This is a genomic window from Actinorugispora endophytica, assembly GCF_004363075.1.
GTDB lineage: Bacteria > Actinomycetota > Actinomycetes > Streptosporangiales > Streptosporangiaceae > Actinorugispora > Actinorugispora endophytica.
Genome location: NZ_SNYN01000009.1, coordinates 57,010 through 114,680, shown reverse-complemented (window position 1 = coordinate 114,680; position 57,671 = coordinate 57,010). Strand labels below are relative to the sequence as shown.

47 protein-coding genes and 1 pseudogene (1 of these 48 running past the window's edge) are annotated in these 57,671 nt (G+C 72.0%); 14 read left to right on the top strand and 34 right to left on the bottom strand.

From position 1 onward, the window contains the following. The 8 genes from ftsX to EV190_RS13495 all read right to left on the bottom strand — a co-directional run. Nucleotides 1-146 carry the start of a permease-like cell division protein FtsX gene (gene ftsX / locus EV190_RS13530; protein ID WP_133741905.1) on the bottom strand. Its footprint begins 763 nt before the window's first position, so only the first 146 of its 909 coding nucleotides appear in the window; the start codon lies at nucleotides 144-146; the stop codon falls past the left edge of the window. 480 nt (nucleotides 147-626) lie between these two features. Then, entirely contained in the window at nucleotides 627-1,316 is a 690-nt protein-coding gene (gene ftsE / locus EV190_RS13525) for a cell division ATP-binding protein FtsE (RefSeq protein ID WP_133741904.1), read from the bottom strand. 321 nt (nucleotides 1,317-1,637) lie between these two features. Then, a complete protein-coding gene (gene prfB, locus EV190_RS13520) occupies nucleotides 1,638-2,753 on the bottom strand; it encodes a peptide chain release factor 2 (RefSeq protein WP_133741903.1) in 1,116 nt (371 codons plus the stop codon). 49 nt (nucleotides 2,754-2,802) lie between these two features. Continuing rightward, entirely contained in the window at nucleotides 2,803-3,654 is an 852-nt protein-coding gene (locus EV190_RS13515; protein ID WP_133741902.1) for a hypothetical protein, read from the bottom strand. A gap of 138 nt (nucleotides 3,655-3,792) precedes the next feature. Next, on the bottom strand, nucleotides 3,793-8,646 hold the full coding sequence (locus tag EV190_RS13510) for an NAD-glutamate dehydrogenase (protein WP_133741901.1): 4,854 nt from the start codon (nucleotides 8,644-8,646) through the stop codon (nucleotides 3,793-3,795). Between the two features lie 372 nt (nucleotides 8,647-9,018). Then, nucleotides 9,019-9,774, bottom strand: coding sequence for an HAD family hydrolase (locus EV190_RS13505; protein ID WP_133741900.1), 756 nt, complete (start codon nucleotides 9,772-9,774; stop codon nucleotides 9,019-9,021). A 99-nt stretch (nucleotides 9,775-9,873) separates the two neighbouring features. Beyond that, nucleotides 9,874-10,308: a DUF6912 family protein gene (locus tag EV190_RS13500; RefSeq protein ID WP_133741899.1), complete on the bottom strand. Its 435-nt coding sequence runs from the start codon at nucleotides 10,306-10,308 to the stop codon at nucleotides 9,874-9,876. Between the two features lie 108 nt (nucleotides 10,309-10,416). Further along, nucleotides 10,417-11,073 (bottom strand): HAD family hydrolase, encoded by a 657-nt coding sequence (locus tag EV190_RS13495; RefSeq protein ID WP_133741898.1) that lies wholly within the window; start codon nucleotides 11,071-11,073, stop codon nucleotides 10,417-10,419. A gap of 166 nt (nucleotides 11,074-11,239) precedes the next feature. Between EV190_RS13495 and EV190_RS13490 the strand changes: the two genes are divergently transcribed. Together EV190_RS13490 and EV190_RS13485 are read left to right on the top strand one after the other, a co-directional pair. After that, nucleotides 11,240-12,436, top strand: a complete 1,197-nt coding sequence (locus EV190_RS13490) for an acyl-CoA dehydrogenase family protein (RefSeq protein ID WP_133741897.1) — start codon at nucleotides 11,240-11,242, stop codon at nucleotides 12,434-12,436. Nucleotides 12,437-12,606: 170 nt separating this feature from the next. Then, nucleotides 12,607-13,956 (top strand): hypothetical protein, encoded by a 1,350-nt coding sequence (locus tag EV190_RS13485; RefSeq protein WP_133741896.1) that lies wholly within the window; start codon nucleotides 12,607-12,609, stop codon nucleotides 13,954-13,956. Nucleotides 13,957-14,133: 177 nt separating this feature from the next. On the opposite strand, the gene EV190_RS13480 is transcribed toward EV190_RS13485, so the two are convergent. From EV190_RS13480 to EV190_RS13455, 6 genes are all read right to left on the bottom strand, one after another. Beyond that, on the bottom strand, nucleotides 14,134-15,798 hold the full coding sequence (locus EV190_RS13480) for a glycoside hydrolase family 3 protein (RefSeq protein WP_133741895.1): 1,665 nt from the start codon (nucleotides 15,796-15,798) through the stop codon (nucleotides 14,134-14,136). A 282-nt stretch (nucleotides 15,799-16,080) separates the two neighbouring features. Continuing rightward, nucleotides 16,081-16,338 (bottom strand): HPr family phosphocarrier protein, encoded by a 258-nt coding sequence (locus EV190_RS13475; RefSeq protein ID WP_133741894.1) that lies wholly within the window; start codon nucleotides 16,336-16,338, stop codon nucleotides 16,081-16,083. 52 nt (nucleotides 16,339-16,390) lie between these two features. Further along, nucleotides 16,391-17,071, bottom strand: a complete 681-nt coding sequence (locus tag EV190_RS13470) for an HAD family hydrolase (RefSeq protein ID WP_208113170.1) — start codon at nucleotides 17,069-17,071, stop codon at nucleotides 16,391-16,393. After that, the gene (locus EV190_RS13465) at nucleotides 17,068-17,514 is read right to left on the bottom strand and encodes a PTS sugar transporter subunit IIA (RefSeq protein ID WP_133741892.1); all 447 of its coding nucleotides are present in this window, start codon (nucleotides 17,512-17,514) and stop codon (nucleotides 17,068-17,070) included. The genes EV190_RS13470 and EV190_RS13465 overlap by 4 nt, the downstream gene beginning before the upstream one ends. An 88-nt stretch (nucleotides 17,515-17,602) precedes the next feature. After that, on the bottom strand, nucleotides 17,603-17,851 hold the full coding sequence (locus EV190_RS13460) for a glucose PTS transporter subunit EIIB (RefSeq protein WP_133741937.1): 249 nt from the start codon (nucleotides 17,849-17,851) through the stop codon (nucleotides 17,603-17,605). A 185-nt stretch (nucleotides 17,852-18,036) separates the two neighbouring features. Continuing rightward, the gene (locus EV190_RS13455; RefSeq protein ID WP_133741891.1) at nucleotides 18,037-19,080 is read right to left on the bottom strand and encodes an SIS domain-containing protein; all 1,044 of its coding nucleotides are present in this window, start codon (nucleotides 19,078-19,080) and stop codon (nucleotides 18,037-18,039) included. A 204-nt stretch (nucleotides 19,081-19,284) separates the two neighbouring features. Here EV190_RS13455 and EV190_RS13450 point away from each other — a divergent pair, with 204 nt between their 5' ends. Both EV190_RS13450 and EV190_RS13445 read left to right on the top strand, forming a co-directional pair. Next, on the top strand, nucleotides 19,285-20,019 hold the full coding sequence (locus EV190_RS13450) for a GntR family transcriptional regulator (RefSeq protein ID WP_133741890.1): 735 nt from the start codon (nucleotides 19,285-19,287) through the stop codon (nucleotides 20,017-20,019). A gap of 95 nt (nucleotides 20,020-20,114) precedes the next feature. Next, entirely contained in the window at nucleotides 20,115-21,467 is a 1,353-nt protein-coding gene (locus tag EV190_RS13445; RefSeq protein ID WP_243742554.1) for a PTS transporter subunit EIIC, read from the top strand. 73 nt (nucleotides 21,468-21,540) lie between these two features. Here EV190_RS13445 and secA read toward each other — a convergent pair whose 3' ends face one another. The 7 genes from secA to mtrA all read right to left on the bottom strand — a co-directional run bounded on the left by secA (nucleotide 21,541) and on the right by mtrA (nucleotide 32,119). Next, complete coding sequence (gene secA / locus EV190_RS13440) at nucleotides 21,541-24,402, bottom strand: preprotein translocase subunit SecA (RefSeq protein ID WP_133741889.1); 2,862 nt, start codon at nucleotides 24,400-24,402, stop codon at nucleotides 21,541-21,543. 185 nt (nucleotides 24,403-24,587) lie between these two features. After that, on the bottom strand, nucleotides 24,588-25,283 hold the full coding sequence (locus tag EV190_RS13435) for a response regulator (RefSeq protein WP_133741888.1): 696 nt from the start codon (nucleotides 25,281-25,283) through the stop codon (nucleotides 24,588-24,590). A 230-nt stretch (nucleotides 25,284-25,513) separates the two neighbouring features. Then, nucleotides 25,514-26,191 carry a ribosome hibernation-promoting factor, HPF/YfiA family gene (gene hpf, locus EV190_RS13430; protein WP_133741887.1) on the bottom strand — a complete coding sequence of 226 codons (678 nt, stop codon included), beginning with the start codon at nucleotides 26,189-26,191 and terminating at the stop codon, nucleotides 25,514-25,516. Between the two features lie 853 nt (nucleotides 26,192-27,044). Beyond that, nucleotides 27,045-27,716: a ComF family protein gene (locus EV190_RS13425; RefSeq protein WP_133741886.1), complete on the bottom strand. Its 672-nt coding sequence runs from the start codon at nucleotides 27,714-27,716 to the stop codon at nucleotides 27,045-27,047. A 100-nt stretch (nucleotides 27,717-27,816) separates the two neighbouring features. Then, nucleotides 27,817-29,691, bottom strand: a complete 1,875-nt coding sequence (locus EV190_RS13420) for an LpqB family beta-propeller domain-containing protein (RefSeq protein ID WP_133741885.1) — start codon at nucleotides 29,689-29,691, stop codon at nucleotides 27,817-27,819. Next, nucleotides 29,688-31,430 carry an MtrAB system histidine kinase MtrB gene (gene mtrB, locus EV190_RS13415; RefSeq protein ID WP_133741884.1) on the bottom strand — a complete coding sequence of 581 codons (1,743 nt, stop codon included), beginning with the start codon at nucleotides 31,428-31,430 and terminating at the stop codon, nucleotides 29,688-29,690. Before mtrB ends, EV190_RS13420 begins: the two co-directional genes overlap by 4 nt. Nucleotides 31,431-31,441: 11 nt before the next feature. Continuing rightward, nucleotides 31,442-32,119, bottom strand: a complete 678-nt coding sequence (mtrA, locus tag EV190_RS13410) for an MtrAB system response regulator MtrA (RefSeq protein ID WP_133741883.1) — start codon at nucleotides 32,117-32,119, stop codon at nucleotides 31,442-31,444. Nucleotides 32,120-33,066: 947 nt separating this feature from the next. Between mtrA and EV190_RS13405 the strand changes: the two genes are divergently transcribed. The 6 genes from EV190_RS13405 to EV190_RS13380 are packed head-to-tail and all read left to right on the top strand — an operon-like array spanning nucleotide 33,067 to nucleotide 38,334. Beyond that, nucleotides 33,067-33,969 carry a glycerophosphoryl diester phosphodiesterase membrane domain-containing protein gene (locus tag EV190_RS13405; protein WP_243742553.1) on the top strand — a complete coding sequence of 301 codons (903 nt, stop codon included), beginning with the start codon at nucleotides 33,067-33,069 and terminating at the stop codon, nucleotides 33,967-33,969. Then, complete coding sequence (locus tag EV190_RS13400) at nucleotides 33,966-34,589, top strand: DUF4129 domain-containing protein (protein ID WP_243742552.1); 624 nt, start codon at nucleotides 33,966-33,968, stop codon at nucleotides 34,587-34,589. The genes EV190_RS13405 and EV190_RS13400 overlap by 4 nt, the downstream gene beginning before the upstream one ends. Then, entirely contained in the window at nucleotides 34,586-35,785 is a 1,200-nt protein-coding gene (locus EV190_RS13395; protein ID WP_133741882.1) for a DUF4350 domain-containing protein, read from the top strand. The genes EV190_RS13400 and EV190_RS13395 overlap by 4 nt, the downstream gene beginning before the upstream one ends. Continuing rightward, a complete protein-coding gene (locus EV190_RS13390) occupies nucleotides 35,782-36,765 on the top strand; it encodes an AAA family ATPase (protein ID WP_133741881.1) in 984 nt (327 codons plus the stop codon). Before EV190_RS13395 ends, EV190_RS13390 begins: the two co-directional genes overlap by 4 nt. A gap of 53 nt (nucleotides 36,766-36,818) precedes the next feature. Beyond that, nucleotides 36,819-38,120, top strand: a complete 1,302-nt coding sequence (locus EV190_RS13385) for a DUF58 domain-containing protein (protein ID WP_133741880.1) — start codon at nucleotides 36,819-36,821, stop codon at nucleotides 38,118-38,120. Between the two features lie 52 nt (nucleotides 38,121-38,172). After that, a complete protein-coding gene (locus EV190_RS13380) occupies nucleotides 38,173-38,334 on the top strand; it encodes a type II toxin-antitoxin system Phd/YefM family antitoxin (RefSeq protein WP_133741879.1) in 162 nt (53 codons plus the stop codon). Nucleotides 38,335-38,482: 148 nt separating this feature from the next. Here EV190_RS13380 and EV190_RS24090 read toward each other — a convergent pair whose 3' ends face one another. Together EV190_RS24090 and EV190_RS13370 are read right to left on the bottom strand one after the other, a co-directional pair. Next, nucleotides 38,483-39,016 (bottom strand): type II toxin-antitoxin system VapC family toxin, encoded by a 534-nt coding sequence (locus EV190_RS24090; RefSeq protein ID WP_133741878.1) that lies wholly within the window; start codon nucleotides 39,014-39,016, stop codon nucleotides 38,483-38,485. A gap of 41 nt (nucleotides 39,017-39,057) precedes the next feature. Next, nucleotides 39,058-40,053: a stage II sporulation protein M gene (locus EV190_RS13370; protein WP_133741877.1), complete on the bottom strand. Its 996-nt coding sequence runs from the start codon at nucleotides 40,051-40,053 to the stop codon at nucleotides 39,058-39,060. Nucleotides 40,054-40,177: 124 nt separating this feature from the next. Between EV190_RS13370 and EV190_RS13365 the strand changes: the two genes are divergently transcribed. Continuing rightward, nucleotides 40,178-40,966 (top strand): RDD family protein, encoded by a 789-nt coding sequence (locus EV190_RS13365; RefSeq protein ID WP_243742551.1) that lies wholly within the window; start codon nucleotides 40,178-40,180, stop codon nucleotides 40,964-40,966. Between the two features lie 272 nt (nucleotides 40,967-41,238). Here the strand turns inward: EV190_RS13365 and EV190_RS13355 are convergent, their stop codons facing one another. Then, a complete protein-coding gene (locus EV190_RS13355; RefSeq protein ID WP_133741932.1) occupies nucleotides 41,239-42,501 on the bottom strand; it encodes an adenosylhomocysteinase in 1,263 nt (420 codons plus the stop codon). A gap of 140 nt (nucleotides 42,502-42,641) precedes the next feature. Continuing rightward, nucleotides 42,642-44,078 carry an adenosylhomocysteinase gene (ahcY, locus tag EV190_RS13350; RefSeq protein ID WP_133741876.1) on the bottom strand — a complete coding sequence of 479 codons (1,437 nt, stop codon included), beginning with the start codon at nucleotides 44,076-44,078 and terminating at the stop codon, nucleotides 42,642-42,644. A 107-nt stretch (nucleotides 44,079-44,185) separates the two neighbouring features. Here ahcY and EV190_RS13345 point away from each other — a divergent pair, with 107 nt between their 5' ends. Both EV190_RS13345 and EV190_RS13340 read left to right on the top strand, forming a co-directional pair. After that, entirely contained in the window at nucleotides 44,186-44,560 is a 375-nt protein-coding gene (locus EV190_RS13345; RefSeq protein ID WP_133741875.1) for a MerR family transcriptional regulator, read from the top strand. Nucleotides 44,561-44,671: 111 nt separating this feature from the next. Continuing rightward, entirely contained in the window at nucleotides 44,672-45,910 is a 1,239-nt protein-coding gene (locus EV190_RS13340) for a hypothetical protein (protein ID WP_133741874.1), read from the top strand. Between the two features lie 130 nt (nucleotides 45,911-46,040). On the opposite strand, the gene EV190_RS13335 is transcribed toward EV190_RS13340, so the two are convergent. From EV190_RS13335 to EV190_RS13315, 5 genes are all read right to left on the bottom strand, one after another. Next, nucleotides 46,041-47,348, bottom strand: coding sequence for a serine/threonine-protein kinase (locus EV190_RS13335; RefSeq protein WP_133741873.1), 1,308 nt, complete (start codon nucleotides 47,346-47,348; stop codon nucleotides 46,041-46,043). A 30-nt stretch (nucleotides 47,349-47,378) separates the two neighbouring features. Next, nucleotides 47,379-48,494, bottom strand: coding sequence for an SIS domain-containing protein (locus EV190_RS13330; RefSeq protein ID WP_133741872.1), 1,116 nt, complete (start codon nucleotides 48,492-48,494; stop codon nucleotides 47,379-47,381). Between the two features lie 213 nt (nucleotides 48,495-48,707). Continuing rightward, nucleotides 48,708-48,884, bottom strand: a complete 177-nt coding sequence (locus EV190_RS13325) for a Trm112 family protein (RefSeq protein ID WP_133741871.1) — start codon at nucleotides 48,882-48,884, stop codon at nucleotides 48,708-48,710. A 34-nt stretch (nucleotides 48,885-48,918) separates the two neighbouring features. Beyond that, complete coding sequence (locus EV190_RS13320; protein WP_133741870.1) at nucleotides 48,919-50,286, bottom strand: phosphomannomutase/phosphoglucomutase; 1,368 nt, start codon at nucleotides 50,284-50,286, stop codon at nucleotides 48,919-48,921. Between the two features lie 149 nt (nucleotides 50,287-50,435). Further along, a complete protein-coding gene (locus EV190_RS13315) occupies nucleotides 50,436-50,852 on the bottom strand; it encodes a DUF3499 domain-containing protein (protein WP_133741869.1) in 417 nt (138 codons plus the stop codon). 141 nt (nucleotides 50,853-50,993) lie between these two features. Here EV190_RS13315 and EV190_RS13310 point away from each other — a divergent pair, with 141 nt between their 5' ends. Next, the gene (locus EV190_RS13310; RefSeq protein WP_133741868.1) at nucleotides 50,994-51,419 is read left to right on the top strand and encodes a metallopeptidase family protein; all 426 of its coding nucleotides are present in this window, start codon (nucleotides 50,994-50,996) and stop codon (nucleotides 51,417-51,419) included. A gap of 151 nt (nucleotides 51,420-51,570) precedes the next feature. Here the strand turns inward: EV190_RS13310 and EV190_RS13305 are convergent, their stop codons facing one another. From EV190_RS13305 to EV190_RS13290, 4 genes and pseudogenes are all read right to left on the bottom strand, one after another. Further along, the gene (locus EV190_RS13305; RefSeq protein ID WP_133741867.1) at nucleotides 51,571-53,034 is read right to left on the bottom strand and encodes a DUF5719 family protein; all 1,464 of its coding nucleotides are present in this window, start codon (nucleotides 53,032-53,034) and stop codon (nucleotides 51,571-51,573) included. Next, nucleotides 53,031-56,246 (bottom strand): glycosyltransferase family 2 protein, encoded by a 3,216-nt coding sequence (locus EV190_RS13300; protein ID WP_133741866.1) that lies wholly within the window; start codon nucleotides 56,244-56,246, stop codon nucleotides 53,031-53,033. Before EV190_RS13300 ends, EV190_RS13305 begins: the two co-directional genes overlap by 4 nt. Nucleotides 56,247-56,523: 277 nt before the next feature. Continuing rightward, nucleotides 56,524-56,811 (bottom strand): WhiB family transcriptional regulator, encoded by a 288-nt coding sequence (locus EV190_RS13295; protein ID WP_133741865.1) that lies wholly within the window; start codon nucleotides 56,809-56,811, stop codon nucleotides 56,524-56,526. A 215-nt stretch (nucleotides 56,812-57,026) separates the two neighbouring features. After that, nucleotides 57,027-57,671, bottom strand: a pseudogene (locus tag EV190_RS13290) (hypothetical protein); the annotation flags it as partial.

The following is a 57,671-nucleotide window of genomic DNA, read 5'->3' as shown; positions in this document are numbered from 1 at the left end:
CGCATCGCGCTGACCTGCTGGTTGATCAGCATGCCGGCGCCGAAGAGGGCCAGCGAGATGGCGACCGTGGTGATGACCGCGATGGTCATCGTCAGATTTCGCCGCAGGCCGATCCAGATCTCAGAGAGTACGAACTGTGCTCGCATGATGTGTTAAAGGTCCATCCTTGTGGGGCTTCACCGCGCCGCTCGACCGGCGCCGGTGACTGGAGAGCCGCTGGATCGTGTTGTCCGGGGCGTTCCGGGTTCGCCCTGCCCCCGGGGCAGGGCCTCCGCCGCGCGGGAGTCGCGAAGCGGCGCGGTAGGGCGTCCGCTGACCCGAAAGCATCCGGAAGACACTCTCTAGGCAGTGTTCTGCTGCACAGGCTCTGCGAGCCCGGGATTCACGAAAAGACAGGATTTGGGGCGCGTTCCCCGAATCACTCCGGGCTCGACCCTCCTCCGGGACTGGGACCCGCCACGCGAGACCGCGGAGCGGCCCGCGGCTCCGGCACCGCTCACACGGCCGACCAGGAAGGCTTCCATGTCGGTCATCGCGAGGCCGCACGGTCGTGGCGGCTTCGCGAACCGTTCCGCGAGCACCGTCCTGGACGACCGCCCGCCGGTTCCGAAGCGTCCGGACACACCCTAGTACGCCTGGCCGTAGACGCCGCGCGACTGGTCGCGGACGACCTCGCCGTCCTCGAGCTCGATGACGCGCTTGCGCATCGAGTCGACGATGGCGGCGTCGTGCGTCGCCATGACGACGGTCGTGCCGGTGCGGTTGATTCGGTCGAGCACCTTCATGATGCCGATCGAGGTGGCCGGGTCGATGTTTCCGGTGGGCTCGTCGGCCAGCAGGATCTGCGGCCGGTTCACGAACGCCCGGGCGATCGCCACGCGCTGCTGCTCGCCACCCGAGAGCTCGTCGGGCATGCGGGTCGCCTTGCCCTCGAGACCGACCAGTTCGACGACCTCGGGGACGACCTTGCGGATGAACCGGCGGGGTTTGCCGATGACCTCGAGCGCGAACGCGACGTTCTCGAAGACGTTCTTGTTCGGCAGCAGCCGGAAGTCCTGGAAGACGCAGCCGATGCGGCGACGCAGGTGCGGCACCTTCCAGTTGGACAGTCGCGCGAGGTCCTTGCCCGCGACGTGGACCCTGCCCTTGGTCGGCTTCTCCTCTTTGAGGACCAGCCGGAGGAACGTTGACTTACCCGAACCGGACGGTCCGACGAGGAAGACGAACTCTCCCTTGTCCACGTCGATGGAAACGCCGTTCAGAGCCGGTCGTTTCTGGGTCGGGTAGACCTTGGTGACGTTTTCAAAGTGGATCACAGGCGCATCACAAGGATCTCGAAGGTTGGGGCCCGCAAGCGGTGGATCCGCTCAAGGCAGTACCGGCCATAGGGCCAATCGACAGTGTAGGGGGGAAAGCAACCCGGTATGTCCAGATCCACCGTCGGTCACGGAACGTGAAACACCCCTGGTCGACCCCTGTCACCGATGGTCTTCCCTGCCCACGCCGCTCTTCGGACCCGGTGGTCACATCAATCAACAGCCAAGAGTATATCGGAAGAGTCAAGCGGTGATAACGTTCACATATACCTGCCCGGCCGTGTCCACCGCACCGCCGGCCCCCGGTCGTCCCGGTCCGGCTCAGTCGCCGTCCCGCTCGCGGCTGCGCATCCACCTGATCTCGGCGTCGATGAACTCGTCGATCTCCCCGTCCAGGACAGCGCCGGTGTTGCCGGTCTCCGCCCCGGTGCGCACGTCCTTGACGCTCTGGTACGGCTGCAGGACGTAGTTGCGCATCTGGGTGCCCCAGCTGCTGACCGAGTCGCCGCGCAGTTCGGCGAGCTCGGCCTTCTCCTCCTGGCGCTTGCGCTCCAGCAGCTTGGCCTGCAGCACCGACATCGCGGTGGCCCGGTTCTGCAGCTGGGAGCGCTCGTTCTGGCAGGACACGACGATCCCGGACGGCAGGTGCGTGATGCGCACCGCCGAGTCGGTGGTGTTGACGCCCTGGCCGCCGGGACCTGACGAGCGGTACACGTCGATCCGCAGCTCGCCCTCGTCGATGTCGATGTGGTCGCTCTGCTCCACGACCGGCACCACGTCCACCCCGGCGAACGAGGTCTGGCGGCGGCTCTGGTTGTCGAAGGGCGAGATGCGCACGAGGCGGTGGGTGCCGTGCTCGCCGCGCAGCGTGCCGTAGGCGAACGGCGCCTTGACCGTGAAGGTCGTGGACTTGATCCCGGCCTCCTCGGCGTAGGAGGTCTCGTAGACCTCCGTGGGGTAGCCGCGCCGCTCGGCCCAGCGCAGGTACATGCGCTGGAGCATCTGCGCCCAGTCGGCCGCGTCCACCCCGCCCGCCTGGGCGTTGATGCTGACCAGCGCCTCGCGCTCGTCGTAGGGGCCGGACAGCAGCGTGCGCACCTCCAGCTCGCCCACGTCCTTGCGCAGCGACTCCAGCTCGTTCTCGGCCTCGGCGAGGGTGTCGGCGTCGTCCTCGGCGGCGGCCAGCTCGAAGAGCACCCCGAGGTCGTCGAGGCGCTGGCGGATGCCCTCGACCTTGTTGATCTCGGACTCCAGGAAGGACAGCCTCCGGGTGACCTTCTGCGCGTTGTCCTGGTCGTTCCACAGCTCGGGATCGGCGGACTGCTCCCGCAGCTGCTCGATCTCCGTGCGCTTGGCATCGAGGTCCAGCACGGACTCGACGCTCGCCAGCGTGGACGAGAGTTCCTTGATCTGCTCTACGGGGTCTAGATCTGCCACACCGACCAGTCTAGGGCGTACCCGGCGCACGACTCCCCCGGAACACCGCTCAGAGCCCCGCCGCCGCCCTGGCCCGCTCCACCCGGCGGTACAGGTCGAGCACCTCCGGGTGGTCCTCCTCGACGTCCCGCACGCCGCGCAGCCGGGCCAGGGCGAAGACCGCGCCGGAGACCCTGCCCAGGCGCAGCTGCGCCTCCACGGCCTCCACCAGCGGGAGGGCCCCGCGTGAACCGCTCCAGCGGGAGGTCACCAGTTCGACGCACTCGACGTCGTACCCGGCCCCCGCCAGGGCGCGGGCCGCCCGCAGCAGCGGTTCGGGGCGGCGCGGCCCGAGGTCGCACGCGGTGCCGAACAGCGTCAGCGCCCGGTCCAGGTCTCCGCCGTGCAGCGCCCTCTCCCCCAGCATGACCGCGGCCCGCCAGCTGCCCCGCGCGTGGTCGGCGAGCCACCGGTCGGCCCCGTCAGGCCCGTCGTGCCGGGCGTGGTACTTCCAGCCCCACACCAGCGCGTCGGCGTGGTCGGGGTCATGTCGCAGCGCGTTGTCCAGCGCGGTCGCGACGTCGTTGGCGCTGTCCCGCCACGAGGCCAGCGGCGCCAGCGCGAACCAGGTGTCGGCGCGCCCGCCGCGGGCCCTGATGTGCGCCATCAGCACCTTCTCGGCCTGCTCGTGCCGGGCGCAGCCGCGCAGCGCCAGCGCGTACAGCACGACGCCCCGTTCGGGGTCGGGGTCGATGGCGTACACGCGCTCGGCGGCGGGCAGGATCTCGCTGCCGAAGCCCTCGTCGAGCGCGTCCACGACGAGCCCGCGCAGCCGGTCGGCGTCGCGCCAGGCGTCGTCCACCCGCCCCAGCAGCTCGTCGACGCTCGGGCGCCCGGTGTCCGTCGTGCCTGCCCCGTTCACTGCTCTCGACTCCACACCGCCATGACACCAACTCCGGGCCCCGGACGCCAACCCGCTTCGCCGCGCGGGGGCGGTTCCCCTGAACGGCGGAGGACCGCGCCCCCTCGGACGCGGTCCTCCGCCGTTCCGCCTCTCCGGTCAGCCGCTGGACGCGACCAGCGAGCGGATCGAACGCACCGCCACCGAGAGGGTGGCCAGGTCGAAGCGCTCGGCCTCCCAGATCTCGGACAGGATCTCGGCCGCGCGCCCGACCGCGCCGCGGTTCTGCTCGGTCCAGTGGGCGCGCAGTTCGTCCGGGCTCTCGCCGGAGTGGCCGGACCTGAGGATGATGCTGGACATGTCGGCCTGCGCGGCGTAGAGGTCGTCGCGCACGGCGCCCCGCGCCATCGTGTTCCAGCGGTCGTCGCGGGGCAGTGCGATGACGCGCTCCCGCAGCCGGCTGAGCTGCAGCTGGTCGGCGAGGTCGAAGTAGACCTCGGCGACCTCGCGCAGCGGCCGCCCGGTCTCCTCGGCGACCCGGACCAGGTCGAAGGTCGAGTAGGCGGGGACCATGCCCGCGACCTGCTCGGCCAGCTCCTCGGGCACCCCTCGGGCGATGAAGGAGTCCCGCCGTTCGACGAAGGTGTCCAGGTCGCGGCCCTGCAACATCGACGGGAGCTGCGGGACGATGAGTCCGACCCCCTCGCCGAAGCGGGCGATCTCGGCGCCGAGGTCCGGCAGGGACGTCCGGTGCCGCATCAGCCAGCGGGCCGCGCGCTCGACCAGCTTGCGCGACTCCAGCAGCATCGCCAGCTGGGTGTCGACGTCGACCCGGTAGTCGAGGCCCTCCACCGCGCGCCAGAACTCCCGCAGCCCGAAGACCTCCCTGACCAGCAGGTACGCGCGCGCGGTGTCGGCCGCGCCCGCCCCGGTCTCCTCGTTGAACCGGAAGGCGAAGGTCGAGCCCAACCGGTTGACCATGTCGTTGACCACCTGGGTGGTGACGATCTCCCGGCTCAGCGGGTGCTCGGGCATCGCGTCGGCGAAGCGCTCGCGCAGCGGCGTCGGGAAGTACTCGGTGAGCGCGCCGCGCAGGTAGGGGTCGTCGGGCAGCTCGGAGGCGAGGACCTCCTCGGCCAGCGTGATCTTGGAGTAGGCGACCAGCGTGCTGAACTCCGGCCCCGTCAGGCCCTGGCCCGCGGAGCGCCGCGCCGCGATGGACTTGTCGTCGGGCAGGAACTCCAGTCGGCGCTTGAGCTTGCCGCCGCGCTCGAGCCTGCGCAGGTAGCGGGTGTGGACGTGCAGCATGCTGGAGCTCTGCTTGCGCGCCGCGGCCAGCACCGCGTTCTGGTGGTAGTTGGTCCGCAGGACCAGCCGGGCGACCTCGTCGGTCATGCCGACGAACAGCTCGTCGCGCTCGGCCCTGGTCAGCCGCCCGGCCCGGACCTCGCGGTCCAGCATGATCTTGATGTTCACCTCGTGGTCGGAGGTGTCCACACCGGCGGAGTTGTCGATGAAGTCGGTGTTGACCCTGCCGCCCGCGAGCGCGAACTCGATCCGGGCCATCTGGGTCAGGCCCAGGTTCCCGCCCTCGCCGACCACCTTGCAGCGCAGCTCGGGCGCGTCGACGCGGACGGGGTCGTTGGCCTTGTCCCCGACCGCGGCGTGCGTCTCGGTGGAGGCCTTGACGTAGGTCCCGATCCCCCCGTTCCAGAGCAGGTCCACCGGGGCCCGCAGCACGCACTGGATCAGCTCGTACGGGGCGAGCGAGGTGACCGAGGGGTCGATGCCGAGCGCCTCGCGGACCTGCGGGGTGATCGGCACGGACTTGGCGCTGCGCGGGTGCACGCCGCCGCCTTCGGAGATCAGCGTCTCGTCGTAGTCCGCCCAGGTGCTGCGCGGCAGCTCGAACAGACGGCGGCGCTCGGCGAAGCCCGTGGCCGGGTCGGGGTCGGGGTCGAGGAAGACGTGCCGGTGGTCGAAGGCCGCGACGAGGCGGACGTGCTCGGACAGCAGCATGCCGTTGCCGAAGACGTCACCGGACATGTCGCCGATGCCCACGGCCGTGAAGTCCTGGTTCTGGACGTCCACGCCCATCTCGCGGAAGTGGTACCGGACCGACTCCCAGGCGCCCCGCGCGGTGATGCCCATGGCCTTGTGGTCGTAGCCGACCGAGCCGCCGGAGGCGAAGGCGTCGCCGAGCCAGAAGCCCCGCTCGGCCGCGATGGAGTTGGCGATGTCGGAGAAGGTGGCCGTCCCCTTGTCCGCGGCGACCACCAGGTAGGAGTCGTCCCCGTCGTAGCGGACCACGTCGCGGGGGTGGCTGATCCGGCCCTCGACCATGTTGTCGGTGACGTCCAGCAGGCCGCTGATGAACTGCCGGTAGCAGGACACCACCTCGGCCATGACGGCGTCGCGGTCGCCGCCGGAGGGCAGCCGCTTGCACACGAACCCGCCCTTGGCGCCGCTGGGCACGATGACGGCGTTCTTCACCGTCTGCGCCTTGACCAGGCCCAGGACCTCGGTGCGGAAGTCCTCGGGCCGGTCCGACCAGCGCAGACCGCCGCGCGCGACCGTGCCGAAGCGCAGGTGCACGCCCTCGACCCGGGGCGAGTAGACGAACATCTCCAGCTTGGGCAGCGGCGCGGGCAGCCCCGGGATCCGCCGCGGGTCCAGCTTGTAGACCAGGTAGGGCTTGCCGCCCCCCTCCTGGAAGTAGTTGGTGCGCAGGGTCGCCTCGACCGCCGCGAGGAAGGAGCGCAGGATGCGGTCCGAGTCGAGGCTGTCCACGAGGTCGAGTTCGCCGCGGATCTCCTCGGTGATCCCCTCGGAGCGCTCGAAGCGGCCGGTCTCCAGCCGCGGGTCGAACCGCGACTCGAACAGCCGGACCAGCAGCCCGGCGATGTGCGTGTGGGAGACCAGCACGTCGGCGACGTAGTCGGGGCTGAAGGTGCTGCCGGTCTGGCGCAGGTACTTGGCGTAGGCGCGCAGGATGGTGACCTGGCGCCAGTCGAGCCCGCCGCGCACGACGAGGGCGTTGAACCGGTCGGACTCGACCCGCCCCCGCCACAGCGCGACGAAGGCCTCCTCGAACAGGGGCCTGATCCTGCTCATCGCCGTCTCGTCCACCGGCAGGTCGGCGAGGCCGAAGTCGTAGATCCAGGCCCATTCGCGCCGCTCGCCGTCGTCGTCCGCGCGCTCCAGGCCGTACGGCCACTCGTCGACGATCTCCAGGCCCATGTGCTCCAGCAGCGGCAGCGCCTGGGACAGCGAGACGGGCGCGCCGGTGCGGTACACCTTGCAGCGCCACTCGCCCGGCAGCAGGCCCTCGGGGCGGTAGAGCCGGATCGCGAGGTCGTCGGGGCCGAGCCGGTCGATCCCCGCGACGTCGTCCACGGCGAGGGAGGCCGGGACGTCCACCTTGTAGCTCTCGGGGAAGGCGTCCCCGTAGGCGCTCAGCAGTTCGCTGGCGCGCACCGACCCGAAGCGGGCGGCCAGCTCCGCGGCGAAGTCGTCGTTCCACGAGCGGGTGGCCCTGGCGACCTCGGCCTCGAGCGAGGCGTGGTCGTAGCCCGCGAGCGCGGTGCCCTTCTCGGCGCGCACCACGATGTAGAGCCGGGCCAGCGGGGCCGAGCCGACCATGACGTTGTGGTCCATCGTGGCGCCCTTGAACGCCCTGGACAGCACCTCCTGGACGGCCAGGCGCACCTTGGTGGTGTAGCGGTCGCGCGGCATGTAGACCAGGCACGACATGTACCGGCTGTAGGCGTCGCGGCGCAGGAAGAGCTTGGTGCCGCGGCGCTCGCGCAGGCGCAGCACGCCCAGCACGATCTCGTGGAGCTCGGGCACCGGCATCTGGAAGAGCTCCTCGCGGGGGAAGCCCGCCAGGACCTCGGCGACCTCCCTGCCGTCGTAGCTGTCCGGTTCGAACCCGGACAGCTCCAGAACGTCGGCCTGCTTGCGCTTGAGGATGGGGATCTGGTCGATCGCGGCGGTCGTCGCCTCGTGCGTGAACAGCCCGAGGAAGCGGCGCTCCCCGATGACCCGCCCCCGCGCGTCGAACTTCTTGACGCCGATGTAGTCCAGGTACTTGGGCCGGTACACGGTGGCCTTGGAGTTGGCCTTGGTGAGCACCAGCACGTGCGGCTCGCGGGCCTTGCGGCGCGCTTCGCCGGGCAGCGGCCGGAACGAGTGGGGGTCGGTCGCGTCGAGGCGCAGCAGGCCCAGGCCGGTGCCGGCCTTGGCGCGCAGCCCTTCGCCGCCCTGCTCGTCGGTGACGAGCTCGTACTCCCGGTAGCCCATGAAGGTGAAGTGCCGGTCGGCCGCCCAGCGCAGGAACTCCGCGCTCTCGCCGACCTCGGCGGCCTCGAGGCCGCCGGAGACGAGGGTGTCGGCGGCTGCGTCGACCTCGGCCGCCAGGAGGAGGGCGCTGTGGCGCATCCGGGCCGCGTCCTCGTCGACGTAGCGCACGTCCGCCAGGATGTCCTCCAGCTCGCGCGCCAGCTCCTCGAGCACCGCGGGGTCGGCCTGGCGGTCGACCTCCAGGTGCATCCACGACTCGGCCAGCGGTTCCAGCGTGTACTCGTCCGGGTCGATCTCGACGATGCCGCCCGTGACGTCGCGCTCCACCCGCAACTGGGGGTGGACGATCAGCCGGACGCCGATTCCCCGGTCGGCCAGGCGCATGGTGACCGAGCTGACCAGGAAGGGCGCGTCGTCGGTGACGATCTCCACGACGCTGTGCGCGGTGTCCCAGCCGTCGCCGGGCGTGTGCGCGCGCACCTTGGCGCGCCCCTGCGGCCGGTGCTCGCCGAGGTCCCAGTGGGAGAGGGCGGGCATCACGATCTGCGCGGGGGTGCGTTCCTTGAGCTCCTCGGGAGCGACGTGCCGGTAGTACAACCGCAGGAAGCGCTCGAACCTGTCCCGGTCGGTCGGCGGCTCCGCCGAGTCCGACCAGTACTGGACGGCGTCGATCAGCAGTTGGTCCTTGGCCGCGTCAAGTTGCCCTGACATTCGCGATCTCACTCCTTTGTGAGTCGTCGGGGGTTGGGTCCGCACCTACCCGGTGACACCGAATGATGCGGGTCGTGAAGATTTGTCAAGGGGGGTCGGATCGGCCCTGGGCGGATCTGACGACCTGCGGCCCGTGCGCACAGGTCGGGGCGCGTGGACAGGACTCCGTCGTCCGGTCCGCGTCCCGCTCCAAGGCTACTGTGGTTCACAGAGGGCAACAGCGAGCGACTTGGTCAACAGTGTGTTTCACCCGTTAAGAGTGCGTTTCCGGCTGTGCGGCCGCAATTCACGACCATAGGCCGCGAACCGCGGCGGGGCCACGGCTCAGACCATATCCGGACAACCGCCGGTCCGGGGTTGACCCGCGGATGTTCAGCCCCCATCGGTGGCCGCGCGCACCGCCGCGACCACCGCGGCCGGGTCGGTGAGGTCGGAGAGGACGTGGCGGGCACCCGCCGCGCGTAGCTGGGACTCCGTGGAGGAGCCGCTGACCACGGCGACCGGCCGCACCCTGCCGATCCGGGCGGCCTCGACGTCGCGCGCGGAATCGGTGACGTACACCGTCCGGTCCTCGGCGAACGCGCGCGCGTACGCCTCCTCGGCCCGCATCCGGGTGAACTGGATGAGGCTGGCCTTGGGGTAGTGCTCGGAGCCGAACCCGCCGATGCTCAGGTCGAGGCGGCCGTCCAACCCGAACGCCGCGAGCTTTGCGGTCGCGTTCGGCATGATCGTGCCGGTCACGACCGTCTGCACGGTGTCGGGAAGGCGCACGAGCGCGTCGAGGGCGTCGGCCGCGCCGGGCATCATCCGCCCCTTGGTGGTGAGCAGGTCGCGGCGCCTGCCGAACGCCGCGCCGAGGGCCTCGATGAAGTGCGGCAGCAGCGTCTCGTCCGCGTCGTCCACGTCGTTGCGCGCGGCGAAGTCGAAGAAGAGCTCGGAGTCCGTCCGCCCCGCGGCGGGGGCCAGATAGACCAGCGGAACACCGGTCACCTCCTCGAAGGCGTCGGCGTAGGCCGCGCGCGTCACCTGGGCGACGTCGACGAGGGTGAGGTCGATATTCCACAACACCAACCGGCTGATGGGGGGCTCCTTGTCGCGGGAGGGACGGGAGGAAACCGTCACAGACATGTATACGCCTATATTGCCGCACGGCCCCGCCTCCCCATCAAAGCGGCCGCGGATCGGGCACGGCGGCGCCGGCGGGCCCCGTCCCCGCGCCCGGACTCCCTAGCCCACCAGGTACCTCAGCTCCTGGGTGGCGTACCACAGGAGCTCGTGGTCCTCGCCGCGGCCCGCGGCGACGTCGGCGGCCGCGGCCTCGTCGTCGACGTGCGCGGAGGCGACGCGCTTGAGCGGGACCGCCGCCTCGACCACGACCTCCGCGGGGGAACCGGGGTCGGCGGCGGGGCGGACCACCGCGTCGGGCAGCTCCGCGGCGATCACCACGCGGCGGGCCGGCTCGTCGGGCGCGGCGGCCAGCAGGAGCGCCGAGGCGTCCGCCGCCGCGCTCAGCGCGGCGTACTCCAGCTCCTCCTCGTCGTCGCCGTACCGCGCGCGCAGGGCGGGCGTCACCGCGTAGGCGGCGCGCGGGCCGCCCCGGAACTCCCCCTCGGTCAGGGCAAGGGCGACTGCGGTGAGGGTGCTCGGCAGGTAGATGCGCATCGGTCACTCGTCAATTCGGCGGTCGGACGTGGAACAGCGAGTCAGAGTCTGCCAAAGGACCGCGGCGCCCGCGCACACCGCACCGCCGTGAGGACGCGCCACGACCGGTCAGAGCAGCGCGGTCAGCCGGATCCCACAGGCCTCCTCCAACCGGATCCGGGTCTCGGTCGGGTCGCGGTGCAGGATGCCGACCATGCCGAGCTCGGTGGCCGCCGCGACGTTGTGCTCGATGTCGTCGACGAAGACGCAGTCCCGCGCCTCCAGGCCGACCAGCTCCAGGGCGTGCAGGAAGATCTCCGGCTCGGGCTTGCGCATCCCCACCTCCCCGGAGATCACCACCCCGTCGAAGGTCTCGGAGAACCTGTCCCGGGGGTAGCCGTTGCCCCAGGAGTTGGAGAGCAGGCAGGTGCGGACGCCCTGTCCGCGCGCCTCGCGCAGCGCCGCGTACATCTCCTCGATCGGCAGGAACCCGGAGAACATCCGGGTGATGAGCCCTTCTGCGGGAACCGGCCCGCCGTCGGCCAGGCGCAGTTCGGCGGCGAGCAGCCGCTCGAACTCGCGCGTCTCCACTTCTCCCCGCTCCAACGCGTGGATCGGGTTGAGCGCGCCCCCGTCGTAGGCGGCCCGCACCCAGGTGCGCATGACGTCGCGGTAGACGCCGTGGTCGATGCCGTCCGCCTCCAGCCAGGCGGTGATCGTCTCGGGCAGCGGCGTGGTCAGCACGCCGCCCCAGTCGGTGATGATCCCGCTGCAGCTCCGAACCATTCGATCGCCTCCAAGCGTCCCGTCCCCTTTGACCGGGGCGGTGGTTTTTCCCTGCGGAGCGTGTCGCGAACCCCCTCGCGCGCATCCTGTTCGCGGGGTCCGCGCCGTGTCCGCCCGATCCGCCCCCAAAGGTACCGACCGGTCGGTCAGGTGTCATACTCGGCTCATGGACTTCGCTCTCAGCCCCACGGCCCAGGAGTACCTGGCCAACCTCCAAGAGTTCATGGACGAGCACGTCTACCCGGCCGAACCCGTCTACCACGCCTGGCGCCGCGACGCCGGTCCGGACAACCACGACCTTCCCCCGATGATGGAGGACCTCAAGGCCGAGGCGCGCAGACGCGGCCTGTGGAATCTGTTCCTGCCCGAGGCGGGCGGCCTCAGCGTGAGCGACTACGCCCCGCTCGCCGAGCTCACCGGCCGCTCCGACCTGGCCCCGCAGGCGCTGAACTGCTCGGCTCCGGACACCGGGAACATGGAGGTGCTGCACATGTTCGGCACCCCCGAGCAGCGCGAACGGTGGCTGGAGCCGCTTCTGGAGGGACGGATCCGGTCGGCCTTCGCGATGACCGAGCCCGGCGTCGCCTCCTCCGACGCCACCAACATCGCCACCTCGATCGTCCGCGACGGCGACGAGTACGTGGTCAACGGCCGCAAGTGGTGGATCAGCGGCCTCTCGGACCCCCGCTGCGAGATCCTCATCGTGATGGGGAAGACCGATCCGGACGGCCCGCCCCACCGGCAGCAGTCGATGGTCCTGGTCCCGCGCGACACCCCGGGGGTGGAGGTCGTGCGCGCGCTTCCGGTCTTCGGCTACCAGGACCAGGAGGGCCACTGCGAGGTCACGTTCACCGACGTCCGGGTACCCGCGACGAACCTGGTCGCCGGGGAGGGCGACGGCTTCATGATCTCCCAGGCCCGCCTCGGCCCGGGGCGCGTCCACCACTGCATGCGGGTCCTCGGCAAGGCCGAGAGGGCGCTGGAGCTGATGGTCCGCCGCGCCACCGGCCGGATCGCCTTCGGCAGGCCGCTGGCGGAGCAGGGGGTGGTCCAGCAGCAGATCGCCGAGTCGCGGCTGGCCCTCGACCAGGCCCGCCTCCTGGTGCTCAAAACCGCCTGGATGATCGACGAGTACGGCGCCAAGGCCGCGCGCAACGAGATCGCCGCGATCAAGGTGGCGGCGCCCCGGGCCGCGGAGGCGGTCATCGACCGCGCCATCCAGGTGCACGGCGGCGCCGGGGTGAGCGACGACTTCCCCCTCGCGGAGATGTACGCGGGCGCCCGCGCGATGCGGATCTTCGACGGCCCCGACGAGGTGCACCTGCGCTCGCTGGCCCGCCGGGAGATCAAGCGCTTCTCCTGACCCCGTTCGACCGGGCGGACGCCCGCGGCCGGCGGCCGCAGGCGTCCGCGCTTCCCTGGCAACCCACCTCGGCGGGCACCGAGCGCCGTGCGCCGAGATCAATGACAAACAGCAGATAAGGGGACATATGATATAAGAATGAAAACGGTTTTCATTTGAGAGGAAGTGCCATGCGCGGGACTGCGCTTGCCGCGTCTCTGCTCTCCGTCGCCCTGCTGGCGAGCGCCTGCGGCGACGCGCGGGACACCCCGGAGGACGAGGCCGCCCCGGAGGCCGAGACCTCCTGGCCCGAGCGGGAGGCTTCCCACGGCGCCGTCCTGCCGCGGCTCGTGGTGTCCGACGCGGACAGCGGGACCGCCACCGTCATCGACGTCGCCACCGGTGAGACGGTCGGCACCGTGGAGGGCGCGGGGCCGGCCCGGCTCACCCCCGTGACCGCCGACGGGACGCTGGTCCTGCTGGCCCAGGAGGGCGACGACACCGTCCAGCTCCTGGACGCCGGGATCCGGTACGAGGCGCACGGCGGCCACGCGGACCCCAAGCCGGTCGAACCGGCGCTGGTGGACGGGGCTCAGACCATCGCGGCCCCCGGAGGCGTCGTCGTGCACGACGGCCACGCGGCGGTCCTCTCCCACGGCGACGGAGCCGTCTCCGTGTTCGCCCTCGACGGCTCGGAGGCCCCCGCCGAATTCGCCGCGGAGGCGACCGTGGAGACCGGCGCCGACGGCGCGGGCTCCGCCGTTCCGGTCGGGCACGACCTGGTCGTGGGACTCGGTGACGACAACGGCGTGCGGGTCCTCGCCGAGGACGGCGCGGTGGAGCACGAGTTCGCCGACTGCCCGGACGCGGCGGGAGCGGCGGCGACCGCCGAGGCGACCGCGCTGTTCGGCTGCGCCGACGGCGTGCTGGAGGTCACCGGGCACGACGGCGAGTGGGAGGCCGTCAAGATCGCCTCCCCCGCCGGCGCGGACGGCGGGCGCGTCACCTCGATCGCCGGGGCCCCGGACCAGGAGGTCGTGCTCGGCGACTACTCCGACGAGTCCGTCGTGCTGATCGACACCCACGACGACACCGCGACCGAGGTCGCCGTGCCGGGCACCGTCGCCGCGATCGCCTGGGACCCGTACTGGATTCGGGGCCTGGTGCTGACTGCCGACGGCGTCCTGCACTCCGTCGACCCCGAGACCGGCGAGATCGCGCACAGCGTCGAGGCCACCGGCGGGTTCGCCCCGGAGGACGGCCGCGCCGCGATCGCGGTCGGCGAGAACCACGTCTACCTGACCAACCCGGCCACCGGGGAGCTCGTCGAGGTCTCCGTCTCCGGCGACGGTCTGGCGGTCGAGCGGAACCAGCTCCTGGACCTCTCCCCGCACGACCTCGCCGTGGTCGGCCTGGCCGCCCTGGACAGCGGGCACGAGGACGAGGAGGCCGGACACGACCACGAAGACGAGGAAGGCCACGCGGACCACGAGGGCGAAGAGGACGGGCACGGCCACGAGGAGGACGGGCACGACCACTGACCGCCGGCTTCCGGGTGCCGCTCCCTCCCCCTCCCGCGGCGCCCATCACCGGCACGGCGCCCCCGGACCTGGAATTCCAGGTCCGGGGGCGCTTTCCCATTCCCGGGCATCGCGGTGACCCGCACCGACCAGTTCCCGGTGCCGTACCAGACCCGGCCTCCGGTACCCGCGCTCGGGTCAGTAGCCCAGTCCGTCGCCGAACGCCAGGTCGGTGCCCGGGATGTCCACCGGCAGCCGCCCCGACGGGTTCACCTCTCCGGCGATCACCCGGGCCGCCGCCGCGAGGGAGACGTCGACCGAGGAGTAGGTGGCCAGGTAGCCGTCCAGGCCGGGGAGCTCGCCGATGTCGTAGGGGGTGCCCTGGGCGACCACGACGACCGGGGCCCCGGACGCCTGGGCCCGGGTGACCAGGCCCTTCTGCTCGGCGTCACCGCGCGCCCCGTTGGTGCCGACCACGACCGCGTCGGCTCCGGCGGCAGAACCCGCCAGGGCCAGGCCGAGGTCCTCCAGCGCCGCGCCGATCTGATCGGCCCCCGAGCCCGTCACGTGCACCGACGCGCCCTCTCCGAGCGGAAGCACCCCACCCTCGTTGCGCAGCAGGGTCACCGACGCGTCGGCCACCCGCTGGGCGGCGGCCTGGTGATCGGCGCTGCCGACGGTCTCGGCGGCCGCGGCGGGGTCGACCGGCGCCGCGTCGTAGAGGCCGCGCCGGAGCTTGAGCCGCAGGATCCGCAGCACCGACTCGTCCAACCGCTCCTCGGTGATGCGCCCCTCCTCCACGGCGGCGGTGACGGCGCCGTGGGCCGCGTCGAGGTCCGGCGGCATCAGGAGCTGGTCGGCTCCCGCCAGGACCGCGAGCACCGCGACCTCGCCGTCGTCGTGGCTCTGGCGCACGCCCTCCATGTTGAGCGCGTCGGTGCTGACCACGCCGTCATAGCCCAGTTCCTCACGCAGGATGCCGGTGATGACGCCGGGCGAGAGGGTGGCGGGCTCACCCGAGTCGTCCAGCTGGGGCATGAGCACGTGCGCGGTCATGATCATGTCGATATCGGCCTCGACGGCCTGGACGAACGGGGGCAGGTCGACCCGTTCCCACTCCTCGCGGCTCTTGTCGATGACGGGCAGGCCGGTGTGGCTGTCCACGTCGGTGTCGCCGTGGCCGGGGAAGTGCTTGGCGACCGGCACCACCCCGCCCGCTTCGAACGCGTCGGCCTCGGCGACGGCGAACTCACCGACCAGCGCGGGGTCCGCACCGAACGAGCGGATGCCGATCACCGGGTTGCCCGGGTTGACGTTGACATCCGCCACCGGCGCGTAGTCGAGGTTGATGCCGAGCGCCGACAGCTCCGCCGCGGTGGTCGAGGCCAGCGAGGCGGCCGCCTCGGGGTCCCGGGTGGCGCCCACCGCCATCGCGTCGGGGAAGCGCGCGCCGACCGGAAGGCGGGCGACCATTCCCTGCTCCTGGTCAACCCCGAGGAGGAGCGGGACGCCCGCGCCGCTGCCCACGGCGAGGTCCTGGAGTCCGTTGGACATCTCCGCGATCTGCTCGGCGCCGGTGAGGTTCTCCGGGAAGTAGATGAACCCGCCCGGGTGGTACTCCTCGATCAGGGCGGCGTTCTCGTCCGCCGTGGTGCCCGCCAGGGTGGGGACGAGCAGCTGCCCGACCTTCTCCTCCAGACTCATGTCCGCCAGCAGCTCGGCCGCCCCGGCCTCCGGATCGGCCGATTCGGGGCGCTCCGCCCTGGGTTCGTCGGACGCCGGGGGCTGCCCCCCGGCACCGCAGGCCGTCGTGAGCAGCAGAACCAGTACGCCGACCGGCGCGAGAAGACGTCGAAGGGGCATGGGCTCGGTTTCCGTCGAGAGGGATGGGGCCGGATGGCCACCCTACTGAGCTTCCCGGTCCACGAGGGTTTCATTGCCGGTCTTGGGCTTTCCGCCCGTTTCGGGGCCGGAAAGGGCAGAAAGCCCACGACCGTCAACGGAACCCTCACGCGACGGACATCATGGGCGCGGCCCCGACCCCCACCCGCCGTCGCCGCCCGCCGTGACCCCGCGATCCGCACGACAGGAGGCCGAAAGGCCACCGAGGCACCGGTGCGCGAATCACCCCGCGCCGGAGCTTCCCTAGTCGGTGTTCGCGATCTCGGCGAGTCGGTCCAGCAGCGCCTCGGCGCCCTCGCCCTCGGCGGTGACGACGATCTCGTCTCCGTTGCGCGCGCCCAGACTCATCACCGCCAGGATGCTCTTGGCGGACACGCTCTCGCCTCCGGCCTTGGCGACCCGCACGTCGCCGTCGAACGCGGCGGCGGCGGAGACGAACATCGCCGCCGGGCGGGCGTGCAGCCCGACCCGGGACTCGATCCTGACGCGGCGTTCGGCCACGGTTCCACCTCTTTCAGGGGTTGTGAAGGGGATCGGGGGGCGCACTCCGGGGTCAGCCGGACCGATGCCTCCGGGGGACGTGGGGCCAGTCCACCTCGGTCAGGTGGTCCACGACGAGGTCGGCCCTGGTCAGCTCGTCGGCCGGGTGCGTCGTCGTGATCCCGACGACGCGCATGCCCGCGCTCTTGCCCGCCCTGACCCCGGCGGGGGTGTCCTCGAAGACCACGATGTGCTCGGGATCGTGGCCGAGGATCCCGGCTCCGCTCAGGTAGCCCTCGGGGTCGGGTTTGCCGACGGTGACGTCGCCGGCCGTGACCAGCCCCGCGAACATCCCGAGCACGCCCAGCTGGTCCAGGGCGATCTCGGCCCAGTCCCGCCCCGCAGATGTGACCAGGGCGAACGGCACTCCCCGCGCGTGCAGCCGGTGCAGGAACGCCACCGACTCGGGAAGCTGCTCCACCGGGGGGATGTCGGGATCCATCATGTGGACCCGCATCTCGGCGACGAGCTGGTCGAAGCTCACCCCGGGGAACAGGTCGGGGCGCTCGGCGAGCACGTCCGGCCCGCGCCGCCCCATGAAGGCGCGCAGGAGCGTGCCGTCGTGGGGTACCCCGCGCGCGCTCAGCAGCTTCGACCACACGGCCACGCTGCGGGGCTCGCTGTTGATCAGGGTCCCGTCGAGGTCGAACAGTGCCGCGCGCGGCGGGGCGGCACCGGCGCCGATTCCGCTCACGTCCACTGGAACAACCGCCCGCCGCGTTCGACTTCCCCCGTGCCGGTCCGGGAGACCACGTCCCCGCCGGCGTCCAGGGCCACGACCGGGACGATCGGGGAGAGCCCGGCCCTGACGACCTCGGCGGGGTTCCACCGGATCAGCGGCTGCCCCGCCTCGACCTCGTCGCCCTCGGCGACCAGGGACTCGAAGCCCGCGCCGTCGAGCTTGACGGTGTCGATGCCCAGGTGCACCAGGACGCCCCTGCCGTTCTCCCCCTGCACCACGAAGGCGTGGTGGTGGAGCTTGACGACCTTCCCGGCGATCGGCGCGACCGCCTCCTGTGCCTCGTGCCGGGGCTCGATGGCGGTTCCCGGACCGACCATCCCCTGCGCGAACACAGGATCGGGGACTTCCTCCAGTCCCACCGTGGCGCCCGCTACGGGCGCGAGTACGGAAAGCACGGTCCTACCTCCCTAGCGGACGGGGGCGCCGGGCGGCGTGCGGGCCGCCGCGGTCCCGCCGCCCTCCGTCCATCGCTGCGTACGCGGATCAGTCGAGCAGGTCGTTGATGTCGTCGGTGAGCGAGTCGGCCTCGGGACCGACGACCACCTGGACGACGTTTCCGGAGACCAGCACACCGTGCGCCCCCGCTGCCTTGAGCGCGGCCTGGTCCACCTTGCCCGCGTCGGCGACCTCGGTGCGCAGGCGGGTGATACACGCCTCGATGTCCTCGATGTTGTCGGCGCCCCCCAGCCCGGCGACGATCGCGGCTGCCTTGTCTGCCATCTGTTCCTCCATCATGGTGCGGCGGGCTCGGATCTCCCGCACGTGCGAAGTGCCGTGGACCACGGCGGGGGCCGGGGCTCCTGCGGAAACCCGCGGTGTGCTCATCGAACCCCCTCCATCCCGCGGCCACAAGTCGCGGTCCCCGCCGCGCGCCCGGGCGGGCGCGAGGTCGGGCGCGCGGCGGGGCCTCCGTGGGTCTAGGAGGTCTGGGTCACCTTGTTGAGGCTGCGGGGCGCGTCGGGGTCGAAGCCCTTGGCGCGGGCCAGCCGCTCGGTGATGAGCTGGGCGGGGACGATCAGGCTGATCGGGGCGAGCCACTCGGGAAGGTCCGGGACGTCGACGGCCAGGTCGGAGGACTTGGCCAGGGCCGATCCGCCGCCGATGGCGTAGACGGGGGCGTCCGCGGCGCGCACCCGCTCGGCCAGGGCCACCGTGCCGGGCAGGGTGGGGCCGGAGTTCGCGGCCACGAGCAGCGCCGGGGTCTGGGCGTCCACGACCGCGAGCGGCCCGTGCAGCAGGTCCGCGTAGGACAGGCCCATCGCGTGCAGGTAGCAGGCCTCCTTGAGCTTGAGGGCGGTCTCCAGGGCGGTGGAGAAGGCCATTCCGCGGCCCGAGACCACGGCGCCGGAGACGCCCGCCAGGCGCGCCACGATCTCGTCCAGCGCGTCGGTCGGGGCTGCCAGCGTCTCCTCGATGGCGTCGGGGACCGCGCGGAGCTCGGCCTCGTCGAGGTCGGCGCCGAGCCCCAGGGCCAGAACGGCGAGTGCGGCGAGCTGGGCGGTGTAGGTCTTCGTGGCGGGGACGGCGAGCTCGTCCCCGGCCCGGGTCAGCAGCGCCACGTCGGCGCCCCGGGCCAGCGGCGAGTCGTCCCCGTTGGTGACGGAGATCGTGCGGGCGCCGCACCGGGCCGCCCAGTTCATCGTGTCGACGATCTCCTCGGTCCGCCCCGACTGGGAGATCGCCACGGCGAGCACGCCCGACAGGTCCACCTCGGCGCCGTACACGGTGGCGATGGAGGGCGAGGCCAGCGTGGCCAGCCGCCCGGAGTGGGCCTGGAGCAGGTAGCTGCCGTAGACGGCGGCGTTGTCGGAGGAGCCGCGCGCGACGAACAGCACCTGGCGGGTCTTCCCGGCCAGCGCCGCGACCTCCGCCGTCTGCGGCAGGAGCGCTTCCAGCGTCCTGCGCAGCGCCGCGGGCTGCTCCCCGATCTCGGAACGCATGACGCTGGTCTCAGTGGTCATCTGGATTCTCTTCCCCTTAGTCCCGTTCGGTCGGCCCCCGACGGCGCCGGACACGGCTCCGGTCGACGGCGTCCACGGGACGCGGCGCGTGCCGCGGGTGTCCGCACGTCGAACTGTTGACACACCAGGAGCCCCTGTGGTCTAGTCCGGCCTATACCAGTACGCACCATATCCGACCCTGACGCGAGCGAACAGGCACCCGTGATGAGAATCGACCCCGCGAGCCCCGTCCCGAAGTACGCCCAGCTTCGCGACCTCCTGCTCGACTGGATCGAGGAGACCCAGCTCTCGGTGGACGGCGCGATCCCCTCCGAACGCGAACTCGGCGTGCGGTACGGGCTCTCCCGGATGACCGTCCGCCAGACCATCGACCACCTGGTGAGCGAGGGAAAGCTGTACCGGGTCCCGGGCAAGGGGACCTTCCTGGCCCGGCCCAAGATCGAGATGTCGCTGCGCATGGCCTCGTTCACCGAGGACATGCGGTCCCGGGGCTTCGCCCCCGGCGCCCAGGACCTGGCCCGCCGGGTCGAGGCCGCGCGCGGGCACGTCGCCCGCATGCTGGACATCGACACGGGGGCCCCGGTCCACCACATCGAGCGCCTGCGCACCGCCGACGGCGAGCCGATGGCGATCGAGCGCTCCAACATCCCCCTCTCCGTCGCTCCCGGCCTGGCGGAGCGCTCCCTCTCCGGGCGTTCCCTCTACCAGCTCCTCGAGGACGAGTACGGACTCATCCTGGACTCCGGCGAGCAGACCATCGAGGCCGGCCTGTGCGACCCCACGGACGCGAGGCTCCTCGGGCTGCCCCCCGGGAGCGCCGTCCTGCTGCTGCAGCGGCGCAGCTTCGTCAACGGCAAATGCGTCGAACTGGCGATATCCACCTACCGGGCGGACCGCTACCAACTGCACTCCACGCTGGACCCGCGCCAGCGGGGGTAGCCGGGGCCCGCCCCGCACGGGTGTCCGCGTCCACGGGACACCCGCCTCCCCCAGAGCCACGAGCTCACCGCCACACCAGTTCAGAAGGGCCAACCGTGAGTTCCTCATCAGCGACCGACAGCGGCCTCCCAGCCGCGCCGAAGCAGTCCTCGAAGGCACTGGCCGTCCTGCAACGCATCGGGCGCAGCCTGATGATGCCCATCGCGGTGCTGCCCGCCGCGGCGATCCTGCTGCGCCTGGGACAGCCGGACATGCTGGGACGCTTCAGCGGCCTGGAGCAGGTCTCCACCGTCATCGGCAACGCCGGCGACGCCGTCTTCAACGCCCTGCCGCTGCTCTTCGCCGTCGGCGTGGCCATCGGCTTCGCGAAGAAGGCCGACGGATCCACCGCGCTGGCGGCCGTCGTCGGCTACGTGGTCTTCGACCGGGTCTCCAAGTACCTGTTCTTCGAGCAGGGCGGTGAGGTCGCCGCCCGCATCACGCTGGAACTCGTCGACGGCCCGGCGATCAACTGGGGCGCGAAGAACCCGACCGACGTCCTCGGCGGCATCGTCATCGGCCTCACCGCGGCCCTCCTGTGGCAGCGCTACTACCGGATCAAGCTGCCGACCTGGCTGGGCTTCTTCGGCGGCCGCCGCTTCGTGCCGATCGTCACCGCGTTCGCCGCGCTGATCCTCGCCGTCGTCTTCGGTTTCGTCTGGCCGACCGTCGGCGGCTGGATCAATGGCCTGGGCGAGTGGATCATCGGCTCCGGCGCGGTCGGCGCGGGCGTCTACGGCGTGGTCAACCGGCTGCTGCTGCCCTTCGGCCTGCACCACATCGTCAACTCCGTCGTCTGGTTCGTCTTCGGCAGCTACGAGGGCCCCGACGGCGTCGTGCACGGCGAGATCAACCGCTACCTGGCGGGCGACCCGACCGCCGGCGGCTTCCTGTCCGGCTACTTCCCGGTGCTGATGTTCGGCCTCCCCGCCGCCGCCCTGGCGATCTGGCGCGCCGCGCACCCCAGCCAGCGCGCGGCCGTCGGCGGCATCATGGTCTCCGCCGCGCTGACCGCGTTCGTCACCGGTATCACCGAGCCGATCGAGTACGCGTTCATCTTCATCGCGCCGGTGCTGTTCGCGGTGCACATCGTGCTGACCGGCGTCTCGATGGCGATCCTGAACGCGCTCGACGCGCATCTGGGCTTCGGGTTCTCCGCCGGCCTGATCGACCTGCTGCTGAACGCCACGAAGGACAACACGACCGGTCTGGTCTGGATCCTCGGCCTGGGCGTGGTCTACTTCGCGCTCTACTACGTGGTCTTCTACTTCGCGATCACGAAGCTGAACCTCCCCACCCCGGGACGCGAGCCCGTCGAGGAGGGCGTGACGGTCGCCGCCAACCCGGACACCCCGGGCGAGAGCGGTACGAAGACTCCCGACGGGTCCAAGGGCGGCGGCACGTCCTGACCGGACCGGCCGCCGCCGGCGGCGGCCCGGGACCCCGTACGGGGTCCCGGGCCGCCCCGTCACCGGTGACCGGCTACACCTGCGCCTTGGGGGCGCCGTGGCACTTCTTGAACTTCTTGCCCGAGCCGCAGGGGCAGAGCGCGTTGCGCGGGGTGTTGGCGTACTCCCCGTCGGCGTCCTCGGTGTGCCGCTCCACACCTCCGCCCTCGCTCGGACCGGTGTACTGCAACCGCGTGGGCTCCTCGGACTCCAGGCCCGGGACCACGACCTCCGGCTGCTCCTCGGCCTCGGGCTCCGCGTCCTCGGGCCCGGACTCGGCCTCCGCGTCCTCCGCCTCGGCCTTCCCGGCCCCCGCTCCGGCGCCCTGGCCCACCAGCGGGACCGCGGTCGCGGTGGCGGCCGCCGACGCCGCGGTGACCTGGCCCTCCTTCGGGCGGTTCACCTGGACCTCGACGTTGTAGAGGAAGCGGACCGACTCCTCCTTGATGCCCTCGAGCATCTCCTGGAACATGTCGTAGCCCTCCCGCTGGTACTCGATCAGCGGGTTGCGCTGCGCCATGGCGCGCAGGCCGATGCCCTCCTGGAGGTAGTCCATCTCGTAGAGGTGCTCGCGCCACTTGCGGTCCATGACCTGGAGGATGACCTGGCGCTCGATCTCGCGCATGGCCTCGACCCCGAGGTCGGCCTCACGGCGGTCGTAGGTCTCGTGGGCGTCCTCGCGGACCCGCTGGCTGATGATGTCCGGCGTCAGCGCGGTGACGTCGCCGCCGTTCTCCTCGATCAGCTGGTCGTGGGTGAAGCTCACCGGGTAGGCCTGGGTGAAGGCGGTCCAAAGGCGCTCGAGGTCCCAGTCCTCCGGCTCGCCCTCGGCCGTGGCGGAACGGACGTAGCCGTCGATGACGTCGTCGATCATGCCCTCGACCTGCTCGCGCAGGTCCGCGCCCTCGAGCACCTTGCGGCGCTCGGCGTAGATCACCTTGCGCTGGCGGTTCAGGACCTCGTCGTACTTCAGGACGTTCTTGCGGATCTCGAAGTTCTGCTGCTCGACCTGGCCCTGCGCGCCCTGGATCGCCTTGGAGACCACGCCCGACTCGATCGGCTGGTCGTCCGGGATGTTCAGGCGCTCCATGATGATCTCGACCCGGGCGCTGTTGAACAGCCGCATCAGGTCGTCCTTGAGCGACAGGTAGAAGCGGGACTTGCCGGGGTCGCCCTGACGGCCCGACCGGCCGCGCAGCTGGTTGTCGATACGGCGGGACTCGTGGCGCTCGGTACCGAGCACGTACAGCCCGCCGGCCTCGATGACCTGCTCGTTCTCGAGCTTGACCGCTTCCTTGGCCTTCTCCAGCGCCTCGGGCCAGGCCTTCTCGTACTCCTCCGGGGTCTCCAGCGGGTTCAGGCCGCGCTCGTGGAGCTCCTCGTCGGCGGTGAAGTCGGGGTTGCCGCCCAGCATGATGTCGGTACCGCGGCCGGCCATGTTGGTGGCGACCGTGACGGCCCCGAGCTTGCCCGCCTGCGCCACGATGGACGCCTCACGCGCGTGGTTCTTGGCGTTGAGGACCTCGTGCGCGATGCCGCGGCGCTTGAGCATCTTGGACAGCAGCTCGGACTTCTCGACGCTGGTGGTACCCACCAGCACCGGCTGGCCGACCTCGTTGCACTCGGCGATGTCGTCGACGACCGCCTCGAACTTGGCCTCTTCGGTCTTGTAGACGACGTCGCGCTGGTCGTCGCGGACCATGTCCCGGTTGGTGGGGATCGGGACGACGCCGATGCCGTAGGTCTGGTGGAACTCCGCCGCCTCGGTGGAGGCGGTGCCGGTCATGCCGGCCAGCTTCTCGTAGAGGCGGAAGTAGTTCTGGAGGGTGACCTTGGCGAGAGTCTGGTTCTCGTCCTTGATCTTCACCTTCTCCTTGGCCTCGATGGCCTGGTGCATGCCCTCGTTGTAGCGCCGCCCGCGCAGGACGCGGCCGGTGAACTCGTCGACGATGAGCACCTCGCCGTCCTTGACGATGTACTCCTTGTCTCGGCGGTAGAGCTCCTTGGCCTTGAGGGAGTTGTTGAGGAAGCTGATCAGCGGGGTGTTGACCGCCTCGTAGAGGTTCTCGATCCCCAGCCAGTCCTCGACCTTGGCCACACCGGACTCGGTGATGCCCACGGTGCGCTTCTTCTCGTCGACCTCGTAGTCGGTCTCCTTGCGCAGGCGCGGGGCGATCTTGGCGAACTCGCTGTACCAGCGGGAGTTCTGCTCGGCGGGGCCGCTGATGATCAGGGGCGTGCGCGCCTCGTCGATGAGGATCGAGTCGACCTCGTCGACGATCGCGAAGAAGTGGCCGCGCTGCACGCAGTCCTTGATCGACCGCGCCATGTTGTCGCGCAGGTAGTCGAACCCGAACTCGTTGTTCGTGCCGTAGGTGATGTCCGCCTCGTAGGCCTTGCGGCGGTCGGCCGAGGACATGTCGGGGCCGACCACACCGACCTCGAGGCCGAGGAACTGGTAGATGCGGCCCATGTTCTCGGCGTCGCGGCGGGCCAGGTAGTCGTTGGTGGTGACCAGGTGGACGCCCTTGCCCGCGAGCGCGTTGAGGTAGACGGCGAGGGTGGCGGTGAGCGTCTTGCCCTCACCGGTCTTCATCTCCGCGATGTTGCCGAGGTGCAGCGCCGCGCCGCCCATGAGCTGGACGTCGAAGTGCCGCTGGCCCAGGGTGCGCTTGGCCGCCTCGCGCACGGTGGCGAAGGCCTCCGGCAGGAGGTCGTCCAGCGCCTCGCCTTCTTCGACGCGCTGCTTGTACTCGTCGGTGAGCTCGCGCAGTTCGGCGTCGCTGAGATCGACGAAATCATCCTCGATCGAGTTGATCTGGTCCTTGAGCTTCTTGAGCCTGCGCAGGACTTTGCCCTCGCCTGCGCGCAGGACCCTGTCGAGTATGCCTGGCACTTCTAATGCGCTCCTCGCGATCGTGGCCCGCATCCGGGACGGGACGCATCCATCCCCAGTGGCTTTCCATCGTAGGAGAGCCTATTGCCTCCGCGGTCAAATCTGCGTATCGCGAAGGCCGGAACACGAAGCGTAACTCCGCGGAGGCGCATGGGCGCGGGCCCCGGAGAGGCACCCGGAGTTTCTCAGTCCCCGTCGGTGTCGAGGAACTTCTCCCGTATCGCGTAGACCGCGGCCTCTGTCCGCGAGTGCAACTGGAGTTTCTCCAGGATGTTGCGGACGTGGTTCTTCACGGTGTTGTCGGAGATGTACAGCCGGTCCGCGATGTCCCGGTTGTTCAGTCCTCTCGCGACCAGGCGCAGGACCTCCGTCTCGCGTCCGGTCAGGCGGGGGACCGCCACCGGCTGGGGGCGCCCCTTCTCCTTCCTGGCCAGCGTCGCGAACTCGCCGATGAGCTTGGTGGCCATGGAGGGGTTGATGAAGGACTGCCCGCCCGAGACCGCGCGCACCGCCGCGGGGAGCTCGACCACCGAGATCTCCTTGAGCAGGTAGCCCGTCGCGCCGGCCTTGATCGCCTCGAAGAGGTCCTCCTCCTCGTCGCTCATCGTGAGCATCACGATCTTGGCGTCGGGAACGGCGTCCCTGATCCCGGTGCAGGCGGCGATCCCGCCGGCCTTGGGCATGCGCACGTCCATGAGCACGACGTCGGGGCGCAGGGCGCTCGCCCGGGAGACCGCCTCCTCGCCGTCCCCCGCCTCTCCCACGACATCGATGTCCGGCTCCTCCGCGAGAACGGAGACCAGCCCCCTCCGGAAGAAGGCGTGGTCGTCGACGACCAGCACCTTGATGGGGTCAAGTCGGGTGGGGGGGATCCCGCTCACGGCCTGTGTTCCTTCCTCCCGCGCGGCGGCGTCACGCGGATACGGACAATATCTGGTTGTCACGTTCACGGCGTCCGCTTTTCCGCAGGACAGCACGATTACGTCCGTTTTCCGGCGAACCGGGGAATTTCCCGGGAGAACCCGCCCGAAGCACCGTACCCCACGGTGCGCCGCACCCGGTCCTGATCCGGGTGCGGCGCAGCGGAACGCCTATTCAGATGTTCGGAACTTTATTCCATGAGGCGCAGAACGCCGTAGTTGAAGCCCTTGCGGCGGTAGACCACGCTGGGCGCGTCCCGCTCCTCGTCGCGGAAGAGGTAGAAATCGTGGCCCACGAGTTCCATTTCCATTAGAGCCTGGTCAATGGTCATGGGTTTGGCGTAGTGGAATTTCTCGCGGACGATGACGGGGACGTCGCCCTTGGTCTCGAGCTCGACGAAGTCGTCGGTGAACGCGCTGTCCACCGCCGCGCCGTCGAAATCGTCCCCGGGTTCCTGCCGCTCGGGCTCGCGCGGCGGCTCGGCCACCGCGCCGAGGGGGGCGTCGTTGTTGGCCAGAGCCGCGGTGGCGGCGGCCACCGAGACGGGCGCGCGGCTCCCCCTGTGCACCTTGCGGCGGTCGGCGACCTTTCGCAGCCTGGACTCGGTGCGGTCGAGTGCCAGGTCGAGGGCGGTGTAGCGGTCGTCGGCGGCCGCTTCGCCCCGGATCACCGGGCCGCTGGAGTGGATGGTCAGTTCAACCCGCTCGCGGTGCTCGGCGAGCTTCGGGTTTCGCTCTTTGGACACCTCCACATCGACGCTCATGATGCCCTTCTGCTCCCACTTGTGGAGCCTGGCCAGCTTGGTTTCGACGTGCTGTCGGAACTTGTCGCTGACCCCCGTGCGCCGACCCTTGACGATGATGTCCACAAGACCCCCTTCATCGCGTGACCGCCCGTCTCGACGGCCAGCTGTGTGGTGTGCGCCCCGTCCGCTGTGAGCGTCGGGCTCGTCGTCTCGTCCTCCTTCTCCCGCCACAGTGGCGGTGGCTCACGTTGGTGGGCGTATACCCACAAGCTCTCCGGTCATCACTCGCCGTTGGACCCGCGTTCGGGGAGGCCGGACGTGAGGCGTCACACCGTGACGAAGGGCCCGGAACCGGCGGTTGACCGGCATGGATGGAAGACTCGCGTCCGCGCTCTCCGGGAAGGGGAGACGCCCGCGGGAACAGGCGGCGCGCCGTCGACGCGACGGGGCGGAAACGCGCGGTGCGCGCGTGGAGCGCGTCGGCTCCGCGGCGGGGACACGTCTCACGACGCGCCCCCCGCGAAGAGGATGCCACCCGTCCGTCCGACCTGGTCTTCGTCCCCACATCCGCCTGCTGAGAGTCTCGCGGCACTCGTGCGCCACTACTGCTCTTCTCCCTCGTCCGGAGGACATCTGGACCTCCGAAGGGGCAGGACTTACCTCTAAGCCGCACCGTGATCGGTCGACGAAAAGTCGCCTTACGTGGGCCGTTTCGCCTGCGGCTGGCATCGGCTTGCCGACCCGGTGCCCCCTCGTCGGAGGGGACGCCGCGTTCGGCGCAACCACGGACCCGGACGGGTGCCATGTCTGGAACGCTAGCCCGAGATCGGCCGCTTGTCAGGTGTTGATTCCGGCGGCTTCACCCGGAATACGCTCCCGAGCCCCGAGAATCCACCGCTGAGGACGGGAAACGGGCCCCGACAACAGCTTTTCGGCGCTCCGCCCTCGTCCGGGGCTTCATCTCGGCCTACTGAGCCTACTCGCGTTCGGCGAGCACGGCCGCGCCGGCCGCCCGAACCCCCGCCTCGCCGAGCGCCCGGACGGCCTCGGCAAGGGTGGATCCGGTGGTGAGCACGTCGTCCACGACGACGACCCCCCGGCCGTCGCGACGCGGCGGTCCGGCCCGGGGGCGCGCCCGCATGGCCCCCTCCAGGTTCGCCCGGCGCGCGGCGGCGTCGAGCCCCACCTGGTCGCGGGTTCCGCGCGCGTAGCGCAGCACCGGCTCCACGCGCGCCTCAACCGCCTGCTCCCGCAACCGGACCGCCGCCGCCACCGCCAGGGACAGGACGGGGTCGTAACCGCGTCTGCGCGCCGATGAGGGCCGCGCGGGCACCGGGACGAGCAGTACGCCGCCGGAGCCTCGCGCCGCCGCGCGCACCGCCCCGGCCAGCGCGTGCGACAACCGCTCCGCCAGCGCCCTGCGGCCGCCGTCCTTGAACGCCAGCAGGACCTCACGGCCGCGTCCGGCGTACGGCCAGGCCGCCCAGACCGGCGGGCACCCCCGCCGCGGGGCGCACCGCCGCGGCCGCCGGTCGAGAACGTCCGAGCACTCCGCGCACACCGCCGCCCCGGCCCCGCCACACCCGGCGCACCGCTGCGCCAGCACCAGGTCGAGCAGGGCCGCCGTCCACTCCGGAAGAATCGCCATACCCCGAGCCTGGAACCCCCGCACAGGGCGGCGCCACCCGGATCCGGCCCCTGTGGAGAACCCGCCCCGGACCGCGGGACGCGAAGGCCCCTCCGGCGGCCTAACCGGGGTAGACCGGGTTCGTCCCGTCGGCCACGCGCCGCCACATGAGGCGGTCGCTGGACATGGAGATGGTGTCCTCCTCCGTGCCCGAGAGGAGGGGCAGTCCGGGACCCGCCGCGATGGTCTTCATGTCGGACCCGGTGACGGCGCCCGCACTGGTGGACTCACCGCTGCCGTTGAGCGGGACCAGGTACGCCTGGAGCGCGCCGCGGTCCTTCTGCCCCAGGACCGCGAGCTGGTCGGCGCCCCGCCAGGACAGGCCGTCGACGCTGGTCAGATCCGCGGCCAGGGGCAGGAACCCCTGGAGGGTCACGGCCGACTCGCCGTACACGACGCGGCCGACCGAGACCGCGCCGGTCTCCCCGGTCCCGGTCAGGACCGCGACGCGGGTGCCGTCCCGGGAGACCCGCAGCTCGGTGACAGCGGCGTCGGCCAGCTCCGGCGCGGTCACCTCGACCGGGTCCGAGCCGCCCGGCAGCAGCCACAGCCGGGTCGCCGGATCGCCCGGCTCCCCCTGCCGTTCGGAGTCGGACGAGGCGGCGTCCCCCCGCTCCGTGTCGTCGGCGAGGTCCTCGTCCTCCTCCGCGTCGTCGGCCTCCCCCGACAGGTCCTGGAGGACCCAGAGGTTCCCGTAGACGTCCCAGGACAGCGAGGTGTACTCCCCGTCCGCGAGCACGGTCGCGTACTCGCTGCCGTCGACGAGTTCGGCGACCCGGACCGAGCCGTCGTCCGGCACGACGCCCGCCACCCTGTCCTCGTCCAGGGAGACCGCGTGCCGTTCGAGCAGGGTGGTCCCCTCCCCCGGCGCGCCCTCCACGAGGGACTCCTGCTGGTCCGCGTCGAGCGACCACAACTGGCCGTCCCGCATGAAGTAGGACCGCAGCGAGCCCCCGTCCACCCCGGACGGGTTCACCGCGTTCCACTCCTGGCTGCTGGTCTGGAGGCTGCCGCCCTCGGCGCCGGCGAACTCCACGTCCTCCCCGCCGATCCGCAGCGTGAGCTCCTGGACCTCGGGGAGCTGCTTGAGGGTCCACACGAGTTGGGCGCCCATCCCGAAGCGCTCCTCGGTACCGGTGCCGTCGGCCCCGGCGCCGAGCTCCACGGTGATCATGCCCGATTCGTAGGACACGGCCGTGTCGACGCCTTCGGGAAAGGACGAGCGCACCGCGGGCGCCAGCCAGTCGGTCGGGCCGTCCACCAGCATGCGGATCAGCGCCCGCGCGAGCTGCTCGGTGATGTCGGTGGTGGGCTGCACCGGCAGGAACACCGGGTCCGGCACGAGCGTGCTCAGGTCCCGGTTGAAGTAGTACAGGTTGAGGGGGCGGTACACCCGGTCGACGTCACGCCTGCTCAGCAGGAGGTCGTCGGGAAGGTCGGCGATGCGCCACTCGCCGTCGACCTTGGTCAGGTCGAAGGCGATGTCGATGTTCTCGCCCTGGTCGGCGGGCACGTACTGGCCGTCGGTTCGGATGGTCGCGTACAGCGGGGTGCGCATGCGCACCCTGGCCGTCCGGTCCTCCTCGACCGCCTCCACGTCGAAGCGGACGGCGTCCATCTCCCCGTAGACGAGCACCTGGTCGCTGGGCTTCCAGACGGCCTGCTCGTCCTCGGTCATGTACAGCCGCGCCGCCTTGTGGTTCTCCTCGAAGCTGCCCATGTCCTTGAGGAAGCCGCGCACCAGCGCGCCCTCCCCCACCCCCGGCTGCGGCCCGGCCGGGATCAGCCGGGTGAAGGTGTCGGCCTGCCCTCCGGCGTTGTCGCCCCGGCCCGGGAAGGTGGGACCGCCGGTGGGAACGCTCGCGCACCCCGACAGCGCCGCCACCAGGCAGGCGGCCGAGGCCGCGGCGCCGATCCGACCGCCGTGTCCGATCACGTTTCCTCCCCCGCCCCGACCCCGCGCACCGTTTCGAGGTCTCCCTGCTGGCCGCCGAACACCGAGAGCGTCCGGCCCAGCGCCATCTCCGGCGGCGCCAGCGGCAGCGGGGAGCCCCGCAGTTCGGCGCCTGCCCGTCGCGGCAGGGACAGCCGGAACTGCGACCCCTTGCCCGGCATCCCCCACGCCTGGAGCCAGCCGCCGTGCAGCAGCGCGTCCTCCCTGGCGATGGAGAGCCCCAGCCCTGTTCCGCCGGTCGTTCGGGCCCGGGCCGGGTCGGCCCTCCAGAAGCGGTCGAAGCACAGGTGCTCCTCACCGTCCTTGAGCCCGACCCCGAAGTCGCGGACCGCCACCGCCACGGCGTCCCGGTCCCCCGCGGCCGTCACGACGACGTCCTTGCCCTCGCTGTGCTCGATCGCGTTGACGATGAGGTTGCGCAGGATCCGGTTGATCCGGCGGGCGTCGAACTCGGCCGCGCACGGCTCGGCGGGCAGCCTCAGCACCACCTTGATCCCCCGCTTCTCCGCGATCTGCTCGGCCTCGCCGACGGCCTTGAGGACCGAGTCCCGGATGTCCACGCTCTCGGTGGCCAGGGTGGCCGCGCCCGCGTCGTGCCGGCTGATCTCCAGCAGGTCCGTGAGCAGCTCCTCGAACCGCTCCAGCTGGCTCTGCAGGAGCTCCACCGAGCGCCGCATCGTGGGGTCGAAGCCGTCCCGCTCCTCGAACAGCAGGTCACCGGCCATCCGGATGGTGGTGAGCGGGGTGCGCAGCTCGTGCGAGACGTCCGAGACGAACTGGCGTTGAAGCTTGGACAGCTCCTCCAGCTCCTGGATCTTCTCCTGGAGGCTGCCCGCCATGTCGTTGAAGGACATCGCCAGGCGGGCGAGGTCGTCCTCGCCGCGCACCTTCATCCGCTCGGACAGCTCGCCGGAGGAGAGCTTCTCGGCCGAGCTCGCGGCCTGGCGCACCGGTGTGACCACCTGCCGGGTGACCACGTAGGCGATGGCGGCCAGCAGCACGATCAGCGCGGCGGCGACCAGCGCCAGGGTCCGCTGGACCAGGTCGAGCATCTGCTGCTCGTGGTCCAGCGGGAAGAGGTAGTAGAGCTCGTAGGCGCTGGACAGCTGGGCGCCCACGGCCAGGCCCGGCTCCCGCTCCCCGCCCCGGATGATCTCGGTGTAGCGGCCGTGCTGCTGGCCGTCGCTGCTCTCCTGCACGGCCTCGCGCAGCTGCGCGGGCACGCTCGCCTCGCCGACCCCGTTGGTGGCGCGCCCGGTCATCCCGCTGACCGAGGCCATGATCACCACGTCGTACAGGCCGGTGGAGCCGCTGCGCGCGCTGAGGTCCTCGGCGATCTGGTCGAGCTGGCGGTCGGGGTCCTGCTGGTCGCCGTCCTGCAGGATGCTCACCGCGGTCGTCAGGCCCGCCTGGTGGTCGCTGAAGGCGGCCTGCACCTTGGCGTCGAGGAGGCCGGTCTGGACCTGCTGCACGAGGAAGAACCCCAGAACCACGGTGACCAGCAGCGAGACCGCCATGGTGGAGGTGACCACACGCAGCTGCAGGGACCTCCGCCAGTGCGAGTTCACGGCGCTGACGAGGGAGCGCGCCGACCGCTGGGTGACCAGGTAGCCGGTGCGCAGCATGTTTCCGGAGCGCTGCCAGCGCGAAGGCGCGGCGAGCCCGCCCTTCGAGGGGTCCGCCGCGTTCGCGCTGGGGTCGACGCCCGACACCGTTGCCATCCCGGAGCCTGTCAGGCGGTACCGGCCTTGTAGCCGACACCGCGCACCGTGACGACGACCTCGGGGTGCTCGGGGTCCTTCTCGATCTTGGCCCGGAGCCGCTGCACGTGCACGTTGACCAGGCGGGTGTCGGCGGCGTGCCGGTAGCCCCACACCTGCTCCAGCAGCACCTCGCGGGTGAAGACCTGGCGCGGCTTGCGCGCGAGCGCCACGAGCAGGTCGAACTCCAGCGGGGTGAGGCTGATGGGCTGGCCCGCGCGGCGCACGGAGTGCCCGGCGACGTCGATGGTGATGTCGCCGATCTGGAGCACCTCGGGAGCGGGCTCCTCGGTGCGGCGCAGCCGGACCCGGACGCGGGCGACCAGCTCCTTGGGCTTGAACGGCTTGACGATGTAGTCGTCGGCTCCGGACTCCAGGCCGAGCACGATGTCCACGGTGTCGCTCTTGGCCGTGAGCATCACGATGGGCACCCCGGACTCGGCGCGGATCTGGCGGCACACGTCGATGCCGTCGGCTCCGGGCAGCATGAGGTCCAGCAGCACCAGGTCCGGTTTTGTCTCGCGGAAGGCTTCCAGGGCCTTGTCTCCGTCGTGCACGAACGACGGCTCGAACCCTTCGCCTCTGAGCACGATGCCCAGCATCTCGGCGAGAGCGAGGTCGTCATCGACGACCAGTACGCGTCCCTTCATCGATTTTCCGGCGTCGGTCGGCATCCCGTCAGGGACGACGCTCCGGTCCGCCTTCTCCTTTCCGGACACTCAAGCGGCAGAACTTCAGATCTTCCGGCCGGATCCCACAGAGCGACCGGCCGGGCTTTTCGGGGTGTCGGCAGGACACCCCCCAACCTTGCCATCAACCGACGGGCCGCCGCGCAAGGTCGGCGGCGGCCGCCGCGTTCACCGGCGTTCGTCCGGATCCGGGCCTCCCGCACACCCTGCCGCCTGACACACCGCCGCGTCCAGTGCGGACGATCCCGTCCTTACGGACGGTCGGGCCCGTTAGATAACAAAATCATACAAAAAGAATGAACAGTATCGGATGGGCGGTAACACGACGGTTGTGGCCCACGGAACAGGATTCCCACCAGTAGGTTGAACTCGCATAGCGTGGGAGACCGCACCGTACCCGTTCGAGGAAGCGGTCAACCAGCCCGGTCGACACAGGAGGATCGATGCCCGAGGAGGACGGTCAGTCGTGGCAAGCTCCCGGCGGCCAACCGGACCCTGTCGAATCCCCTGGTCAGGACATTACCCCAGATCACGCCCCTGAGGCAGGGAACCGGACTGCGGCCGGCGGCGCCCCGGAGGGCTCCGCGGCGCCGCCGGCCGCCGCATGGTCCGCGCCGGGGGTCCCCCCTCGGCAGGCCCCGGGGTACGCGGAGCCCGGCGCACCGGCCGGTCCGGCCCCCGGCTGGGGACCGCCGCCCGGACAGCTCTCCGGACAGCAGCCCGGCTGGGGCCCTCCCCCCGGACAGTTCCCCGGGCAGCAGCCCGGCTGGGGCCCTCCCCCCGGCGCCGGGGGGAGCCCGACGTTCGCGCCCCGTCCCGGGGTCATCGCGCTGCGCCCGCTCTCCCTCGGCGACATCTTCAACGGCGCGTTCAGCTACCTGCGGGACAACCCCAAGGCCACCCTCGGGGTGACCTTCATCGTGGTGGCGATCGTCAGCGTCCTGCCCGCGCTGGGGCTGGCGGACTTCTCCCGCGAGTACACGACCATGATCGACACGGTCATCGACGACCCCTACGCCGAGCCCGAGACCGCCTTCCCCTTCTCGGGGTTCAGCCTGCTGAGCATCTACGGCGGCTCGCTCCTGCAGCTCCTGGGCACCAGCCTGCTGGTGGGCCTGCTCACCGGCGTGGTCGGCGCGGCCGTACTCGGCCGCCGGCCGACCTTCGGCGAGGCGGTCCGGGCCATGCGCGGGCGGCTCGCGGCGCTCCTGGGGCTGACCGGCCTGTACCTCGTGTTCTCGGTCGTGGCGATCATCCTGATCAGCCTCCTGTTCGTGCTCTCGATCGGGCTGGTCATGGCCCTGGACCCCCTCGTGGGGCTGGCCGTGCTGTTCCTGGTGGGCGCTCCGCTCGTCGTGCTGCTCGTCTGGGCCGGCGTCAAGACCACGCTGGCCATGCCCGTCTCCGTCCTCGAGCAGGTCGGCCCGTTCCGGGCGCTGGCCCGCTCGTGGCGGCTGACCTCGGGAAGCTTCTGGCGCCTGGTGGGCATCCTGCTGCTCACCCAGATCCTGGTCCAGATCGTCGCGAGCACGCTTTCCACCCCGTTCACCTTCGGCAGCATGTTCGTCGGCATGCTCATCCCCGGTGAGGCCGCCGCCACCGTCGCCAGCGCGGCCCTGGCCTTCCTCGGGATGCTGCTGACCGGCTGCATCAGCAGCCCGTTCACCGCGGGCGTCACCGCGCTGCTCTACCTGGACCTGCGGATGCGCCGGGAAGGGCTGGACCTGCGGTTGCAGGCCGCGGTCCAGTCGGGCGCGGCCATCGGCCCGGAGGTCTACCTCCTCGAACCGCGTCCGGGGGTCCCCGCTTGAGCGAGGCGGTGAGCCGCGAGGACGCGGCCCGGGTCGCCCGTGAGGAACTGGCCGACCCGATCTACGGCGAGGCCGAGCCCTCCCTGGTCGAACGCTTGTACATGTGGGCCCTGGACTGGCTCGAACAGCTGATGACACAGGCCGGGCGGTCGGTCCCGGGCGGCTGGTGGGTCCTCGGACCGCTGCTGGCGGTCGTCGCGCTGCTGGTCCTCGGGATCATCCTCTACACACGCCCGGCCCGGCGCTCCCGGCGGCGCGCGACCGTCTTCGGCGCCGACACCGAGCTGACCGCGGCCGACCACCGCGACCTGGCCGAGCGGCACGCGGCCGAGGGGCGGTACCCCGAGGCGATCCGGGAGCGGATGCGCGCGGTCAACCGCGACCTGGAGGAGCGCGCCGTCATCACCCCCCGCCCCGGCCGCACCGCCACCGAACTCGCGGCGGAGACCTCCGCCGCCCTGCCCGAGCGGCGCGCCGACCTGTACGGCGCCGCCGCCCTGTTCAACGATGTCTGGTACGGCGACCGCACGGCGACCGCCGAAGGGTACGGCCTGGTGCGCGACCTCGACGACGCGCTGCGCTCCGCCGTGCCCGCCGCGAGCACGGAGCCGACCCCATGAGCACGACCACGCCCTCCCCGGCGGGAATCAGCCCCGCCGCGCCGGAGTCCTCCGCGGTCTCCGTCGGTGTCGGCGGGCTGTGGCGGATGCTGCGCGGGCCGCTCGCCTTCGTCCTCGCCGGGGTGGTGATCGCCGTGGTGCTGTCCCTCGGCGCCCGCCCGGTCCCCGAGGGTGATCTCGACCCCGAAGGCCCCAACCCCGAGGGCTCGCGCGCGCTGGTGCAACTCCTGCGGAACCGCGGCACCGACGTCACCGTCGCGCGCTCGACGGAGGAGGCCGCCGCGGCGACCGGGCCGGACTCGGTCCTGCTGGTCGTCCAGAGCCACCGGCTGCTGCCCGAGGAGGTCGACCGGATCTCCGCCCTGCCCGGCGACCGGCTGCTCGTCCAGCCGACCACCCAGCTGCTCAAGGCGCTCGCGCCCGGGGTGGCGGTGAGCGGCCGCCTCGACGACCGGGACCCGCTCGCCCCCGGGTGCGCGCTCGAGGCGGCGGAACTGGCGGGGGCCGCCGACACCGCGGGGGAGCTGTACAGCGGCGGTTCCACCGCCTGCTACCCCGCGGCCGAGGGCAGCGCCCTGGTCCGGGCGGCCGGCGACGGCGGCACGGTCACGGTGCTGGGGACCGGTACCCCACTGCGCAACGCGTTCCTGGCCGACGAGGGCAACGCGGCGCTGATGCTGAACCTGCTGGCCGGGCGCGACGTGGTGTGGTTCGCGCCCGACGTCCCGCCGGTGGGCCTCGCCGAGCCCGGGGACCTGCTGGCACCGGGCTTCCTCCTGTCCGTTCCCGCGCTGCTGGCCGCCCTCGCGCTGCTGGCGCTGTGGCGCGGCCGACGGCTGGGCCCGCTGGTGGCGGAGCAGGTCCCGGTCGTGGTGCGCGCCTCGGAGACCACCGAGGGGCGGGCCAGGTTGTACGCCTCCCGGCGGGCCCGCGGCAGCGCGGCGGCCGCGCTGCGCTCCGGGCTGGTCGGCAGGCTCCGTCCGGGGCTGGGGCTCGGCCCCGACGCCACCCCCGAGGCGGTCGTGGCGGCCGTCTCCGCGCGCTGTGCCCATCCCCCCCAGAAACTGCGCGCCCTGCTCTACGGCGTCCCCCAGGACGGCCGGCCCGCCGACGACCCCTTCACACGGGACGACCCGGGGCTGGTCCGGCTCGCCGACGAACTCGATGGACTCGAAAGAGAGGTAAGGCAGTCGTGAGCGACGTTCAAGCGGGACCGGAGCCCTCCGCCGACTCGGCCAGGGACGCCCTGATCGCGTTGCGGTCGGAGGTCGCCAAGGCCGTGGTCGGGCAGGAGGAGACGGTGACCGGCCTGGTCATCGCGCTGCTGTGCCGCGGGCACGTGCTGCTGGAGGGCGTGCCGGGCGTGGCCAAGACCCTGCTGGTGCGCACGGTCTCCGCGGCCCTGTCGCTGGACCACAAGCGCGTCCAGTTCACCCCGGACCTGATGCCGGGCGACGTCACCGGGTCGATGGTGTACGACGCGCGGACCGCGAAGTTCGAGTTCCACGAGGGACCGGTCTTCACCAACCTGCTGTTGGCCGACGAGATCAACCGCACACCCCCCAAGACGCAGGCCGCACTGCTGGAGGCCATGGAGGAACGCCAGGTCACGGTGGACGGGCGCCCGCTGGCGCTGCCCGACCCGTTCCTGGTGGCGGCCACCCAGAACCCGGTGGAGTACGAGGGCACCTACCCGCTGCCCGAGGCCCAGCTGGACCGTTTCCTGCTGAAGCTGGTCGTACCGCTGCCCCGGCGCGACGAGGAGGTCGAGATGCTCGGTCGGCACGCCGCCGGTTTCGACCCGGGCGACCTGGCCGCGGCCGGGGTGCGCGCGGTGGCCGGGGCCGCCGAGCTCAAGGCCGCCCGCGAGGCGGTGCGCGAGGTCCGGATCTCCCCCGAGGTGCTCGGGTACATCGTGGACATCTGCCGCGCCACCCGGCTCTCCCCCTCCCTCCAACTGGGCGCCTCTCCGCGCGGCGCGACCGCGCTGCTGCGCACCGGCCGCGCGTGGGCGTGGCTGTCGGGCCGCGACTACGTGACCCCCGATGACGTCAAGGCCCTGGCCAAGGCGACCCTGAGGCACCGCATCGCGATGCGCCCCGAGGCCGAGCTGGAGGGCGCGACCACCGACGGCCTCCTCGACGGCGTGCTGGCCTCGGTGCCGGTACCGCGCTGACGGCGAAGGTCCGCGGTGGAACGAAACACTGAGAAGAGGGTCGGTCCCAACTGATGGCTGTCACCGGTCGCGCGGTGTTCCTGGCGTTCGTCGGGGTGCTGGTCGTGTTCATCGCCGCGCCCGCGGGGAACTGGGTGCTGTGGGCGACGCTCGGCCTGATCCTGGCGGTGCTCCTGGTCGATCTCGCCCTGGCCGCGAACTCCCGCGCGGTGCGCTTCGAGCGGAGCGGCGACACCTCGATCCGGCTCGGCGAGAGCGCCGCCGTCTCGCTGGTCGTGGCCAACCCGGGGCCGCGCGTCCTCCGTGCCACCGTGCGCGACGCGTGGCGGCCCAGCGCCGCCGCCGCTCCGCGCACCCACGAGGTGGTGGTCCCCGCGGGCGGGCGGCGGCGGGTCGGCACGACGCTGACCCCGGTCCGACGCGGCGACCAGCACTCCGCGCAGGTCACGGTGCGCAGCTACGGGCCGCTCGGGCTGGCCGCGCGCCAGTCCTCGCACGCGGTGCCCTGGAGCGTGCGGACCCTGCCGCCCTTCAACAGCAGGCGGCACCTGCCGGGAAAGCTGTCCCGGCTGCGCGAGCTGGAGGGGCAGCACCGCGCGATGATCCGCGGGCAGGGCAGCGAGTTCGACTCGCTGCGCGAGTACGTGCCCGGCGATGACGTCCGTTCGATCGACTGGCGGGCGACCGCGCGCCGCGAGACGGTCGTGGTGCGCACCTGGCGGCCCGAGCGGGACCGTCGCATCCTGGTGGTGCTGGACACCAGCCGCACGTCGGCGGGCCGGGTCGGCGACGTGCCGCGCCTGGAGCACGCGATGGACGCCGGGCTGCTGCTGACCGCGCTGGCCGCCAAGGCCGGGGACCGGGTGGAGCTGCTCGCCTACGACCGCCGGGTGCGCGCCCGGGTGCGCGCGCACGGGCGCGGCAGCACGCTCCAGGCCATCGTCTCGGCCATGACCCCGCTGGAGCCGGAGCTGGTGGAGTCGGACTCGGCGGGGCTCGTCGCCGCGATCCTGGGCGGGCAGAGCCGCAGCCGCCAGCTGGTGGTCCTGCTCACCGACCTCAACGCCGCCGCGATGGAGGAGGGTCTGCTCCCCCGCCTCTCCGCGCTGACCGCCCGGCACCTGGTCCTGGTCGCGGCCGTGGGCGACCCCCGCGTCGCGGAGATGGCCGCCGAACGGGGCGACGCCCGCGCCGCCTACAACGCCGCGGCGGCCCAGAAGACCATCGCCGACCGCCGCCGCATCACCGCCGAGCTGCGCCGCCACGGCGTCGAGGTCGTCGACGCGGGCCCCGACGACATCGCCCCGGCCCTGGCGGACGCCTACATCTCCCTGAAGGCGCAGGGGCGCCTGTAGCACATCCGGCAACTGGCAGCACGGTGATCCTCTTCGGCATCCCCTCGTCGCCATGAGCGAGGAGATCAACCAAAGAGAGCTTCGCAACGAAAGCGGACGCGTCCTCCAGGCAGCCGAGCGCGGCGAGAGCTTCGTCATCACGCGCAACGGGGCCCCTGTCGCGAAGCCGGTTCCGCTGGAGAACAAAAGGTCTTCGTGTCCCGAAGCGAACTGAAGCGCGGCGCGGCTTCCTCGCATGGGCTTCGAGAAGTTCCGCGCCGGCATGGACGGGTTCCTGAACCCCGACCCGTTGCGTGGGGGTTCCGTTGGCGGTCTTGGGCTTTCCGCCCGTTTCGGGGCCGGGAAGGGCGGAAAGCCCATGATCATTCCGAGCAAGGGACGATCTTGACCGTGCCGTCGCAGAGCCTGGACATGTCCGAGGGGTCACTGGTGAGCATGAGCCGCACCCCCGGCTGCGCCGGCGCGGTGGCCGCGACCATGGCGTCGATCGCGTGCTGGTGACCGTTCAGGTCCGCCGCCTCCAGGATGTTCCGCGCGGCGGTGGCGATCTCCTCGGTGACGGGAACGACCACCACACGAGAGCGCGCGTAGTCGAAGGCCCCCTTCTTGATCCCCTTGTGGTACGCCTCGACCAGCGTCACCGCGCTACAGAGATTCCGGCCGCCCCTCTTCTGCGCGGAGAGCACATAACCGGTCGCCCTCGCGTCTTCCTGGACGGGTTCCGCCTGCCGCTGGACGGCCGCCGCCACGTAGGCGCTGAACTCTCCCGGGCCGACCCGCTCGCGGATCTCCTCGGCGAGGGCTTCGGGCAGGGAGACGCTGTACTTCTTCACGGTGCGTTCTCTGCCCGCACGGTGCTTCTTCTTACCGGCCCCGGCCTTCTCATCGACACTCATGGAACCGGTCTTGCCACCCCGGGTAGCGTTCCCCGGTGTCTTCAGCCGGAGACCGCCACCGTCTGCGGGGCGTCCTCGATGTCACCGGTCACGCCCTCCCGGGCGGCCTTGCGGCCCAGGGTGAAGACGTAGAGGAAGAACAGGGCCTCGGCGACCACGCCGATGCCGACGCGCAGCCAGGTGACGTGCACCCAGCCGGTCACGAATCCCTCGATGAGGCCCGAGACGAACAGGACCACCACCAGGCCCAGGGCGACGCCCATCGCGGCGCGGACCTCCTCGCCCATCGCCTGGGCGCGGGGGCGGTGGCCGGGGGCCAGGAAGGTCCAGCCGAGCTTGATGCCGACCCCGCCCGCGACGAACACGGCGGTCAGCTCCAGCAGGCCGTGCGGCAGGATCAGGCCGAAGAAGACGTCGGCCTTGCCGTGCGCGGCCATCACCCCGCCCGCCACTCCCAGGCCGTAGGCGTTGACCCCCATGACGTAGACCGCGGGCAGGCACAGGAAGACGCCGAAGACGATCGCCTGCGCCGCGACCCAGGCGTTGTTGGTCCACACCTGGGCGGCGAACGACGCCCCCGGGTGCTCCACGTAGTAGTTGGCGAAGCTGCTCTCGACGTAGACGCGGATGTCCTCGGGGGTGCCCAGGACCGACTGCGCCTCGGGGGTCGTGGCGACCCACACGCCCACGCCGACCGACAGCAGCAGGCTCGCCGCCATGGTCGCCAGCCACCACCAGCGCAGCCGGTACAGGGCGGCGGGGAAGGAGCGGGTGAAGAACCGGCCGAAGTCGCGCCAGGAGCCCGCCTGCGCGCCGGTGACGACCGCCCTTGCCCGGGCCACGAGGCCGGACAGCCATCCCGCGAGGGCGGGGTCCTGCCCCGCCGAGCGCAGCACGGACAGGTGGGTGGAGACCCGCTGGTACAGCTCGACGAGTTCGTCGACCTCCGGACCGGTGAGGCGGCGGTGCCTGCGCACGAGCGCCTGCAGTCGCTTCCAGTCGGGGCGGTGTTCGGCGATGAAGAGGTCGAGGTCCACGCCCCGACTCTACTGACCCCCCGGACGGTTCCGCCCGCCCGGAACTCCCGGATGCTCTTCCTCGTCTGATCGACTGAGAGACTGGACCGCGCGGAAGCAGTGCGGTGAGACGGGGGAGATCACGGTGTCGAACGGCGACGCGAACTACGGGCAGTCCCGGCTGGTGACCGGGGACGCGGTCGTCCTCGACCTGCACCCGGCCGGGTTCGCCAGCCGCATGGTGGCGATCTTCCTCGACGTCACGGTGCAGTTCGTCTCCCTGATCGCGGCCACCGTCGTGGTCCTGCGGGTGTCCGAGGGCGTCGACCTGGCGCTGACCGCCGCCATCCAGCTGCTGCTCACCGTGCTGATCCTCGTGGGCTACCCGGTGGCCTTCGAGACGTTCACCCGGGGCCGCTCCCTCGGCAAGCTCGCGATGGGGCTGCGGGTGGTGGGCCGCGACGGCTCCCCGGTCCGGTTCCGCCAGGCCCTCGCCCGGGCGCTGACCGGGGTCGTGGAGATCTGGCTGGCCAGCGGCGTGATCGCCCTGATCAGTTCGCTGCTGAACCGCGAGGGCCGCCGCGTCGGCGACTTCCTGGCGGGGACCGTGGTCGTGCAGGAGCGCACCGGCCGCCGACCGGGCACGCTCGTGGAGATGCCGCCCGCGATGGCCGGATGGGCACGGAACGCCGAGCTGTCCCGGCTGCCCGCCGAGACCGCGACGATGGCCCACCAGTACCTGACCCGCTACACCGAGCTCAACGAGCAGACCCGCTACGAGATGGGCGTCCGCCTGGCCGACACCGTCACCCGGTACGTGGCCCCGCCCCCGCCCCCGCAGGCCAGCCCGCCGGAGTACCTCGCCGCGGTCCTGGCCGAGCGCCGCCGCCGCGAGGAGGCGAGGCTCGCCCAGCAGCGGGAGAACCGGGCCTGACCATCCCCGCCGCCGTTTCCCCGCGGTCTTCCCGCTGGTCGTGGGGGGGGGGGGGGGGGGGCGGGGGGGGGGGGGGCGCCCACCCCCCCCCCCCCCCGGCCGGGGGGCGCCCGCCCCCCCGGGGGGGGGCCCCCGGCCCCCCCCCCCCCCCCCCCCCCTCCCCGCGGGGCCCCCCGGGTGGGGGGTGCTTTGGCGGCGCCCCCCGGGCCGGCCCCCCCCCCCCCCCCCCACGACCAGCGGGAAGGCGGGCACCGGACCCCGGATGCGGGACGCTAGGCCCGCCAGGAGCTCAGGTAGTCCTCCTGGGCCGGGGTCAGGTCGTCGATGCGCACGCCCAGGGCGCGCAGCTCCAGGCGGGCCACTTCGGTGTCGATCTCGGCGGGGACCTCGACGACGCCGGGCGCCAGGTCCGCGTGGTTCCCGGCGAGCCAGGCGACGGTGAGGGCCTGGACCGCGAAGGACATGTCCATGACGGCGGCCGGGTGGCCCTCCGCCGCGCCGAGGTTCACCAGGCGGCCCTCCGCCAGCAGGACGAGGCGCCGGCCGTCCTCCAGCACGTACTCGTCCGCCTGCGGGCGCACCTCGCGGCGCACGTCCACCGCGAGGGACTCCAGGGCGGGCAGGTCGATCTCGACGTCGAAGTGGCCGGAGTTCGCCAGCACCGCCCCGTCCTTGAGCACGGCCAGGTGCTCGGCGCGGATCACGTCCCGGTTCCCGGTGACGGTCACGAACACGTCCCCGACCGGCGCGGCCTCGGCCATCGGCAGGACCGTGTAGCCCTGCATGGCCGCGTCCAGGGCCTTGACCGGGTCGACCTCGGTGACGACGACGCGGGCGCCCATGCCCCGGGCCCGCTCGGCCAGACCCCGGCCGCAGTACCCGAAGCCCGCCACGACCACGGTCCGCCCGGCCAGCAGCGCGTTGGTGGCGCGCATGATGCCGTCGATGGTGGACTGCCCGGTACCGTAGCGGTTGTCGAACATTCGCTTGGTGGCGGTGTCGTTGACCGCGACCATCGGCACCCTGAGCATGCCCTCGGCGCTCATCTGGCGCAGCCGGATCACGCCGGTCGTGGTCTGCTCGCAGCCGCCCACGGTCTCGGCCAGCAGTTCGGGGCGCTCCAGGTGGGCGAGGTTGACCAGGTCGCAGCCGTCGTCGAGGAGCAGGTGCGGGCGGCACTCCAGCACCGTGGCGAGGTTCCTGGCGTAGGTGGCGGGGTCCATGCCGGAGCGGGCGTGCACCATCACGCCGTACTCGGCGACCAGCGCGGCCGCCGTGTCGTCCTGGGTGGACAGCGGGTTGGAGGCGGCCAGCGCCACCTCGGCGCCGCCCGCCCGCAGCGCGCGCAGCAGGTTGGCGGTCTCGGCCGTCACGTGCATGCAGGCGGCGATCCGCAGCCCCTCCAGCGGCCGCTCCCGCTCGAACCGCTCGAAGATCCGGCGCAGCGCCGGCATGGAGCGCGCGGCCCACTCCACCCGGCGGGCCCCCGCCTGGTGCAGGCCGAGGTCCGCGACGTCATGGCGCGGAAGAGACAGAGACAAGCGGATCGTCCTCCTCGGGAGCCGGCTCCGGCCCGGGGGTACGCGGGCGGCGCGCCGCCCGCGTACCCCGACGCGGCCCCGAACGGTCCCACGCGCCCGCGGACGTCGCGGACGCGGGTGGGGGCACCGGCGGCTCAGTACCGGTAGTGGTCGGTCTTGTAGGGGCCGGCGACGTCGACGCCGATGTAGTCGGCCTGCTCCTTGGTGAGCTCGGTCAGCCTCACGCCGAGCGCGTCCAGGTGCAGGCGGGCGACCTTCTCGTCGAGGTGCTTGGGCAGCACGTAGACGCCGATCGGGTAGTCGCCGGGCTTGGTGAACAGCTCGATCTGAGCGATCACTTGGTTGGTGAAGCTGTTGGACATCACGAAGCTGGGGTGGCCGGTGGCGTTGCCCAGGTTCAGCAGGCGGCCCTCGGACAGCACGATGATGGAGTGCCCGTCGGGGAACCGCCACTCGTGCACCTGCGGCTTGATCTCGATCTTCTCGATGCCCGGGATCCTGGCGAGGCCCGCCATGTCGATCTCGTTGTCGAAGTGGCCGATGTTGCCCACGATGGCCTGGTGCTTCATCCGGGCCATGTGGTCGGCCATGATGATGTTGAAGTTGCCGGTCGTGGTGACGAAGATGTCGGCGGTCTCGACGACGTCCTCGAGGGTGGCGACCTGGTAGCCGTCCATCGCTGCCTGCAGGGCGCAGATGGGGTCGATCTCGGTGACGATGACGCGGGCGCCCTGCCCGCGCAGGGACTCCGCGCAGCCCTTGCCGACGTCGCCGTAACCCGCCACGACCGCGACCTTGCCGCCGATCAGGACGTCGGTGGCGCGGTTGATCCCGTCGATCAGCGAGTGGCGGCAGCCGTACTTGTTGTCGAACTTGCTCTTGGTGACCGAGTCGTTGACGTTGATCGCCGGGAAGAGCAGCTGGCCCTCGCGGTGCATCTCGTACAGGCGGTGCACACCGGTGGTGGTCTCCTCGGTGACGCCCTTGATCTCGGCGGCGATCCCGGTCCACTTGCCGGAGTCCGCGGCGACGCTCCTCTGGAGCAGCTCCAGGACGACGCGGAACTCGTCGCTGTCCGCGGTGGAGGGGTCCGGGACGGCCCCGGCCTTCTCGTACTCGGCGCCCTTGTGGACGAGCATGGTGGCGTCGCCGCCGTCGTCCAGGATCATGTTCGGGCTTTCGCCGCCGGGCCACGTCAGCGCCTGCTCGGTGCACCACCAGTACTCTTCGAGCGTCTCGCCCTTCCAGGCGAAGACGGGCACGCCCTTGGGGTCGTCGGGGGTCCCGTCGGGGCCGACGACGACGGCCGCGGCGGCGTGGTCCTGGGTGGAGAAGATGTTGCAGCTGACCCAGCGCACCTCGGCGCCCAGCGCCACGAGGGTCTCGATCAGCACCGCGGTCTGGATGGTCATGTGCAGGGAGCCCATGATCCTGGCGCCCCGGAGCGGCTTGGAGTCGCCGAACTCGGCGCGTGTCGCCATGAGGCCGGGCATCTCGTGCTCGGCCAGGCGGATCTCCTTGCGGCCGAACTCCGCCAGCGAAAGGTCTGCGACTTTGAAGTCGAATGCCATGCGTCTTAACTCCAGTCCTGTGGATGCGTCCCGAGTCTATTGGCGCGGAGGGCGGTCGGGCACCGTTGTCCGTGCGAAATTGACGGTGCTTTGTTAGATTCGCTCCCATGGAGCGTGACATCCCCATCTCGGCGGCGGCCGACCGGCTCGACACCACCCCGCGCATGCTGCGCTACCGCGAGAGCCTCGGGCTTCTCCCGGTGACCAAGGAGCAGCCGACGGGGCGCGGCCACCGGCACCGCCGCTTCAGCGAGGCGGACCTGCGGACCGTGGCGGCCGGACTCGACCTGGAGCGCTCCTACGACATCACCCCCGCGGCGCTCTCCTTCGCGCTGCGGGTGCTGGCCGAGCCCGCCACCCTGGCACGGGTGCGCGCCTACGGCGAGCGCCTGGGCCGGCTCGCGCCTCCCCCGGCCCGCGCCCTGGACTTCGAGCAGCAGAAGGCGCTGCGGCTTCTCAGGAGAGACCCCCGCTCCCCCTGACGCCCTTCACCCCGGCCCGGCAGGACGCGGAGGGGGCCCCGCCGGCGGTCCGGGTGATCGGATCGCCCCGGGGATGTTTTCACCGGGTCCGCGCGGGTTACGGTCAATTGCGTGAACTCGATACGTGGCCTTGAACTCGCCCCGGACCGCCTTCCACCCCGTGTGCGGACCCGCCTCTCCGACCTGGACCGGCTGCGGGAGGTGTGGACAGGCCACCAGATCCGGCGTCCGGGCCACCAGTGGGCGGACAACCGGGTGCGCCTGTTCCGGCGGCACATCCTGGAACTGCGGGCCCTGGCCGGACGGGCCCCGGTCTCCTCCGAACTGGCGGACCGGCTGGTGGCCCGCGGATGGGACGCGGGCGACCTGCTGGCCCCGGAACTGCGCGAGGAGCTGCGCCTGGAGGAGCGCGCACTCGTGGCGATGGCCGCCGACTGCCGTGCGGGCAGGGACCTGACCCCCGAGTACCTGGACACGCTCACACGCTCGCTCACCGGCGTGGACTCCACCGTCCCCGCCGGCCGGTTCGGGGACTGCCTCGCCGCCGCCACCGCCGCGCGGACCCACCCCGTCATCCGGGCCGCCCTGGTCTACCTGTGCTCCGAGAACGCGCTGCGCGAGGCCGGCGGTGCCGACGCGGGGCTCCGGCACGACCCGCTGCCGTGGGCGATGGCCTCACTGGTGCTCATGCGCGCCAACCACCCGCCGCTGGTCGCCGACCACCGGCCGTTGTCGTCCCCCTCCCCCGGCCTCGACCCCCAGGGGCGCCTCGTCCAGATCGTCGAGCTGTTCGTCGAACTCGAGATCGCGGCGATGCGCGGCGAGCTGAGCTGGGCCGCGGGCGGCGGGGAGACCGGCCCCGGCGGGTGCGGCGAGGCGCTGGCCCGGGCCGTCTACCGGCGGCTGCTGGACCGCCTGCGCCAGCGCGCCGCCACGCTCTCGATGGTGCTGCGCGAGATCGACCCGGCCACCACCGTGCGGGTGACGGCGGGCGACCTCACCGACGAGGGACGCCACGGCGACCGGATGGACTCGGCGGCCGAACGCGCGCTGTTCGTCCGCGGCGCCTCCTGGTGGGTCTGCCTGGAGACCGGCAGCGCGGACGCCGAACTGCGGCTGCTGCTCACCCTTCAGGAGGTCGGCGCCCCGTCGACCGGTGTGCTCGCGGTGACCGCCGACGCCCGCCTGGAGACGCCCGACGGCTCCGAGGACGTCCTGGACCTGGGGTGCACCGACTGCGTGACCCTCGTCTCCACCGACACCGCGGACGAGCGCTGGCCCGCTGTGGCGGAACTCGCCGACGAGGTGATCTCCCGCGCCGTCGGCCGGTTGACCACGGTGATGGCCTAGTGCCCTGCGTCCTTCGTGCCGCTCCCCCCGTTGATCTTGACCTTTCCGGGGTCTCAGAAGCGGTTGAGACCCCGGAAAGGTCAAGATCAACGAGAAGGCCGGTCGGAACGCGGGGGTCTCCGCCCCGGCTCTACTGCGAGATCGCTGTCAGCAGCAGGAGCAGCAGCAGGACGATGATGGCCACGATCACGGCGGGCAGCACCCACCCCTGCGACAGCACGGGGTCGTCCACCGGCTGCTTGCGGGGGTAGTTCTGCTTGTTCTGGACCGGCGGGGGCGGGCCCTGGCGCATCTGGTTGCCCGGGTAGCCCTGGTTGGGGCCGGTCATCGGCGGCCGCTGCCCCATGCTGTGCGGCAGGCCGCTCGTCATGTTCGGCGGGAGGCCGCCCGTGAGGTTCGGGTTGTGCATCGGCGGAGGCGGCGGGGCGTAACCGCCGCGCCCGCCCTGCTGCGGCCCGGTGGGCGGCGGGACCATCCCCTGGCGCATCTGGTTGTTGGGGAAGGGGGTCTGCGGGCCGCTCGGGGTCGGCGGGGCGTAGGGGGACAGGTGCGGGCCGCTGCCGGTGGGCCGCTCGGCGATGCGCTCGCCCTCGGCGACCACCTGGTCGGTGGAGACCCGGCCGGCCTCCTCGTCGTGGCCGAGCAACCGCATCAGCAGCCGCTGCGCGTTGGGCCGCTGGTCGGGGTCCTTGTTGAGGCAGTCGGCGACGATCCCGCGCAGCTGGTCGGGCACCTCGTCGATGTTCGGGGGCGCGCTGACCACCCGGTGCACCACCGCCGGGACGCTGTCGGCGCCGAAGGGCGCGTTGCCGGTGGAGGCGAACGCGATCACGCAGCCCCAGGCGAAGATGTCCACCTTGTCGGTGATGTTCTTGCCCGCGATCTGCTCGGGCGCCATGTAGGAGGGGGTGCCGACGATGGAGTTGGTCATCGTGGCCGTGCTGTCGGTCACCCGGGCGATGCCGAAGTCGATCACCCTCGGGCCGTCGGGGCCCAGCAGCACGTTGCCCGGCTTGAAGTCGCGGTGCACGATCCCCGCCTGGTGGATGGCCACCAGCGCGGTCGCGGTGGACACCGCCAGGCGTTGCAGCGAGGCGCCCTTGCGGGGGCCCTCCTTGGACACCGCCTCCTGGAGGTCGGGGCCCGGCACGTACTCGCTGACCACGTACGGCGGTTCGGCGTCGAGGTTGGCCTCGTGGATCGCCGCGGTGCAGAAGGAGGCCACCTTCTGCGCGGCCTTGACCTCCTTCTCGAAACGTTTACGCAGGTCGGTGTCTTGGGCCCACTGCTCGTTGAGCACCTTGACCGCGTATTCGTCCCCTTCGGAGTCACGACCCAGGTAGACGATTCCCTGGCCCCCGCGCCCCAGGCGTCCGACCACGCTGTAGTCGCCGAACGAGGTCGGATCGCTCGGCAGCAGCGATTCGGGACCGGGCATCGATCTCCTCCAGAACGGTCGTGTGCAGCGCTAGCGCACGACCAGAGTATTTGTTAGCGGTTCCGCGGCATAAGCCACTGCGAGATACAGACTGGCGTAATCGGTTAGAGCTATCAAACTCGCCAGCCGTTCCATCGGACCCCGACCCTGTGCGGAGACCTCGCTCACGGGGACTCCCGCCTCCTCCGCGCGGCGCTCGGCCGCCGCCAGGTCCGCGTCCTCCTCCGAGGTCGCCTGGTCGTCCCGGAGCAGCACGAGCCGGAGCCGGGCGCCGCCGCCCTCGACCGGGTCGTCGAAGATGCTGCGCGGGCCGCTCGCCCCCAACGGGCCGGTCAGCGTCGCCGTCTGGTCCCAGGCGATCCCCGGGGTGCTCCCGGCCAGCGCCGGGTAGCGGGCGTTGGCGGCGAGCTGGGAGGCCAGGCGCCGGGCCGCGAGCGCGGCCACCGGTGTCGCGCCCCAGGCCATGGGCAGCGTCCCGGCCAGGGACAGGGCCAGGCTCTTGGCCGGGTTGGCGAAGGTCTCGGCGGTGGGCCTGCAACGGTGCGCGACGTCCTCCAGGAGCACCGCGGTGGCCTCGACGTCCTCCTCCGGCACCGTGCGCACCCCGATCCGCCCGACGGCGAGGAGGAGCGGGACGACGAGCGCCCACAGCATGGCGCGCGGTTCACCGGCCAGCGGGAGCGCCACGTACGGGGCGCGCGCCTGTTCGGCGATCCCGGCCAGCGGCCCGCCCTGCGGGCCGACCGCCAGGAAGCGGCTGCCACGGCGCACCGCCTCGGCCGCCACCCGGGCGGTGCCGGCCGACTCCTGTCCGGATGTGGCCGCCACCGCGATGACGAGGTCGTGGCCGCCGACCCATCCGGGCAGCCGGTAGCCCTCCACGGTGTGCACCGCGACCGGGCAGCCGTTGCCGAGCAGGACGGCCAGGACCTCGCCGGCGAACGCCGCGGCACCGGTGCCCACGACCACCACGGAGCGCGGGCGCCCCTCCTCCGCGAGCGCCGAGAGCCCCGCCTCCGAAGCCGCGGACGCGGCCTGGCGCACCTGGGCGCCGGCCGACGCGGCCTGCCGCAGCAGGCCGCCCGGGTCGAGGGCGGGGTCGGTCCCCACGTCGTCGAGCCGGTACTCCTCGAATTCCAGTGACACGGATGTTCCCTCATGTTCGGGGCGCCCTGGACCGCCCGGGGCCGAGACGCGGCCCCGACGGCCTGAACGCGTCCTGGCGAGTGTGCCCCGGATGTGCCGGATTAAGCCGTTCCACCCGTGGCAACGCGTCCGCGCGGTGCGGAGGGCACGACCCCGGGGCCGCCGGAGGCCGCACGAGCGCTCACTCGCCCCGGAACATCCGGGAAGCGCTTCCTAGCCGATGCTTCGGGCCTCGTCGACCAGCAGCACGGGGATTCCGTCCCGGATCGGGTAGGCCAGGCCGCTCTCGTCGCAGACGAGCTCACCGGCCTCCTCGTCCAGGCGCAGCGGGGCCTTGCTCTTGGGGCAGGCCAGGATTTCCAGCAGCCACTCGTCGATCTTGGTGCTCATTGCGTCGGGTTCTTCCTGTCTCGGATGGGCGGGGTCAGGCCCGGACGATCGCCAGGACCTCGTCGCGCAGCTCGGCCATGGCCTCGGCGTCGGGCGCCTCCACGTTGAGCCGCAGCAGCGGCTCGGTGTTGGAGGCCCTGAGGTTGAACCAGCCTCCTGTGGCCAAGGTCACCGTGAGTCCGTCGAGGTGGTCCACGCTCGCCACCCCCTCCCGCCCCGCGAAGGCGGCCTCGACCGCGGCGGCACGCTCCGCCTGGTCGGCGACCTCGGAGTTGATCTCGCCCGAGGCCGCGTAACGAGCGTACTCGGCGGTGATCCCGGACAGCGAGCGCGCGTCGTTCCCCAGGACCCGGAGGACGTACATCGCGGCGAGCATGCCGGTGTCGGCCTTCCAGAAGTCCCGGAAGTAGTAGTGCGCGGAGTGCTCGCCGCCGAAGATCGCGCCCGTCTCGGCCATCGTGGCCTTGATGTAGGAGTGGCCGACGCGGGTCCGCACCGGCACACCGCCCCGCTCCCGCACGATCTCGGCGACGGCGCTGGAGGTGATCAGGTTGTGGATGACGGTCGCCCCGGGCTCCTTGGCGAGCTCCTGCACCGCCACCAGCGCGGTGATGGCCGAGGGCGAGACGGGTTCGCCCCGCTCGTCCACCACGAAGCAGCGGTCGGCGTCGCCGTCGAAGGCCAGGCCGATGTCGGCTCCGGTCTCGCGCACCTTGGCCTGGAGGTCCACGATGTTCTCGGCGTCCATCGGGTTGGCCGGGTGGTTCGGGAAGGTGCCGTCCAGCTCGAAGTAGAGGGGGACGATCTCCAGCGGAAGGGCGTCGAGCAGCCCGCCCCCCAGGACCGCGGGGACGGTGTAGCCGCCCATCCCGTTGCCCGCGTCCACCACGACCTTGAGCCTGCGGATGCCGGAGAGGTCCACCAGCGAGCGCAGGTGCGCGGCGTAGTCGGCGAGGAGGTCGCGTTCGGTGACCGTTCCGGGCGGGCCGTCGTACGCGGGCACGCCCTTCTCGGCGAGGGCCCGGATCTCCGACAGCCCGGTGTCGGCGCTGATCGGCGCCGCGCCCGCGCGGCACATCTTGATCCCGTTGTACTGGGCGGGGTTGTGGCTGGCGGTGAACATCGCACCGGGGACGCCGAGCTTCCCCGAGGCGAAGTAGAGCAGGTCGGTCGAGCCGAGACCGGCCATGACCACGTTCACTCCCTGCCCGCTTGCGCCCTCGGCGAAGGCGGCGGCGAGTTCGGGGGAGGAGGGGCGCATGTCGTGCGCGACGACGATCTCCCCGCCGTCGACGACGTGCGCGAACGCCGCCCCGATCGCGCGCGCGACGGACGCGTCGAGCGTGTCGGGGATGACGCCCCGGATGTCGTATGCCTTGAAGATCTGACCGAGGTCACCCACAGCGTCTCCGGACGTGTCGTTGTGCGGCCGATTGAGGACGGCGCAGGCCCCTGGGACCCGCGGGACCAAACGTACAAGACGCGGTACCCGGCGTGGTCGCGCGCCTCCGGAACCGGAGGCGCCGCCCTCCCGGTTCCGGCTCCCCGGGCTCAGGCGTCCCGGGACGGTCGTCGGGCGGGGGGCTGGACTCGCTGGTCGTCGGGGTGGACCGGATCGGACCGGACGACGCGCAGGTGGCCGCGGCGGGTGGTCTCCACCCCCTGGCCGGTGGGCTGCGGCGGGCGGGCGGCGGGCGGGCGGCCCGCCTCGCGCACGGCGTTGGCGAGGGCCTCGAGGTCGTCGCTTCCCGGGCCGCCGGTGGAGGTCTCGACGGGAAGCCGAACGACCTCCCAGCCGCGCGGCGCGGTGAGGCGGTCCGCGTGCATCGCGCACAGGTCGTAGCAGTGCGGTTCGACGTAGGCGGCGAGCGGTCCGAGAACCGCTGTGGAATCCGCGTAGACATAGGTGAGCGTGAAGACTGCTGGCTGCCTGCACGCTGTGCGTGAGCAGCGTCTACTGACGCTCACGAGCACAGACGGTATCCCTTTCCCGCCTCCCGCGCCAGCTTCTCCACGCGGTGTCCGCGCCGGGCGGCGGTTCTGACACGTCCGAGCCCCCCGGGGCTGCGCGGCGGGGCCATCATGGCTTAGTCTCGATATGTGCGACGAATGCACCCTCACCAACCTCAGGCCGGACGGGTACGGCGCAGGGACCGCCGGGGACGCGGCGTTCGCGGCCCGTTGACTCCTCCCGAGCTTCCGATCACCCGTAGCAGGTCACAGGTCTTCGACGACCTGGTACTCGACGCGGTCGAGCGCCTCGAACGCGTCTGGGCGCGCGAACTGGCCAACGTGGAGTTCCTCGTCGAAGACGTTCCCCGCGTCCCACCGGGGGTCACCGCCGAGGACGGCATCCCGTTCTCCCGTCTGGAGACGGCGAGGTCCGGCCAGGCCCGGATCATCGTCTACCGCCGTCCTGTGGAGATCCGGACCAAGGAGCCCGAGGAGATGGCCCTGCTCGTCTACGACACCGTGGTCGAGGAGGTCGCCAACCTGCTCGGGCTGGAGCCGGAGACGGTCGACCCCGAGGCATGATCCCTTCCCGACCAGGAGGCCACCGCGGAAGCGGTGGCCTCTTCCGTTTTCGGGCCCCGCTCTCCCCGCTGACCTTGACCTTTCCGGGGTCTCGACCGCATCCGTGACCCCGGAAGGGTCAGGATCAACGAGAGGAACGGCAGCGCGGACGCTAGGGCACCACGCTTGTCAGGCTGTCCACGACTCCGGGAAGGGGGACCTCGGCCGGGGCCGGGGGCAGGGGGAGGACGCTGAGGGCCCCGTCCGCGGTGAGGGCGCGGGCGGCGTGCAGCGGGCCGCCGCCGACGGCCTCCACGATCCAGGTGGTCCCGCCGCCGGGGTCGGTCTCGGGGACGACGGTCGTCCCCGCCTCGACCGTGACGCTCAGCGCCTCGCCCCGCTCGCCGTCGGAGGCGACGGGGGTCAGCCGGACCTCGACCGCCTCCTCGGGCGCGCCCAGGAGCAGCGCGGTCCCGGTGTCCCGCGGTGCGGGCGGGGCGACCGCGCGGGCGTCGGGGCCGACGGCCAGGGGCGCGGTGGCCGCCGTGTAGGCGGTGTCGTCGCCGTCGGAGCGGTCCATCGCCACGCCCACCACGACCGGGTGGTCGGCCTCCACGACCACGGTCCCGGGCCTGCTGTCCAGCGGCCCCTCCAGGCTCACCCGGGTGGACGCCGCCGGGGGCACGTCCACGGAGGCCAGCGCCTCCTCCTCGGCCTCCCCCTCCGGGGTGATCAGGCGGACGTCGGCCGTGGTCGGCTCGTCCCCGGGGGTGGCGATGACGAGGCGCTTGTTCCCTCCGCCGCCCTGGACGCCGGGGATGACGTGCCGCGTCGCGGGGGCCGCTGTGGACGGCACCCAGTCGGCACCGCCCCCTTCGTGCTCGGCGAACAGCCCCACCGCGGCCCGGCCCGCGTTGGTGCGCACGTGCACGGCCACCGCGTTGGTGGTCTCCACCAGCGGGATCAGCGAGAGGTCGACCTGCCCCCGGGGGTCCACCGTGATCCCCCGGGTCTCCTCGGAGAAGGACGGCCCGTCGGTGGCGTACAGGTCGACGTTGACGGTGGCGGGGGTCTCGTCGATGTTGGACAGGTGCAGCCGCAGGTCCTCCAGCTGGTCCCCGCCGGGAGCCGCGAACCAGACGCTCGACGTGGGTTCCGCGCAGCGGATCTCGCTCACCGAGGAGTCGCCGACGGTCGTCTGGGCGGCTTCGAGGCCGGCCGCGAGCGCGCCCTCCGCGCGCACGACGGTGGCGCTGCCCGAACCGTCCTCCCCGTCCCCGCCGTCCTCGTCCTCCTGCGCGTCCCCGGCCGGCGGCTCGTACAGCCACGGCCGCCCGGCCTCCTGGAGCGGTTCGGAGGGCACGGCGTCGGGAAGGTTGGGAGCCGCCGCCAGAGCGCCCCCGTTCTCCCCGTCGTCCCCCTCCGGGGCGAACGCCGCCACCCGGGCTTCGGCGTCCCCGCCCTGGGGCGGCGGGCAGACCCGCGCCGCGGACTCCACCCGGGTCAGCACGGGCTCGGCTTCCTCGGCCGGGGCTGGCAGCGCCGTCAGCGACAACTGGGCCACCCCGAACAGCGCGGCCAGCGCCACGACCACCAGGCCCAGCAGCGCGAAGCGGTTCTCGATGATCAGCTTCACCTTGACGAGCTCCCTCGCTGTCGGGCGCGGCGGTGGCCGCGGTTGGCGCGGCGCGTCCCCTCCGCGGACCGGCCCCGGCGGACCGGCCGACGGGGCCTCGGGGCCGGTTGCGCGGCCTGCTCCCGCAGGTCCTCCTCGGTACGGGCGCCCGGCATCGCCAGCACCACGACCAGCAGGAGCAGCGCTCCCTGGACGACCAGCCAGACCTGGCGGACGATCCCCGTCCGGGCGACCTCCAGCCGACCGCCCTCCGGGGGCAGCGCGAACTCCTGCATCCCCAGTTCGGTGGGGGTTCCGACGAGTTCGACGCCGTCCAGGGTCGCGCGCCAGCCGCCGTCCGCGGGCTCGGCCAGCACCAGACTGCGACCCGGAGGGCCCGCCGGGACGTCGACCGAGGCGTCCACCGGCCCGCTCTCCAGCACGATCGGGGCCCCGGCCTCGTCGTCCTCCTGCACGACGCGCAGCCGCCCCGTGTCCTCGACCAGCCGCCACAGCGCGAACTCGTCGGTGAGCTGGAGGCGCTCCAGCCCGGGAAGCGCGTCCACGGTGTCCACCAGGGTGCGGTCGACGTCGTCGCCGATCTCGGGGGCGGGGATCAGCACGTAGCGGATGCCGAACTCGGCCAGCGCGGCCGCCTCGTCCCCGCCGCGGCCCGCGACCAGAGCCGCCACGACCTCGCTCAGCGCGGCGCTGGGCGCCGCCTCCGCGGGGATCTGCGACTCGCCGACGCGGGGCTCGCGCCCGCGCAGCACGCTGTAGGCGACCGCGCCGTCCCCGGGGGACACCACGAGTGTGCGGGGCTGGGTGCCGTCGGCGCTGACGGACTCCAGGAAGGGCGGGATGGAGGGCGGAGCGTCGCCGGTCAGCGGACCCTGCACCCCGTTCCACATCCAGAGGCCGGCCGCCGCCACCGGGGTGGTCAGGGCCAGCAGCGCGACCGCCGCCGCGAACAGCCTTCGGAGTCCGCCCAGGCGCCACAGGAGGCCGAAGGACTGCGCGGCGGTGGCGGCCGAGAGCAGCATGGCCGTGGCCGCGAAGGCCAGCGCCACACCGGGCCACACGGTGGTGTTCTCCCCGCCCGAGGGGAGGGTGAGCTGGAGGCGGCTCAGCACGATCGCGATGAGGATGCCGAACAGCGCGATGCACCAGCCCACCGCGACCAGCATCCGGCGGCGGCGCAGCAGCAGCGCGCACAGGGCCGCGGCGACGAAGCCGCCGGTGACCCAGATCGGCGGCAGGCCCGGACCGCCCGGGGAGAGCAGCAGCAGCGCCTCGGCGGACAGCCGTGCCTCGGAGATCTCCGGACGGTTGAGCCCCGCCTCCAGCAGCCACAGCGACGGGTGGGCGAACAGCTCCAGTGTCCACGGCAGCAGGAGCACCAGGGGCGCGCCCAGGCCGATGGCCAGGCTGACGTAGAGGCGGCGGCCGAGGTGCCCGAAGGTGACCGCGATGAGGACTCCGGTGAGCAGCGCCAGGATCCACACCAGTGGAACGAACGCCGTGGCCAGCGCCAGCACGAGGCCGAGCGCCCACGAGGCGCGACGGGAGCGGCGCGGGTTGAGGGTGAGGATGCTCGTGGCCAGCAGCCCCAGCACCGGGAAGAGGGCGTGGACCAGCGCCGTGCCGATCCGCCCCTGGGCGACCGCGCCGGTGGCCACCGGCAGCAGCGCGTAGGAGGCGGCCATCCACAGCTGCGCCGGTCGGTAGTGCAGGACCCTGCGCGCCAGCTGGTAGGCGGTGAACCCGGCCAGCGGCACGCAGCCGAGCAGGATGACGGTGACCGCCAGCCACGGCTTGCCCAGGGCCAGCGTGGACAGCAGCGCGAGCACGCCGATGTACGGCGGGGCCACCGCGTCGGAGCCGATGCCGACGTCGTGCCAGCTCGCCACGTACATCGCCCACAGGTCCGATGCGCCGCCCCACACGGGGGGCAGCGCGCCGCCCGCGAGCCGGTCGCCCAGCAGCAGGGAGCGCTCGGCGACCAGGGCGACGACGGTCAGGCCGATCACCAGCAGGACGCCGGGATTGGCGAGCGCGCGGCGCAGCAGGCCCGCGTCGTCGCGGAGGAGGTCGTCGTCGTCGGCGCTGGGCGCCACGGTGACCGCCTGGTGCCGCCCCGCGGAGTCCAGGTCAGCGGCGCCCCCGCCGAGCAGGTTGGAGACGGCGTCGGTGAACTGGCGCATCGCCACCCCGTGCGCCATGAAGGGCCGGATCGCGCTGTAGGTGCGGCGGCGGTCCTTCCGGCGCTTGACGCGCGCCCCCATCAGGCGGAACGGCATCACGAAGAACACCGACGTGATGGCCGCCGCCTCGTCGAGGGCGTTGGCGGGCTGCTTGGCGGCGATGTAGGTCAGCACGCGCAGCGCCGAGGCGAAGGAGTTCCGCAGCAGCGCGACCAGCATCGCGCCGAAGGGGAGGTTGGCCAGCAGCACGTACAGGGCGTTGCGCCGGTCCACCCGGCGGGGGTGGTCGCTGGTGGCGTGGATCCGCCGCCTCCTGCGCGCGGCGGCCTCGGCGTGGTAGGCGACGGCGTCCGTGACGATGAGGACCCGGTGGCCCGCGCCCCCGGCCCGCCAGCAGAAGTCGATGTCGTCGCGGAACAGCCGCAGTGACGGGTCGAACCCGCCGAGCGTCTCCCACACGTCCCGGCGGATCAGCATCCCGGCGCTGGAGACCGCCAGGACCTGGCGGTTCCCGTCGTGCTGGCCGTGGTCGAACTCGCGGGGCTCCAGGCCGGTCTCGCGGCGGCCCGCACCGTCGATGGTGACGCCGATCTCCAGCAGGAGCCGCCGGTCGAACCAGTCGCGCAGTTTCGGCCCCAGGACCGTGGCGCGGGGGTTGTCCCCGGCCGCGAGGAGGAGCTGTTTGAGCGTCTCGGGGTCGGGCGTGCAGTCGTCGTGGATCAGCCAGATCCACTCGACGGCGTCGTCCGCGGCCGGGAACTCGGTGCGCGAACGGGGATGGTCCAGCGCCGCCTGGACGGCGTCGCCGTAACTGGTGTCGCGCGGCAGCGTGAGGATCGACTCGGACGAGATGTACTCGGCGAGGATCGAGCCGCTGCGGTCACGGCTTCCGGTGTCCACTCCGATGACCCGCTGAACGGGTCGGGTCTGGGAGCGGACCGCTTCCAGTGTCTCGGGCAGCCACCGGGCTCCGTCGTGGGTCACCACGACGGCCGTGACGATGTGGCGGGCGGGGTCCAGGGGTAGCACTGCTGCTGTTCGCCTCGGAGGTTTCTTAAGGGGACTAAAAGGCTATTGCGGTCAGACCGCTGGCGCGGCTGATCACGATACGCCAGTCAAGCACGCTCCGGGGCCTCGTCACCGTTCCGGAACACAGACGGTATCGGGAACCGTGCCCGGGCCGCGCCCCGACCGCGCCGCGCGCGGATCCGCAGGTCCCGTAATTTCGGGTGGTAAAGAAACTACAAAAAAGGCGTGTGCCCCGGATAAAAAAACCAGGACACACGCCCCCACATGCTCGACTCACCTACAACATGTCGGCCAGGAAATCGAAATCCTGTCCGGCCGCCTTCTTGAGCCGACGGCGTTCCCGTTCGGAGAGTCCCCCCCAGATGCCGAAGCGCTCATCGTGCTCCAGCGCGTATTCCAGGCACTCCGACCGCACCTCGCACGAGTGGCAGACCTTCTTGGCCTCCCTCGTCGAGCCGCCCTTCTCGGGGAAGAACGCCTCGGGATCGGTCTGCGCGCACAGCGCGCGCTCCTGCCAGCCCAGATCTTCATCCGAGCCGTGCGCCAGCGGGATAACCTCGCTCATGCGCACCTCCTATTGCCCCCCTGGATGTACCCCCCCATTACGACCCCCGGGAGGGTGGAATCACACCTTGAAATTACACGCGCGGGCGTTGCTATACGTCAAGCGCGTTGCGTGGTAATCCCCTGAATATCATGTAACAAACAGCGGCTCGCTGTTCGTTCTCACGGATCCAGGGGATTACCCCGTCCTTTCGTCGGTTCTCGGGGGCTCCGGACTCAGCGCCGGTCGTCGTCGCGGTACTGCCCCGGCCACGAGCCGTCCGCCTCCGGAGCGGGGCGTCGCTGCTGGTCAGAGGCGTAACCGTCGCCGTACCCACCGGGCGTCTCGTAGGGCTGGCCCGCGTAGCCCCCGGTCCCGTATTGCCCGCTCTGGCCGGAATCGGCGCGCTGCGTCTGGTCGGCGGCGTTCTGGTCCTCCGAACGGAAGAACGAGTCCAACGGCGTGTCGCGGTGCGGCGCCTGGTCGGCGGCCGGCTCGGCCGTCGCCTGCGGGTACCAGCCGTGCTGGATCGCGTCCTGGGCGGCGCGCTCCCCCGCCAGGACGTCGTCCCCCGTCACCGGGCTCTGCACGATCGTCGCCTCGGAGTCCCCCGCGTTGTAGCCGGGGTAGGGGGCCTGCTGGTCCTGCTGCGCGTAGCCCTGCTGGTACTGGGCGCCGGACGGCTGCGCGTAGCCCTGCTGGCCGCCGGAGGGCTGGGCGTAGCCCGCCTGCTGCTCGGCGCCGTACGCCTGCTGCTGGCCGCTCTGTCCGTAACCCTGCTGGTCCGGCTGCGCGTAGCCCTGCTGGCCGCCGGAGGGCTGGGCGTAGCCCGCCTGCTGCTCGGCGCCGTACGCCTGCTGCTGGCCGCTCTGTCCGTAACC

What these genes read in the sequence shown, in the direction of transcription:
- EV190_RS24090 (WP_133741878.1), bottom strand. Translation starts at nt 39,016, where the DNA reads ATGAGTGTCGATGAGAAGGCCGGGGCCGGTAAGAAGAAGCACCGTGCG.
- EV190_RS13380 (WP_133741879.1), top strand. Translation starts at nt 38,173, where the DNA reads ATGAGCGAGGAGATCAACCAAAGAGAGCTTCGCAACGAAAGCGGACGC.
- mtrB (WP_133741884.1), bottom strand. Translation starts at nt 31,430, where the DNA reads ATGGCAACGGTGTCGGGCGTCGACCCCAGCGCGAACGCGGCGGACCCC.
- EV190_RS13490 (WP_133741897.1), top strand. Translation starts at nt 11,240, where the DNA reads ATGGACTTCGCTCTCAGCCCCACGGCCCAGGAGTACCTGGCCAACCTC.
- EV190_RS13480 (WP_133741895.1), bottom strand. Translation starts at nt 15,798, where the DNA reads ATGCCCCTTCGACGTCTTCTCGCGCCGGTCGGCGTACTGGTTCTGCTG.
- EV190_RS13345 (WP_133741875.1), top strand. Translation starts at nt 44,186, where the DNA reads ATGGAGCGTGACATCCCCATCTCGGCGGCGGCCGACCGGCTCGACACC.
- EV190_RS13505 (WP_133741900.1), bottom strand. Translation starts at nt 9,774, where the DNA reads ATGTCTGTGACGGTTTCCTCCCGTCCCTCCCGCGACAAGGAGCCCCCC.
- EV190_RS13325 (WP_133741871.1), bottom strand. Translation starts at nt 48,884, where the DNA reads ATGAGCACCAAGATCGACGAGTGGCTGCTGGAAATCCTGGCCTGCCCC.
- EV190_RS13385 (WP_133741880.1), top strand. Translation starts at nt 36,819, where the DNA reads ATGGCTGTCACCGGTCGCGCGGTGTTCCTGGCGTTCGTCGGGGTGCTG.
- EV190_RS13495 (WP_133741898.1), bottom strand. Translation starts at nt 11,073, where the DNA reads ATGGTTCGGAGCTGCAGCGGGATCATCACCGACTGGGGCGGCGTGCTG.
- EV190_RS13485 (WP_133741896.1), top strand. Translation starts at nt 12,607, where the DNA reads ATGCGCGGGACTGCGCTTGCCGCGTCTCTGCTCTCCGTCGCCCTGCTG.
- EV190_RS13510 (WP_133741901.1), bottom strand. Translation starts at nt 8,646, where the DNA reads ATGTCAGGGCAACTTGACGCGGCCAAGGACCAACTGCTGATCGACGCC.
- ahcY (WP_133741876.1), bottom strand. Translation starts at nt 44,078, where the DNA reads ATGGCATTCGACTTCAAAGTCGCAGACCTTTCGCTGGCGGAGTTCGGC.
- EV190_RS13395 (WP_133741882.1), top strand. Translation starts at nt 34,586, where the DNA reads ATGAGCACGACCACGCCCTCCCCGGCGGGAATCAGCCCCGCCGCGCCG.
- EV190_RS13335 (WP_133741873.1), bottom strand. Translation starts at nt 47,348, where the DNA reads ATGCCCGGTCCCGAATCGCTGCTGCCGAGCGATCCGACCTCGTTCGGC.
- EV190_RS13295 (WP_133741865.1), bottom strand. Translation starts at nt 56,811, where the DNA reads ATGAGCGAGGTTATCCCGCTGGCGCACGGCTCGGATGAAGATCTGGGC.
- EV190_RS13425 (WP_133741886.1), bottom strand. Translation starts at nt 27,716, where the DNA reads ATGGCGATTCTTCCGGAGTGGACGGCGGCCCTGCTCGACCTGGTGCTG.
- EV190_RS13450 (WP_133741890.1), top strand. Translation starts at nt 19,285, where the DNA reads ATGAGAATCGACCCCGCGAGCCCCGTCCCGAAGTACGCCCAGCTTCGC.
- EV190_RS13460 (WP_133741937.1), bottom strand. Translation starts at nt 17,851, where the DNA reads ATGGAGGAACAGATGGCAGACAAGGCAGCCGCGATCGTCGCCGGGCTG.
- EV190_RS13455 (WP_133741891.1), bottom strand. Translation starts at nt 19,080, where the DNA reads ATGACCACTGAGACCAGCGTCATGCGTTCCGAGATCGGGGAGCAGCCC.
- EV190_RS13500 (WP_133741899.1), bottom strand. Translation starts at nt 10,308, where the DNA reads ATGCGCATCTACCTGCCGAGCACCCTCACCGCAGTCGCCCTTGCCCTG.
- mtrA (WP_133741883.1), bottom strand. Translation starts at nt 32,119, where the DNA reads ATGAAGGGACGCGTACTGGTCGTCGATGACGACCTCGCTCTCGCCGAG.
- EV190_RS13310 (WP_133741868.1), top strand. Translation starts at nt 50,994, where the DNA reads ATGCACCCTCACCAACCTCAGGCCGGACGGGTACGGCGCAGGGACCGC.